48 protein-coding genes and 1 tRNA gene (2 of these 49 only partly in view) are annotated in these 57,671 nt (G+C 45.2%); 10 read left to right on the top strand and 39 right to left on the bottom strand.

Annotation, left to right across the window (positions count from 1 at the left end):
* Both FQV43_RS04970 and FQV43_RS04975 read right to left on the bottom strand, forming a co-directional pair.
* Positions 1–692: the 5' portion of a magnesium and cobalt transport protein CorA gene (locus tag FQV43_RS04970; RefSeq protein ID WP_246846994.1), read on the bottom strand. Its footprint begins 388 nt before the window's first position; only the first 692 of its 1,080 coding nucleotides appear in the window; the start codon lies at positions 690–692; the stop codon falls past the left edge of the window.
* A gap of 156 nt (positions 693–848) precedes the next feature.
* Positions 849–2,195 carry an NAD(P)/FAD-dependent oxidoreductase gene (locus FQV43_RS04975; protein WP_146339247.1) on the bottom strand — a complete coding sequence of 449 codons (1,347 nt, stop codon included), beginning with the start codon at positions 2,193–2,195 and terminating at the stop codon, positions 849–851.
* Between the two features lie 253 nt (positions 2,196–2,448).
* Between FQV43_RS04975 and FQV43_RS04980 the strand changes: the two genes are divergently transcribed.
* Positions 2,449–3,786 carry a class I SAM-dependent methyltransferase gene (locus FQV43_RS04980; protein WP_146339249.1) on the top strand — a complete coding sequence of 446 codons (1,338 nt, stop codon included), beginning with the start codon at positions 2,449–2,451 and terminating at the stop codon, positions 3,784–3,786.
* 153 nt (positions 3,787–3,939) lie between these two features.
* On the opposite strand, the gene FQV43_RS04985 is transcribed toward FQV43_RS04980, so the two are convergent.
* Both FQV43_RS04985 and FQV43_RS04990 read right to left on the bottom strand, forming a co-directional pair.
* Positions 3,940–4,629, bottom strand: a complete 690-nt coding sequence (locus tag FQV43_RS04985; protein ID WP_146339251.1) for a YceI family protein — start codon at positions 4,627–4,629, stop codon at positions 3,940–3,942.
* A gap of 32 nt (positions 4,630–4,661) precedes the next feature.
* Positions 4,662–4,943, bottom strand: a complete 282-nt coding sequence (locus FQV43_RS04990) for a hypothetical protein (RefSeq protein WP_371710926.1) — start codon at positions 4,941–4,943, stop codon at positions 4,662–4,664.
* 285 nt (positions 4,944–5,228) lie between these two features.
* Between FQV43_RS04990 and FQV43_RS04995 the strand changes: the two genes are divergently transcribed.
* On the top strand, positions 5,229–5,612 hold the full coding sequence (locus FQV43_RS04995) for an RNA polymerase-binding protein RbpA (protein WP_144272867.1): 384 nt from the start codon (positions 5,229–5,231) through the stop codon (positions 5,610–5,612).
* Positions 5,613–5,658: 46 nt separating this feature from the next.
* On the opposite strand, the gene FQV43_RS05000 is transcribed toward FQV43_RS04995, so the two are convergent.
* From FQV43_RS05000 to cobN, 5 genes are all read right to left on the bottom strand, one after another.
* On the bottom strand, positions 5,659–6,510 hold the full coding sequence (locus FQV43_RS05000; protein ID WP_144272868.1) for a hypothetical protein: 852 nt from the start codon (positions 6,508–6,510) through the stop codon (positions 5,659–5,661).
* Between the two features lie 57 nt (positions 6,511–6,567).
* On the bottom strand, positions 6,568–7,365 hold the full coding sequence (locus FQV43_RS05005) for a polyprenol monophosphomannose synthase (RefSeq protein ID WP_146339253.1): 798 nt from the start codon (positions 7,363–7,365) through the stop codon (positions 6,568–6,570).
* A gap of 68 nt (positions 7,366–7,433) precedes the next feature.
* Entirely contained in the window at positions 7,434–9,029 is a 1,596-nt protein-coding gene (gene lnt, locus FQV43_RS05010) for an apolipoprotein N-acyltransferase (protein ID WP_146339255.1), read from the bottom strand.
* 12 nt (positions 9,030–9,041) lie between these two features.
* The gene (locus tag FQV43_RS05015) at positions 9,042–9,587 is read right to left on the bottom strand and encodes an FxsA family protein (protein ID WP_246846974.1); all 546 of its coding nucleotides are present in this window, start codon (positions 9,585–9,587) and stop codon (positions 9,042–9,044) included.
* Between the two features lie 31 nt (positions 9,588–9,618).
* The gene (cobN, locus tag FQV43_RS05020) at positions 9,619–13,257 is read right to left on the bottom strand and encodes a cobaltochelatase subunit CobN (protein ID WP_146339257.1); all 3,639 of its coding nucleotides are present in this window, start codon (positions 13,255–13,257) and stop codon (positions 9,619–9,621) included.
* 197 nt (positions 13,258–13,454) lie between these two features.
* Here cobN and FQV43_RS05025 point away from each other — a divergent pair, with 197 nt between their 5' ends.
* The 3 genes from FQV43_RS05025 to cobJ are packed head-to-tail and all read left to right on the top strand — an operon-like array spanning position 13,455 to position 16,869.
* Positions 13,455–14,660 (top strand): precorrin-3B synthase, encoded by a 1,206-nt coding sequence (locus FQV43_RS05025; protein WP_246846975.1) that lies wholly within the window; start codon positions 13,455–13,457, stop codon positions 14,658–14,660.
* On the top strand, positions 14,660–15,361 hold the full coding sequence (locus FQV43_RS05030) for a precorrin-8X methylmutase (protein WP_146340422.1): 702 nt from the start codon (positions 14,660–14,662) through the stop codon (positions 15,359–15,361). The genes FQV43_RS05025 and FQV43_RS05030 overlap by 1 nt, the downstream gene beginning before the upstream one ends.
* A complete protein-coding gene (gene cobJ, locus FQV43_RS05035) occupies positions 15,358–16,869 on the top strand; it encodes a precorrin-3B C(17)-methyltransferase (protein WP_146339259.1) in 1,512 nt (503 codons plus the stop codon). The genes FQV43_RS05030 and cobJ overlap by 4 nt, the downstream gene beginning before the upstream one ends.
* Positions 16,870–16,871: 2 nt before the next feature.
* Here the strand turns inward: cobJ and FQV43_RS05040 are convergent, their stop codons facing one another.
* The 16 genes from FQV43_RS05040 to FQV43_RS05115 all read right to left on the bottom strand — a co-directional run bounded on the left by FQV43_RS05040 (position 16,872) and on the right by FQV43_RS05115 (position 35,018).
* Complete coding sequence (locus tag FQV43_RS05040) at positions 16,872–17,606, bottom strand: cobalt-precorrin-6A reductase (protein ID WP_146339261.1); 735 nt, start codon at positions 17,604–17,606, stop codon at positions 16,872–16,874.
* The gene (cobM, locus tag FQV43_RS05045) at positions 17,594–18,367 is read right to left on the bottom strand and encodes a precorrin-4 C(11)-methyltransferase (RefSeq protein WP_144272874.1); all 774 of its coding nucleotides are present in this window, start codon (positions 18,365–18,367) and stop codon (positions 17,594–17,596) included. The genes FQV43_RS05040 and cobM overlap by 13 nt, the downstream gene beginning before the upstream one ends.
* A gap of 83 nt (positions 18,368–18,450) precedes the next feature.
* The gene (cbiE, locus tag FQV43_RS05050; RefSeq protein WP_146339263.1) at positions 18,451–19,740 is read right to left on the bottom strand and encodes a precorrin-6y C5,15-methyltransferase (decarboxylating) subunit CbiE; all 1,290 of its coding nucleotides are present in this window, start codon (positions 19,738–19,740) and stop codon (positions 18,451–18,453) included.
* 22 nt (positions 19,741–19,762) lie between these two features.
* A complete protein-coding gene (locus FQV43_RS05055) occupies positions 19,763–20,521 on the bottom strand; it encodes an SDR family oxidoreductase (protein WP_146339265.1) in 759 nt (252 codons plus the stop codon).
* Positions 20,518–21,663: a Xaa-Pro peptidase family protein gene (locus tag FQV43_RS05060; RefSeq protein WP_146339267.1), complete on the bottom strand. Its 1,146-nt coding sequence runs from the start codon at positions 21,661–21,663 to the stop codon at positions 20,518–20,520. The genes FQV43_RS05055 and FQV43_RS05060 overlap by 4 nt, the downstream gene beginning before the upstream one ends.
* Positions 21,664–21,733: 70 nt before the next feature.
* Positions 21,734–24,526: an RNA helicase gene (locus tag FQV43_RS05065; RefSeq protein ID WP_146339269.1), complete on the bottom strand. Its 2,793-nt coding sequence runs from the start codon at positions 24,524–24,526 to the stop codon at positions 21,734–21,736.
* Between the two features lie 9 nt (positions 24,527–24,535).
* Positions 24,536–25,591, bottom strand: coding sequence for a twin-arginine translocase subunit TatC (tatC, locus tag FQV43_RS05070; protein WP_146339271.1), 1,056 nt, complete (start codon positions 25,589–25,591; stop codon positions 24,536–24,538).
* A 64-nt stretch (positions 25,592–25,655) separates the two neighbouring features.
* On the bottom strand, positions 25,656–25,931 hold the full coding sequence (gene tatA, locus FQV43_RS05075) for a Sec-independent protein translocase subunit TatA (RefSeq protein WP_144272879.1): 276 nt from the start codon (positions 25,929–25,931) through the stop codon (positions 25,656–25,658).
* A 76-nt stretch (positions 25,932–26,007) separates the two neighbouring features.
* A complete protein-coding gene (locus FQV43_RS05080) occupies positions 26,008–26,982 on the bottom strand; it encodes a YafY family protein (RefSeq protein ID WP_168195049.1) in 975 nt (324 codons plus the stop codon).
* Positions 26,975–27,964: a YafY family protein gene (locus FQV43_RS05085; protein WP_144272881.1), complete on the bottom strand. Its 990-nt coding sequence runs from the start codon at positions 27,962–27,964 to the stop codon at positions 26,975–26,977. The genes FQV43_RS05080 and FQV43_RS05085 overlap by 8 nt, the downstream gene beginning before the upstream one ends.
* Before the next feature lie 53 nt (positions 27,965–28,017).
* Complete coding sequence (gene pafA / locus FQV43_RS05090) at positions 28,018–29,409, bottom strand: Pup--protein ligase (RefSeq protein WP_146340424.1); 1,392 nt, start codon at positions 29,407–29,409, stop codon at positions 28,018–28,020.
* 26 nt (positions 29,410–29,435) lie between these two features.
* Complete coding sequence (locus FQV43_RS05095) at positions 29,436–29,627, bottom strand: ubiquitin-like protein Pup (protein ID WP_144272882.1); 192 nt, start codon at positions 29,625–29,627, stop codon at positions 29,436–29,438.
* A 63-nt stretch (positions 29,628–29,690) separates the two neighbouring features.
* Positions 29,691–31,223, bottom strand: a complete 1,533-nt coding sequence (dop, locus tag FQV43_RS05100; protein WP_146339275.1) for a depupylase/deamidase Dop — start codon at positions 31,221–31,223, stop codon at positions 29,691–29,693.
* Positions 31,224–31,226: 3 nt separating this feature from the next.
* Positions 31,227–32,813 carry a proteasome ATPase gene (gene arc / locus FQV43_RS05105; protein ID WP_146339277.1) on the bottom strand — a complete coding sequence of 529 codons (1,587 nt, stop codon included), beginning with the start codon at positions 32,811–32,813 and terminating at the stop codon, positions 31,227–31,229.
* A gap of 84 nt (positions 32,814–32,897) precedes the next feature.
* Positions 32,898–33,734, bottom strand: coding sequence for a tRNA (adenine-N1)-methyltransferase (locus tag FQV43_RS05110; RefSeq protein ID WP_144272885.1), 837 nt, complete (start codon positions 33,732–33,734; stop codon positions 32,898–32,900).
* Positions 33,735–33,740: 6 nt separating this feature from the next.
* A complete protein-coding gene (locus FQV43_RS05115) occupies positions 33,741–35,018 on the bottom strand; it encodes a M18 family aminopeptidase (RefSeq protein WP_144272886.1) in 1,278 nt (425 codons plus the stop codon).
* A gap of 89 nt (positions 35,019–35,107) precedes the next feature.
* Here FQV43_RS05115 and FQV43_RS05120 point away from each other — a divergent pair, with 89 nt between their 5' ends.
* Positions 35,108–35,938: a RecB family exonuclease gene (locus tag FQV43_RS05120; RefSeq protein WP_146339279.1), complete on the top strand. Its 831-nt coding sequence runs from the start codon at positions 35,108–35,110 to the stop codon at positions 35,936–35,938.
* Here the strand turns inward: FQV43_RS05120 and FQV43_RS05125 are convergent, their stop codons facing one another.
* The 9 genes from FQV43_RS05125 to FQV43_RS05165 form a co-directional block, all read right to left on the bottom strand.
* A complete protein-coding gene (locus FQV43_RS05125) occupies positions 35,939–37,606 on the bottom strand; it encodes a formate--tetrahydrofolate ligase (RefSeq protein ID WP_146339281.1) in 1,668 nt (555 codons plus the stop codon).
* A 138-nt stretch (positions 37,607–37,744) separates the two neighbouring features.
* Positions 37,745–39,274 carry an aspartate ammonia-lyase gene (aspA, locus tag FQV43_RS05130; protein ID WP_144272889.1) on the bottom strand — a complete coding sequence of 510 codons (1,530 nt, stop codon included), beginning with the start codon at positions 39,272–39,274 and terminating at the stop codon, positions 37,745–37,747.
* 235 nt (positions 39,275–39,509) lie between these two features.
* Positions 39,510–40,355, bottom strand: coding sequence for an ATP phosphoribosyltransferase (hisG, locus tag FQV43_RS05135; protein ID WP_144272890.1), 846 nt, complete (start codon positions 40,353–40,355; stop codon positions 39,510–39,512).
* A 50-nt stretch (positions 40,356–40,405) separates the two neighbouring features.
* A complete protein-coding gene (locus FQV43_RS05140) occupies positions 40,406–40,669 on the bottom strand; it encodes a phosphoribosyl-ATP diphosphatase (protein ID WP_146339283.1) in 264 nt (87 codons plus the stop codon).
* A gap of 48 nt (positions 40,670–40,717) precedes the next feature.
* Entirely contained in the window at positions 40,718–41,419 is a 702-nt protein-coding gene (locus FQV43_RS05145) for an HAD family phosphatase (protein WP_146339285.1), read from the bottom strand.
* A gap of 78 nt (positions 41,420–41,497) precedes the next feature.
* Complete coding sequence (gene metH, locus FQV43_RS05150) at positions 41,498–45,100, bottom strand: methionine synthase (protein ID WP_146340426.1); 3,603 nt, start codon at positions 45,098–45,100, stop codon at positions 41,498–41,500.
* A gap of 67 nt (positions 45,101–45,167) precedes the next feature.
* Entirely contained in the window at positions 45,168–45,602 is a 435-nt protein-coding gene (locus tag FQV43_RS05155) for a hypothetical protein (RefSeq protein ID WP_144272893.1), read from the bottom strand.
* Between the two features lie 57 nt (positions 45,603–45,659).
* On the bottom strand, positions 45,660–46,925 hold the full coding sequence (mshC, locus tag FQV43_RS05160) for a cysteine--1-D-myo-inosityl 2-amino-2-deoxy-alpha-D-glucopyranoside ligase (protein ID WP_146339287.1): 1,266 nt from the start codon (positions 46,923–46,925) through the stop codon (positions 45,660–45,662).
* A gap of 52 nt (positions 46,926–46,977) precedes the next feature.
* Positions 46,978–47,838 carry an undecaprenyl-diphosphate phosphatase gene (locus FQV43_RS05165; protein WP_185967156.1) on the bottom strand — a complete coding sequence of 287 codons (861 nt, stop codon included), beginning with the start codon at positions 47,836–47,838 and terminating at the stop codon, positions 46,978–46,980.
* A 154-nt stretch (positions 47,839–47,992) separates the two neighbouring features.
* Here FQV43_RS05165 and FQV43_RS05170 point away from each other — a divergent pair, with 154 nt between their 5' ends.
* Complete coding sequence (locus FQV43_RS05170) at positions 47,993–49,171, top strand: hypothetical protein (protein WP_146339289.1); 1,179 nt, start codon at positions 47,993–47,995, stop codon at positions 49,169–49,171.
* Positions 49,137–50,243 (top strand): quinone-dependent dihydroorotate dehydrogenase, encoded by a 1,107-nt coding sequence (locus FQV43_RS05175; RefSeq protein ID WP_146339291.1) that lies wholly within the window; start codon positions 49,137–49,139, stop codon positions 50,241–50,243. The genes FQV43_RS05170 and FQV43_RS05175 overlap by 35 nt, the downstream gene beginning before the upstream one ends.
* Positions 50,244–50,275: 32 nt before the next feature.
* Here FQV43_RS05175 and FQV43_RS05180 read toward each other — a convergent pair whose 3' ends face one another.
* Together FQV43_RS05180 and FQV43_RS05185 are read right to left on the bottom strand one after the other, a co-directional pair.
* Positions 50,276–50,662: a hypothetical protein gene (locus tag FQV43_RS05180; protein ID WP_146339293.1), complete on the bottom strand. Its 387-nt coding sequence runs from the start codon at positions 50,660–50,662 to the stop codon at positions 50,276–50,278.
* Positions 50,649–51,185, bottom strand: coding sequence for a YbhB/YbcL family Raf kinase inhibitor-like protein (locus tag FQV43_RS05185; RefSeq protein ID WP_146339295.1), 537 nt, complete (start codon positions 51,183–51,185; stop codon positions 50,649–50,651). The genes FQV43_RS05180 and FQV43_RS05185 overlap by 14 nt, the downstream gene beginning before the upstream one ends.
* A 284-nt stretch (positions 51,186–51,469) precedes the next feature.
* Between FQV43_RS05185 and FQV43_RS05190 the strand changes: the two genes are divergently transcribed.
* Positions 51,470–51,555: transfer RNA gene (locus FQV43_RS05190), tRNA-Leu, on the top strand.
* Positions 51,556–51,588: 33 nt separating this feature from the next.
* Here the strand turns inward: FQV43_RS05190 and meaB are convergent.
* From meaB to FQV43_RS05205, 3 genes are all read right to left on the bottom strand, one after another.
* A complete protein-coding gene (gene meaB, locus FQV43_RS05195; protein WP_144272899.1) occupies positions 51,589–52,680 on the bottom strand; it encodes a methylmalonyl Co-A mutase-associated GTPase MeaB in 1,092 nt (363 codons plus the stop codon).
* Between the two features lie 66 nt (positions 52,681–52,746).
* Entirely contained in the window at positions 52,747–54,948 is a 2,202-nt protein-coding gene (gene scpA / locus FQV43_RS05200) for a methylmalonyl-CoA mutase (protein WP_146339298.1), read from the bottom strand.
* A gap of 2 nt (positions 54,949–54,950) precedes the next feature.
* Positions 54,951–56,762, bottom strand: a complete 1,812-nt coding sequence (locus FQV43_RS05205) for a methylmalonyl-CoA mutase family protein (RefSeq protein WP_146339300.1) — start codon at positions 56,760–56,762, stop codon at positions 54,951–54,953.
* A gap of 287 nt (positions 56,763–57,049) precedes the next feature.
* On the opposite strand from FQV43_RS05205, the gene FQV43_RS05210 reads away from it, so the two are divergent.
* Positions 57,050–57,671: the 5' portion of a TVP38/TMEM64 family protein gene (locus FQV43_RS05210; RefSeq protein ID WP_144272902.1), read on the top strand. It continues 89 nt past the right edge of the window; only the first 622 of its 711 coding nucleotides appear in the window; its start codon is at positions 57,050–57,052; its stop codon lies beyond the right edge, outside the window.

Here is a 57,671-nt window from a genome sequence, read left to right on the forward strand (position 1 = left end):
TGACGCATCTCTAGTACCTCACGTTTGAGCAAATATATCTGGTCTACATTGATACGCGCTCCAGGGGTAAAGACTTCTTCTTCTAGATAGTCGACGTCGTCAGCTAATTCTGTACTAATGAATACGTAGTCATCCACAAGCACATCCGCTATTGCCCAGGCAATAGACATTGGACCATGCTTTGCTAATGTCGTTGTGTCATTGATCCGGTCGTCAATGTCAGGTAGGGAAGTATTATGCCTGATGGTGATCACAAAATTATCCCCGACGACGATCTGCATTTCACCAGTTTCGATAACTTGGCGAGCTGACTGAACGGTTCGTGGGTGATGACCAAAGTCGGAATACTGCACCGAACGAATAACCATGAACAATTGATCATCATAGCGCTCTACCTTTGGGCGCTGATATGCACCAACGACATCCTCTACGATAAGAGGATGAACCCCAAACTCGGTTGCAATTTTGTGCATTTGCTCTTCCGACGGGCCGCTGAGACTTAACCAAATAAAACCTTGATCTTCTTCAGTCATGCGCGAACGCAGGTTTTCGAGAGCAGAAGCATGATGGCAGCTACCACTTTGACGTATGCCGTTGAGATACATCCAGCAGTGATCGATGACCCTTTCAACAGGGACACGTATTTTTGATTGTGTAGTATGTGCGGGTTTAGCAGGGCGTAGTTTAGAAATAGGTCCGCGTTGACCATTGTTTTTATTTTCTACCACAATAAACACCTGCCTTAGTTGCGTCGATAGAATCCTAATATATTAAAGAACATCTTTATGAATAGAGTGAAAAAGAGGGGTACTAGATATAAGTACCCCATAGCAACATAATGTTGTGTGTTATTTCTCGTCGGCTTTCTTATCGAGTGCTAGACGAGAATGTAGCTGCTGGCGAGTAGTATCCATATTCCAGCGCTTACGGGCAACTGCGTTAAGTAACCACGTGAATACTGCTCCAGCGCGGTTGCGGAAACCAATAAGGAAAGCGACATGGACAGCAAGCCACATTAGCCATGCACCAAACCCAGTGAGTTCGGTCTTATCCATCTTCACTACTGCGTAGAAACGTGAAATAATCGCCATAGAACCTTTATCGTAATAGTCGAAAGGCTCACGTTCCTCAGCGGAGCGTCCTGCAGCTTCAGCAGCGATTTGTTCTGCTACATATGCACCGCCTTGGATTGCAACTTGTGCAACACCTGGCAGACGGTTGAGCGACATCATATCGCCAATGATGAACACATTTTTCTCAGCACCAACGCTGAGATCTGGATTAACAGATACACGACCTGCGCGGTCTGCTTCGACACCGAGTTGATCAGCAACAAGTTTGCCCAGTGGTGATGCCGCAACACCAGCAGACCAAATTTTGCAGAATGCTTCGATTGTGTGGGTAGAGTCATCAGCTGTGGACTTATAAGTTACAGATGTCTCGTTTACATCAGTCACAATTGCGTTGAGTTTTACTGAAACACCAATTTTTTCTAATTGACGCTGTGCTTTTCGCCCAAGATTCTTTCCGAAAGGAGGCAATACCTGTGGCGCACCGTCGAGAAGAATGATTTTTGCATTTGCTGGGTTGAAACGAGAGTAAGCTCCAGCTAGAGTACGATGCGCTAATTCAGCGACCTGTCCAGCAAGCTCAACACCGGTTGGACCTGCGCCGACAATCACGAAAGTGAGTAGCTTCTCACGCTCAGCTGGGTCTTCGGTTAGTTCTGCACGCTCAAAAGCATCAATAATGCGGGAACGAATCTCTAGTGCGTCATCAATGCTTTTCATGCCTGGCGCATATTGCGCAAAGTGATCATTACCAAAGTAAGACTGACCAGCACCAGCAGCAATAATGAGGGAATCATAAGCAAAAACTTTGTTGTGCTGCTCTAGGGTCGCAGTTACTGTTTTGCTTGCTGTATCAATATCTGTGACTTCTGCTTTGACAACATTAACATTGTCTTGTCCGGCAAGGATTTGGCGAGTAGCAGGAGCGATTTCGCCTGAGGAAAGAACACCAGTTGCTACTTGGTAGAGTAGTGGCTGGAATAGATGATGGTTTGTGCGGTCAATAAGTGTGATATCGACATCTGCATCTTTAAGGTTTTTGACGGCAGATAGACCACCGAATCCAGAACCAATGACAACTACATGGTGACGTCCGCTTTCTGGACGAAACGCAGTCTCAGACATAAAAAGTCTCCTTGTGTACCTATAAACACTATTGCATGATAGTTATTTTAGTGATCGACACCATGTTACAATTTTTGCTCAGTTTTTTCATCTCTACGGCTAATAAAGACTAATAAAACCAGCATTTTTGCTTATAAACTTCATTAAGGATGTGTTATCGGCGCGTAACGCTTTTTTATCCGCCTTACATAGATAAAGTAAGGCAGGAATGACACGGTATATACCGGAAAAATCATCTCTGGGAGAATGCTCTATGGATAATACAGCGCAACATACTTATTCGCGTGCACAATTTTCCATTGACGCTCAGACATGGCCGCGTATTGCACAAGTTCCAGATGGCACCTGGACTGCCTGGAGAGCACGTGCTGCAGAAGCAAAATTCGCAGCTGCAGCTGCAAAAGCTGAGCTCACATTATCTGGCAACGATGCAGATTTGACCATCGTGGAGGATTCACTTTTTGCCCGTATTGCTGCTGGCGGTTGGCTTGGGTTGGCAGAAGGGTATATGGCAGGCGAGTGGGAATCAGATAACTTAGCTGTGGTATTGGAAAAACTTATTCGAGCCGGTTACAATCCAAGAATTCCTCGTCGTCTTGCTGCTGACATCAGTGATTCATATACCGGTATGGAATTGCCACCACAGCTCATTCGTCTATTTTCTGGCGACGGTATGAGTGCCTCGGGTACAGTTTTTTCTTCAGGAGTGCCTACTACAGAGCGCATTGCAGTGAAAAACTACGCAGCAACTGCAAAAACCGCACAAGTAACGAAGGTTCGACAGCCTGCACAGCGTTATATCGATGACACAACACTGACTGATCCTACATATGTAGAGAAACAAGATCTTTCAGGTGCTCAGCTGCATAATATAGCCATGCTCTTGGATGCGGCGCATGTTCGCCAGGGCAGTCATATATTGGATTTTCCGAGTTCAGGTGGCTCTTTAGCAATTATGGCTGCGCGTCGCAAAGCTATTGTGGATGCAATTAGTTCAGATGCTGACTTTGTCCAAGATATTCGCTCTGTAATACATGCGGCAAAAGTAAGCGATAATGTTCATATTGAGCTCAGCGATTCGCCTCTAGTAGATCCACGAGAATGGTCTGTGGACTATGATGTAATCAGCTGTGTAGAGAAGCTAGAGCACATGGATCAACGCACGAAGCGTGAATATATTCGCAAAATTGATCGGTTGCTAAACCACTCTGGTATTTTTGTTTCTCAAACTATTGTTTCACGAGAAAAAAGCCGTACAAAAGCTGAGGCTGCATTATCTTTAGGTAAGGCTTATTTGTGGTCAGCGCAAGAGTTTAGCGATCTTGATTCCTTGCGCAAGTTGTTTGATACACACAGTAATTTGCGCGTCATTTCCCAGACGCATATCGCTAATCATTATGCACGTGGGTTGGCGCTACAGCGTCAAATGTTTCAGTCGCAGGAACGTCAGGCGGCGGCAGATGGTTTTGATGCCGTGTATAGACGTATGTGGGTGTATTACCTGTCAATGAAAGAAGCGTTGATACATTCTGGACTTCTTGATGTGGTGCAGCTAGTTGCAGTGCGCCCAAGTCGGCGACGAAACGTATAACGCGTTATGGTGGAGAGTGTGCCGAGAATCTAAGTTGACATAATGTATATTATCGGACATTTGGGGTAGGTGCCCGATGTGAAGTAGAGTCGCTCAATTATGTCACTGTGACGCAATTAAGCGGCTGGGCTGTGTGTGCAAGTAATTGACGTATTACTTCTCTAAAGTTAATCGCACATTGATTTCGCCATTTTCATCAATCTTCGCTGCAACAAATTCAGGAGTTTGCACATCATAATCTAAGCGATTAATTGGAATCGTAGTCGATAAAATAATCTGCTTCCCGCTACGCACAACCTTAAACGTTGGTACGACCCTGTGAGTCTTTCCATGAATGCTGAGATCGCCTGGAACGTCAATCTCTGCGACTTCCGCATGATCACCAATTGTGCTGAGATCAACTTTTTCTGCTACATCAAATGTTGCCGTGGGATATTTATCTGTCTCGAAAATTTTACTCCGAACATTGATATCACGTTTTTCCTGATCGGAACTGATGTCGTCCATATTAACTTCAATACGCCCAGATGTTAAAGTTTTGTTTTCAACATAAACATTTCCGCGTATGCTCTGCGTCGAACCAGAGGTTATCCGCTTTTCCGCAGGAAGTATCTCATGAAAGGTAAAACCAACTGAACTGATATTAGGCGCAGAACCATATGCGATCTGCCAATGTCCATCAACATCAGTGCTTGCCGGCTGCGCTTTTGAGGCGTCTAACTCTTCTGTCTTAATTCCTGGACCATTGAATAACGGATAAAGAACAGTTACTAAAGCAAAAGTTGATAGCAGAATAACTGCAGCAACAGTAGAGAATATAATGATTTTGCGTTTTTTATCCATGATTTTATCCGTCTATATCCGTTCTTTATGCTCTATCGTATGGACTCAGCTGAAAGGGATAACTCCACCAGTTCATCACACAATTGCTGAATTTCCTGCTGACTCGCATCTTCGCGATAAGCAGTTGCGATATCTTCAGCAGCACAGCGAATCTGAAAAAGCAGATCACGTAGATTTTCTACCTTCTCTGGCGATAATACAACAGCCTGATCCGAAATTGGTGTGACCGTCACAGCATTGCGTTGCTCATAAGCTCGCTGCTTACATGAGGATTTGCAATACACTCGTGGGCGCCCACGTCCACTACTTGGCATTTCTTTTCCACACCATTTGCAGGTAGGCAAACGCTCAGCACTGTTATAAGACTTTGTGACCATCACTAGATAAGTCTAGTCGCATAAGGAAGCAATTAGGAAGAATCATAACCTAAAAGATAACGTCGAAAAGCAATAGAATAAGAAAATAATAAAACAAGAATAATATCAATATCCGATATTAAGGAATCTTTTAGAGGGTTCATGCGTTATAGTAGTAGATCTTAGGTAAGAAAATTTTAGCTTGCCTCGATAATTATTTACGACGAAAGGACTGATCACCATATGGCAGATCGTGTTCTTCGCGGCAGCCGCATGGGTGCTGTGAGTTATGAAACAGATCGTGACCATGATTTGGCACCACGCCAATTGGTTCGATACAAAACTGAAACTGACGAGGTTTATGAAGTACCATTCGCTGATGATGCGGAGATACCATCAACTTGGCTATGCAAAAATGGGCAAATTGGTTACCTCATGGAGGGCGAAGGCAGCGAAGCAAAAGTCACCAAACCGCCTCGTACACACTGGGATATGCTCAGAGAGCGTCGCTCTATCGAAGAACTAGATTTACTTCTTGAAGAACGTATCGATCAATTACGCAAGCGTCGTCGAAATGCGCAACGTTTGCTTAAACAGCAACAAGAAGAAGCTGCTAAACAAAGCTAATCAGACAATAAAAAATCCAGTCAGTGATTGACTGGATTTTTTATTTCTAGCGACACTGTGGCAAGACAGTAACCAGCTGTTGTGGAATCGGCACATTATCAGGAATAATCTGCTCCACTGCTGCCCCAGCTTCTTCAGGGACAAGACAACGTAGACGCTGCTTAAGCTCAGCACCACCATTAAAGCCAGGCAAAACGCCAGGAATATCTGGAATACCAGGAATACCTGCAGGAGTATCTCGAATAGAGCTTTTCACATCTGAAGTATTATCACTTGCTGAGCCAAAAGTAGAAGCAGCAACCACATAACCAGGGCCAAAAGAAACAGTGCCATTGACATTATGATTATCAGACCAACCAAACTTGGTGCCCTCAGAACTAGGTAGCTGTGAAGTACCATAATTTTGCGGGTAACCATCAGCGGCAATCGGAGCTGCAGTACGCATTCCTTGGATGATTGGTGCCGCTACAGGATCATATTTGATAGCTGAAACAAAGCGAGCAACATCAGACACGCTCGTAGTGCTATTCCCCCATGCCCCACCATAGCGAGAATGGGTCAAACCATAGTTTCCAATGACTTCGGATATTGCCTGCGGATATTTACGATCAAGGTATGATGCAGTGGCATCCTCAGAGAACCTAATCATATTTTCTACCTTGGCTTTATCAGCATTATCTCCATTGCGTAACACCCACATACCAAGATAAAGTTTTGACAACGACAACGCAGGACGAGCTTCATGCTGATTTGCAGAACCGATTGCCTCACCAGTGTCATAGACAATTGCGATTTGGGTACGTTGTGGTGGAGCAGATTCTAACTCAACTGCATTAGCAAGAGGAGCAATGCTCATAGCGAGTATTGCTGCACATAAGCCTGAGAGAAATTTTTTCATAGGTAACTCTCTTTTTTGAGGATGGATATTCTGTATATAAATAGCGAAAAAGAATAGTTATTTGTTACGCATTTTTTCTTGAATTTCATGCTTTATCAGCCCAGAAAAATCACTGATGAAATCGCTAAGCTGCTGCTTTCGATGCGCAAAACCCCATTGAGTTACCTCTAAAAGTGAATCCTTGACAAAGCTACCGGATAATTTTGACTCACCAATTTCGCGTTCTGTGAAAGTGATAGGAACCTCGCGAACATCAAACCCAGCACGCACAACCCTAAAGGCCATATCAACTTGGAAAATATATCCAGCATTAGAGAGCTCATCAAGATTAATTGCCTCAAGAACCTCACGTCTAAAAGCACGATAACCAGCAGTCATATCGGATAAGCCTGCACCAAGTGCTAAGGAAATATAGATATTTCCTCCCTTAGATAAAATCCAACGCTTTTTAGGCCAATTGATTACCTCACCACCAGGAACATAGCGAGAACCAATGACGAGATCAGCACCATCATCAACTTCGCGTAACAATAAATAAAGCTGCTCAGGGGCATGAGAGCCATCTGCGTCCATTTCACACAGAACGGTATAATCACGCTCTAATCCCCAACGGAAACCAGCTACATATGCGCCGCATAACCCACCTTTACCCTGACGATGTAGTACATGGATATGGTCGTCATTTGTTGCTAACTCGTCAGCCGCTGCACCAGTACCATCTGGACTATTGTCATCAACGATAAGGATATCAACATCAGGCGTAGCGCTTCGTACTCGACCAGTAATGAGTGGTAGATTCTCCAACTCGTTATACGTGGGGATAATTACTAAAGTTTTCTCGCTGGGCTTTGACATTAAAGTTCTTTACTCCTTGGTTAAGGATTAACACCAAAAAACAATAATAGCTGATTTATGCTCTAGCACTACTTACGTACACGCTGAGAAAAGATACTGATCCCCAATAGCACGATCCCGATGCAGCCAAGGATCGGTTCAACAAAATGACCATATCGCGCAGAAAAAGTAACAGAAGACCGCAAAGGCATATCGTCGATAAGCGTATCAGAAGTGAAAATTTCTGTTTTTTGCTTTACGACGCCATCTGGATCGATAAGCGCAGAAACACCAGAAGTAGCTGCTACGATGACGCTTCGGTCTAATTCAATAGCCCTCATTCTGCTCATTGCCAATTGCTGATAAGTCATATCGCTAAAGCCAAAAGTCGCATTATTAGTCGGGGTTGTAAGGATTTGTGCGCCGGCATTGATAGCGCTATGCCCTGCCTGATCGAAAGCTACCTCATAGCAAGTTGTTATGCCTACGGTTATATTTTGATTGGATTGCGCAGTATGCATTGCGACAGTACCAGTACCATTACCAGGCTTAAAATCACCGGCGAGGTCTACTAAAGGGGTAAACATCCGGAAAAAACTTCTCCACGGCATATACTCGCCAAATGGTTGGAGAAATTTTTTATTATGCTCATCTCCTTTACCAGTGCGCGGATCCATCACAACCATAGTGTTATGGAGCCCAGAAGCATCCTCGGTAATCGTACCGAGCAAAATCGGTGCCTGAACGCGATCCAAGGCTTGACCCAGCATAAGCCCAGCTTGAGTATCACTGAATGGGTTAACATCCGCGGCATTTTCCGGCCAAAATACAGCATCCACAGGTTGAGTGATTTTTTCAGTTTCTACCACATGATTACGCAATACCGCTCGACGTTGTGCATTGAATTCTAAACCAAGTTGCGGTACATTGCCTTGAACTGCTGCTACCTTTATATGCCCTTGGTCAGCACTGCCACCACTAAGCCATGCATTCACATTAATAAGACCAAAGACAATGAGGCTGATAAGCACTTTTCTAAAAAATTGAGAGAGGCAAAGCGCAAGAAAAAGCATTGCGATACCAGTAGTAAGAAAACTGACCAAAGGAGCGCCCCCCCAAGGGGCAAAATACACGAGCGGGCTGTCTACTTGTCCCCATGCTAAGCGCACCCAAGCAAAGCCACCAAAAGGTATGGTACTTCTGCCCCACTCGATTGTTGCATAGATAAAAGGGAAACATACTAATGCCCCACGAACGAACTTTTTGCTAATAATCGAGAAGCATACACCTAATAGCCCTGACCATAAGCTGAGGTAGACACATAGAGCCACATAAGGGAACGCGCCAACTAATTCGCCGATCCACGGCAAAAGCAGCAAATAAAGAACCATGCCATGAACAAACCCAAGGAAAAATCTGGTGCGCCCAGACAGATCCAGAGTTGATATGGGAGTTTTCTTTTTCGTTGTGGCCTTGTGTTTTGTTTTTTTCAGAGGCTGCTTGTTGCGCAACGCAAAGGAACTAAGCTCTCTGATAAGAGTCGCTGGTGCCAATGCGAGAAAAAGTAGTGCCACCCCGATAATGGCAGCACAATACCAGCCGAGAGGCGCATAGGACGCATAGATTAAAATTCCAGATAATGCGGCTGCACCTGTCCTGAGTAAAAGAGGAAAAACTGTTTTCATTATTGAAAGTGGCTATTCCTTGAAATCATCTGGATCAACGTGCTGGGACCAAATGCGAATGCTAGTTTCGTCTTCCTCAGATGGTGACGATGGCGCTGCATCAGTATGCGTATCAGCAAAATAACCATAGGAGGATCGCTGCCGATATTGGTTAGTTGCCTCAAAACCACGCATACCAAGATCTTCAATTTTCTTACGCATTTTCTTTGATAGTCGTGTCTGAATGACAGAGCGCGTACCAGAATTAATCAGTAAAAAACCAATGGCGCTGCTGACAAAGCCAGGTAACGTAATGAAAACACAACCGGCAGCTACTAAACCTAGATTCCCAAGTGCCTTACCTGGGGTTGCTTTGCCGTGAGCCAGACGGGCTGCAATTGAGCGCATTTGCATGGTCGCTAGGATGAGCCCTAAAAAGAAAAATGCAATAAGCAATAGTAATGCCCAACCTGTACCAATTAAGTGTGCCACTAGCCAAAAGACCACAGACTCAACGACAATATAGACAAGTGCAGGAATAATCAACGGCATAGCTGCCATAGTACCTGTTCTAAGCATTGCGTTGTACTAGACTACGCTGAAACTACTATTAGTTACGATCTTCAATAGTGCCTTCCATGTCTAGGAAAGTAGTGCGCAATGTATCAAGACTTTCCTGAGTAGGATTCTCCCATAGACCACGTTCTGCAGCTTCTAGCAGTCGTTCCGAGATATCACGCAATGCCCACGGATTAGAATTCTCAAAAAACTCGCGATTAGTCGGATCAGCAACATAGGTTTCGCTTAGTTTTTCATACATCCAATCGTCCATGAGTCCAGTCGTCGCATCATAACCAAAGAGATAATCCACAGTAGCACTCATCTCAAACGCCCCCTTGTAACCATGATTGCGCATTGCCTCTAACCAGCGAGGATTGACAACACGAGCACGGAATACGCGACGAGACTCTTCATGCAAGGTACGAGTTTTTACTGTTTCTTGTCTCGTCGAGTCGCCAATATAAGCATCAGGAGACTCACCGGTGAGTGCACGCACAGCTGCAACCATGCCACCGTGGAATTGGAAGTAATCATCAGAATCAGCGATATCGTGTTCAGCGGAATCGACGTTCTTCGCTGCTACTTGGATACGTCGATAAGCATTATGCATTTCCTGTTCAGCTCGAACCCCATCAAGATTGCGTCCATAGGCATAACCACCCCAGGTGCTATATACTGCGGCAAGATCTTGGTCATTGCGCCAGTTACCAGATTCAATAAGCTCTAGTAGACCTGCACCATAGGTACCTGGTTTGGAACCAAAGATACGTCGAATCGGCATGGCATCTTCCATTGCATGAGCACGAACATAATTATGTTCTGGTGCTTCATCAAGACTAGCGACGAGTTGGATAGCATCGTCAAGCAAAGCGATAACATGAGGAAAAGCATCTCGGAAAAAGCCGGAAATACGAACTGTCACGTCAATACGTGGACGACCAAGTTCTTCCAAAGGGATAACGGCCAAATCGATTACTCTACGGGAGGCTTCATCCCAAATGGGACGAATACCTAAGAGCGCAAAGACTTCTGCTATATCATCGCCTGAGGTGCGCATTGCAGAAGTACCCCAGATGCTTAGCCCTACTGATTTAGGATAAGCATTATCATGTTCTTTCTGGTACCGCTCAATAAGCGAATCAGCTAGCAGCTGACCAGTTTCCCATGCTAGGCGCGAAGGCACTGACTTGGGATCGACGGAATAGAAATTACGTCCAGTCGGTAGTACATTGATCAATCCGCGCATAGGTGAACCTGATGGTCCAGCTTCGATGAACCGTCCGTCAAGTGCTCGGATAATTTGATGAAGTTCTGCACTTGTTGCTTCAAGACGCGGAATAATTTCTTGGCAACTAAATACTAATAGTTTGCGTAGCGCGGCATGGTCAGTGCTTTGTGGTAATGGCGTGGCCTGAAGAATCTGATCAATACTGTGTACGTGCCATTGCTTATCTTCTAGTTGCTCTAGCAGGTTATATGCAATTTTTTCTATTTCGTCAACGCGGTGTCGGGTTTCTTGTCCGGTTTCTGATAAGCCGAGTGTTTCGCGTAGACCTGGTACTGCTTCTTCCCCACCCCATAGTTGACGGGCACGTAGCATTGCTAGGACTAGCTCTACACGTGTGGTTCCGTTGAGTACCTCTCCCAGGATATGGAGTCCACCTCGGATAGCAACGTCTTTGATTTCACAAAGCCAGCCGTCGATTTCCATCATCTTATCGTCGAAGGCATCGTCATCGGGGCGTTCGTCCCAGCCTAGATCAGAGTCCATTTTTGCTGCTTGGAGCAGTGTCCAGATTTCTTGGCGAATCGCAGGAAGTTTTGCTGGATCCATTGCGGAAATTGTGGCGTGTTCGTCGAGAAGCTGCTCCAGACGGGTGATATCGCCATAACTTTCTGCACGTGCCATAGGCGGAATCATGTGATCGATGAGAGTGGCATGGACACGACGTTTTGCTTGTGTCCCCTCACCTGGATCATTAACTAAGAATGGGTAGATCAGTGGCAAGTCGGCGATTGCCTGATCGGGATAGCACTGCGCGGAAAGTCCAGCGTTTTTTCCAGGTAGCCATTCCATATTTCCATGTTTACCCATGTGAACAATGGCATCGGCACCAAAGACTTCGCGCAACCAATAATATGTACCAAGGTAATGATGGTTCGCAGGTAAGTCTGGATCGTGGTAAATGCCTACTGGATTTTCGCCAAATCCTCGTGGCGGTTGGATCATGATGATGACATTGCCAAACTGTAAGCCAGCAATATATATTTCCTGAGTGTCAGGATTGACATAGTGCTCACCTGGTGCTTGCCCCCAGTGCGCAGTCATCTCTTCTTGCATATCAGCAGGCAATGTAGCAAAGAACTCAAGGTATTTTTCTTTGCTTAATTTGAGTGGGTTATTCTCAAGTACCTCTTGGGTTAACCATTGTGGGTCATGGCCGCCGGCGTCGATAATAGCGTGCATGAGTGCATCGCCATCTAAGGAACCTTGGTCATCTGAACTGGTATATCCCGGGATGAGGGTGGTATCTCCCAGATCATAACCAGCTTTTTCTAATTCGCGTAGTAGCTTTAGCGTAGACAACGGCGTATCTAAGCCTACTGCGTTTCCGATCCGTGCATGTTTAGTGGGATAAGCAGAGAACATGAGCACAATTTTCTTTGCTGCATTGTCTATGCTGCGGAGCATTGCATAACGATATGCGATACCAGCTAGTCGACGACACCGCTCTGGATCGGGTACATATGAGATCAGACCGTTGTGATCGTATTCCTTGAACGAAAAAGCAATGCTGATGATTCTGCCGTCGAACTCTGGTACTGCAATTTGGCTTGCAACATCTACTGGGGATAGTCCTTCATCATTTTCTTCCCACTGTGCGCGAGAATTAGTTAACGCAAGACCTTGGATGATGGGAATATCTAGTTCTGCCAGAGCAGCGACATCCCATGATTCATCATCGCCACCAGCACCTGCAGCAGCAGGTTTTGTGCCTCCAGCAGCTAATACAGTGGTGATGAGGGCATCGCAGGTTGCTAGTTCTTGAAGAAGTTGCTCGGGTGCTTGTCGCAATGATGCAGTATAGAGTGCCACAGGCTGAGCACCACGTTCTTCGATTGCTTGTGCAAGTGCTTCAACATAGGCAGTGTTTCCTGCTAGGTGTTGTGCGCGGTAGTACACAATGCCGATGCGTGGTATGGGGTTTTGTGCTTTAGTTACAGCAGAGTTGCTATGAGCGGTGTTATCAGTGCGATCAAGATATCCCCACAGTGGCATATGCTGAGGTGGTGCAAAGCCAAAGCCAGTGAACAAAATGGTGTCGGAGAGAAAATGATGGAGGTTAACGAGGTTTTCCACTCCGCCTTCAGCAAGATATGTATGGGCTGTTGTTACCGTACCAGAGGCAACTGTTGATAGCTGTGTCAGTTCAGCATCAATGGCGCGTTCCCCGGAGACGACAATAGTGGGTACCCCAGAGTCAAGGAGCTTTTCTATCCCCTGCTCCCATGCTCTTTTACCACCTAGTAGTCTGACAATAAACACATCAGTGCTGCGGATATGTTCGTCTAACCACGACATACTAATCGACGTTGGATTAGCATACTTGAAGTGCACATTCTCGTGTGCATTAGCAGCTTGTGCAGTTAATAAATCTGTGTCTGAAGTGGAAAGTAAGGTAATCACTATGGTCCTTATAGAAATCGTAGAAGGGTAACGCGCCCTTAGGCGATGAGGTGCTAAAACTACCGCTTATATTCCCATAGGTCTGACTATGACAGTGGCGCGACCGCGCGGAATTACACCGACTTCCATAGAAACATAAATATGCAGGTGGCTTATATGTCACAGAATAGCATGAGCAGTAAGTTAAACTGATATATGTGACTGCCCGAAAACATTTGTCCCCATCGAGGGATAGCAATAGTGACGAGACGAAAAAAGAAAAAAACGTTATACGAGGTTCTCGTACCGATCGATGTCCTGGTGCCCATTCCCTGCACCAAGCTGCCGACGGATATGTTGGTCGTCTTCGATTCCCGGGTGGTCTTGTGCAACCAGAAAATTGGGAGACAATCCATCAACTCGCAGCCGAACATGGTGATTCTCATTTTCATCTCACTTCTCGTGGCAACGTCCAAATACGTGGGATAAAAGACCCCTTGGCCTTTAGCAATGCTGTATCCCAGGCGCGGCTTGTACCGTCGAAAGCTCATGATAGATTGCGCAATATCATTGCTTCGCCTTTTTCTACCCAACTATGGGAGGTAGTCGCCAAGTTTGATGCTGCATTATTAGCTAACGATGAAATTGTGGGTTTACCTGGTCGGATTCTTTTTGGTTTTGATTCAGGCGAAGGTGATATCCTCAGCCAAAAACCAGACTTTGGCATGATGCACTTTGAGTATGGTTCGTTACTCATTCTGGGAGGAGAACTTACACGCGTAGCCATTGATCGCGTTCAAGATAGCAATGAAATTTTGCTTGCAGCAGCAGTTAAGTGGCAGCAGGAACGGGCACAACTATGGCGTGTGCATGAGCATGATTCTTTTTCACAACACACAATTGACTTTTTGGTAGACACCTACAACTTGACCATGCTCGACCAGCACGATATGCCAGCGCTATCCCAGGAACAAAGTCAGAAGCGACGTGTTGGTTGGTTCGATAATGAGCATGGTTCAGTAACATTGGGGTTCGCTAGTGCATTTGGCCAATATGATGCCACTATCGCACAAATTCTTGCAGCTATTGGTGCGCCCACGACGGTAACGCCTTGGGCAAGTGTCATTGTGCATGATGTGTCTGAAAGCGTAGCAGAAGCGATAGTTAAAGTCTTGGCTCCTATGGGAATGATTTTTGACGAACAATCTCCTTGGTTGTCCCTCAGTGCGTGTACCGGATTACCTGGATGCACACAGGCACTATCTAATGTACGTCATGATGCCGCAGCCTATGCTCAGCAACAGACTCAGGTTGAGGGACTAGTACATTTTTCTGGTTGCCAACGTAGATGCGGCCACCCATTAGATACTCATACAGAATTTTTAGCTATTTCCGACGCAGAATATGAGGTCAGTACCCGATGATGGAAAAAAATGATGTGGCTTATCCTCATGTAGCCCCCTATTTCAATGATGTAACACAGGAATATATCACTGACGGCAATGCTATTTATCGTCGTTCCTTTGCAATGATCCGTGCTGAATCTGATCTTCGAGATTTTTCTGAAGACCAAGCACGAGTTGCAGTGCGTATGATTCATGCTGCTGGTGATACCGCACTAGCCAAAGACATTGCTATGAGTGATGATGTTGTTGAACATACCTATGCGGCACTAGCCCAAGGAGCACCCATTTTGTGCGACGTTACCATGGTTGCCACAGGTATCACACGCATGAGATTACCTGCACATAATGATATTCGATGCTTGTTGCACGACCCAGCAGTTCCTGAATTAGCACACACATTAGGCACGACACGCAGTGCTGCAGCTGTGGAACTATGGAAACCTGATTTAGCACATGCAGTGGTAGCCATTGGTAATGCGCCAACCGCACTTTTTCATTTGCTCAATGAGCTTGCTGCCTCACCAGAATTACCGCGTCCCGCTGCTATAGTTGGCATTCCTGTTGGTTTTGTGGGTGCAGCAGAATCAAAACTGGCACTGGCTCGTATGGCAGAGCAACTCGGTACGCACTATATCACTGTGCATGGTCGTCGGGGTGGCTCAGCAATTACCTGTGCTGCACTCAATGCCCTAGCTCATCCTGAGGAGATTATGTCGTGAGCAATAATTTTGGTGGAAAACTAATCGGTATTGGTGTCGGTCCTGGTGACCCGGAGTTGCTCACCATCAAAGCGATAAAAGCATTAGAAAGCGCTGATGTTGTTGCTTTTCACGCCAAACCACAAGGTGAGTCAACGGCCTATGAGATTGTGAAAGAGCATATCAAAAGCCATCAACATTTAGAATTACTGGAATATCCAGTCACCACGGGTATCACTGAGCATCCAGGTGGTTATGCAGGCGCAATGGCTGAGTTCTATCATCAAGCTAGTCAGCGATTGTCACAGCATTTATCTGAGGGAAAGACTGTGGCGGTGCTTGCTCTTGGGGATCCCATGCTTTATAGCTCATATCAGCATTTGCATAGGGTTTTGGCACAGGATTATGCCGCAGAAATCGTACCGGGTATCCCCTCCATTACTGCTGCTGCAGATTATCTTGGCCTGGCACTGGCAGAGGAGAAAGAAATCCTTAGTATTATTCCGGGAACTTGCAGCCGGGAAGAAATAACTCAAGCATTATCACAGTGCCAGAGCGCAGTCATCATGAAGCTAGGCAGAACCTTTAACAAGGTAAAGGCCGCTATGATTCAGGCTGGGGTTGCTCAGCGAGCATATGTTGTCGTCCGGGTAGGAATGGCAGGTCAAAAGCACATCCCCTTACTAGACGCGCAAGAAAAAGATGTCCCCTATTTTTCTGTTGCTGTCGTACCATCTTTGGAGGCACAAAAAGACGACATTGTCACAGAAAACATAACCCAGCGACGAGGTGAAGTAGTCGTTCTTGGATTAGGACCTGGTGCGTCTGAATGGACAACTCCAGAAGCTACAGAGGAACTGGCATACGCCACTGACCTTATTGGCTACACCACCTATATTAACCGCGTGCCAAAGATTCCTGGTCAGCGTCGACACGCTAGTGATAATAAAGTGGAAGCAGAACGAGCAGCAATGGCGTTGGATTTAGCCAAGCGAGGGCGTCGGGTGGCTGTTGTATCTTCTGGTGATCCTGGTGTTTTTGCGATGGCAGCTGCGGTATTAGAAACTGCAGATGATCCCCAATGGGCTGATGTGTCAGTTCGTATTGTTCCTGGTATGACCGCTGCTCAAGCAGTTGCTGCACGCGTAGGTGCACCGCTTGGTCATGATTTCGGCATGATTTCCCTGTCCGATAGGTTGAAGCCTTTTAGCGTTATTGAAAAAAGAATTCATGCACTTGCCCAGGCAGATATGGCTTTTGCGGTATATAACCCAGCGTCACGGGAACGTCGTGAACAAGTGACACGATTGCGCGATATTGTGTGCCGCTATCAGCAACCACACACCCCGGTGATCGTCGCGCGAGCAGTAGGAAGTGCTGAGGAAAACATCACTATTACTGATCTTGAGCATTTTGATCCTAGCATTGTCGATATGCGCACCATGATCATTATTGGTGCCTCAACTACTCGCACGTATCGTGCGCACGATACAACACGAGTATTTACTTCACGACGTTATCCCGCATAGTTTCATGCAAGCATAGAAATATAGCGCATAGCATCGTCAACGCTTGTTGCCTCATAGCTTGCTTTAGGCAGAATCGGGCGCTGAATCATAACAACGCTAATCCCTAATTCTCGTGCTGCTGTTAGTTTCGCCTGGGTGAGTTGTCCACCAGAGTTCTTTGTGACAACACAATCAATTTGATTGTCACGCATTATCTTCTTCTCAGTAGATACCTCAAAAGGTCCACGCGATAAAATTAGCCGATGGCGTGGAGGCAAAGGACACGAAGGTTTTTCCACACAGCGAATGACGTAGAGATTATAAGGATCATGGGCAAAATGAGTAAGCTGTTGGCGCCCAATTGTTAGGAAAATGTGGTGGAATTGCTGAGCACATACTTGAGCTGCTTTGCTCATGGAATCAACACTGACCCATTTGTCTCGGGCTTGTGGTTGCCAGCCGAGGCGTCGCAAAGCAATAAGCGGAATCCCAGTAGCCCGTGCTGCTTCAGAAGCACTGATACTAATACGCTCGGCAAAAGGGTGTGTAGCATCAATGATGAGTTCGATGCCATGCGTTAATAACCAGGCAGCAAGACCTGCGGGACCACCAAAGCCACCTATATGCACTTCCCCGACAGGCAACCGAGGATGAGTCACCCTGCCAGCTAACGAACTGGTGACATACCAACCATACTCATAGAGTTCTTGTGCTAGTTGTCGTGCCTCATGAGTGCCACCAAGAATTAACGCACGCATGGGATGGTTCGTCCTTCTTCATCACGAGGTCGATGCAGGGAATATAAATATGAATCGCTAAAAGTATCTGCAGTGAGCACATTACCTACGATAATCACTGCAGTGCGTTGAATCTGTGCTTCTTCTACTTTCTCAGCAATGTCTTGGAGAGTTCCACGACAGATAGTTTCTTCTGGGCGACTAGCATAGGCGACCACAGCGCAAGGACAATCATCACCATAATTCGGTGTGAGTTCACGAACGACTCGTCGAATATCATGCACCGCCAAATGAATAACCATCGTTGCACGGCTTTGACCCAAACTGTGGAGATCCTCCCCCACTGGCATACGCGAAGCACGCCCTTGAACCCTCGTGAGAATTACTGTCTGTCCAACTGTAGGTACTGTTAATTCTCGCCCCAATACTGCTGCCGCCGCACTAAAAGCAGTAACCCCAGGAACAATTTCGTACTGTATTTTATGCTGCTCAAGGCGACGAAGTTGTTCAGCAAGTGCTGAATAAATAGATGTATCGCCAGAATGCAAGCGCGCGACGTCATGCCCTTGCTCATCAGCAGCAATGATTAAAGAAATAATCTCATCAAGCGGCATTCGTGCTGTATTTATTACTTGTGCTCCCTCTGGAGTATGTTCTAAAACCTCTTGAGGCACAATTGAGCCTGCATATAGGCACACCTGACAAGAGCGAATGAGCTTATCTGCCCGCAAAGTAAGCAAATCAGCCGCACCTGGACCTGCACCAATAAAATAAACAGTCACAAAAAATCCTTTGCCAAATTAATGATTGGTTTTTATCTTAGTCGTACACACGGGTGTGCATTAAAAATTTTTCAAGAACTATGCTAGGTTTTTTTGACCACAACCCACTGAGTAATGGGATACGCAGGGCGCCATGCAGAAAAAGAACCAATGCTATGTTGCGTTGCAACATTGATTTTTGTTAAGTCGCCGCCATAGTTTTTATGCAGCTGCCACAGTAATTGCTCGCTTTCAATTGTCACTGCATTGGCAACAAGCCTACCCCCCTGCTTGAGCCTCAACCATGCTTGATGAAATAGATTTTCATTGGTCAACCCACCACCGATGAAAATAACATCGGGCGCATCTGGTACAGAATCAAAGGCTTGCGGTGCTTGTCCTTGAATAGCAATATGGCGTTTTACCCCAAGGCGATGCGCATTGGTCATGATATTTTCTTGTCTACTTGGAATAGACTCAAAACAAATTGCATGAGAGTTTTTCGTCGTACGCAAAAACTCAATGGCAACAGAACCAGCACCAGCACCAATATCCCATAGAGTTTCGCCATTACGAGGTTGAAGTGCACATACTGTTAAAGCACGAATGTGCTGCTTAGTTAGTTGCCCATCATGTTGATAGCAGTGGTCGCTTAGTCCTGGGGTTAAGGAGCGAATACTATCCTGACCAAGATCATCACTATGAGGTTCTACAGCAATGACATTAAGTGAACTTGTCACCTCGGGTGGTGTATGCGCACTAGAAAAAATAATCTGCTCATCGACGCTACCCAGGTCACTGAGCACTGTTACCCTGCTATTTGACAAATGGCGCTGGGATAGCAATTGGCAAATATCATGTGGACTTTGTTCATCCCTGCCTAATACTAGGAAACGCTGATTCTCATCTAGTGCACGATGAAGCACAGAAATGTCATTGGATACCAAACTAAAAACAGAAGTATCTGCCACTGACCAACCTAGTCGAGAGCACGCAAGGCTAGCACTGGAAACAGCAGGAATGATATGAAAACTTTTATCAGGAAATAATCGCAATAAGGTGTTGCCAATGCCATGAAACAGAGGATCACCAGAAGCCAAAAAAACAATGCGACGATACTGTTCCTCAAGACGGGCAAAAAACTTTGGTAGCGCAGGTAACAGTGGCGCTGGCAAAGGATGTTTATCAGCTGAAACATCATCAGGTATTAAATGCAGTTGTCGCCATGATCCCACGACCACGTCGGCATTGATAATGAGCTGCTGAGCTTTATAACCTAGCTCAGAAAAACCAGCAGCTCCTATACCAACGACCGCACAATACTGTTGCTGCATACTATGGTCATCGCTATTGCTATATGCCTTAAGGTGTGGTGAAAGCGCAGTTCTAGACATAATTCTGATCCTAGTATGGAAATCAACGAGGCATTTTTCGCCACACGCCACGAGGAATAATCCGCATGACCCATGCCAACAGTCGCAACTGTGCTGGTACCCACAAAGTTCTACTACGCAACTTCCCCACTGGCAGAGTCAAAGTCTTTGCTACAGTATCTGCCACCGTAGCTGCATCAACTGATAACGGCGCCGGTTTCATCCCTGTGGTCATGGCACCGATGACAAACCCAGGACGAACAGTAATCATGTTTACGCAACTACCATGCAATCTATCCGTCAAGCCTTGGCAAAAAGCGTCGAGTCCAGCTTTAGTCGAACCATAAACATAGTTTGCGCGACGAGCACGCCATCCAGCGATAGAAGAAAAAGCAGTAAGTGTTGATACTTCTTGGTTGCTGAGCAAAACATCAGCAGCCACACTAAGAGACACTATTTGTGCAGTGTAGTCGATATGAGCGATCTCAGCTGCATGTAACTCATCGACCTGTGCTTTTTCTTGATCGCCTAAAATACCAAAAGCAACAATAACATGGTGAATATACCCTGGTGCATTATGCACGATATGCTCGAATAACGGACGATGAGAATCTAGATCCTGAGCATCAAAGAATAGTTTTTCAACACTAAGTGCTCCTCGATCCAATAACTTTTCTTCTAAATCAGCTAATGCGTCGATACGTCTAGCAGCAAGGACAACATGATGCTGTGCACAGATGCGAAGTACAAGTTCACTGCCTATTTCGCTGGTAGCGCCAAGAAGAACAATAGTGGGTGTCATTGCAAGCCTCGAGGTTGATTATTGAGAGTCTCACATCCAGTTTCGGTAACCACCACAATATCTTCAATGCGTGCACCAAATTCACCTGGAAAATAAATACCTGGTTCTACAGAAAAACACATTCCTGGCTGTAAAATCAGCTCATTACCCGCAATAATATATGGTTCTTCGTGCACAGATAACCCAATGCCATGCCCAGTTCGGTGAATGAAATTATCGGCAAACCCAGCCTCAGCGATTATATCTCTAGCAGCTTGATCAATACTATGCGCACTGACGCCAGGTGCGACAGCAGCTAACGCGGCAGCTTGTGCTTTTTGCAAGATAGCATAACGACGCGCAACCTCAGCATCAACAGTCTCACTACCACCGACAACATAGGTACGGGTGCAATCAGAGTGATAACCAAAATCAGTAGTACCACCAATATCGACGACAACAACATCGCCGGTGGCTAATACTCGCTGAGAATAGTCATGATGAGGATTCGCACCATTTTCTGCAGAACCAACAATGACAAAATCAATATGTTCATGTTCGCAAGCGATAAGTTCATGTAATTGTGCGGCAACCTCTGCTTCAGTACGACCTGCAACTAATAAAGCAGGAACCTGTGCATGAACTGCATCAATAGCCTGAGCAGCACGACGCAACTGCGCAATTTCTTCTTCATCTTTTTGGACAAATAACTCTGCAAGTAACGTGGTTGCAAGTACATACTCAGCATGTGGCAAATGCGTGCGAATCTTAAGGAAATGATCAGCAGTTAAATCAGGACCAACCCCTATACGACGAAGTTCACCATCACCTGAATCATGCTGAGCAGCCAATACGGATAATGCAAGAGCATATGCATTTTCGCCGTCTTGCCATCCGGTGAGTTTGATATCTAACGCACCGACAACGCCTTTAGCCAATTCCGCCTTATCAACATCAGGCAATATCAGTGCCGGTTGTCCAGAAGCAGGAATAATAAGAGCACAAAAACGCTCGTGTGTGTGCATATATGTACCCAGCAGATAAGCAAATTGTGACCCGCTGGAAATAATAAGACCGTCTACGTGCTTGTGGCGGCAAATCTCTTGCGCTTTATTGAGTCTTTCTTGATAAACGTGTGCTGGAAAACATTTTTGTTCAGTCATAGTTTTCGTTCCTTTTACTCACGATCCAATATCTCAAATCCACTATTCATAATGGACACGATTGTCTGGTTTAATCACCGATGGCTACTACACCACGTCGAATAGCATCTGCTGCTTGTCGTGCACTATAGCGCATTTCATCGGTGTATGCAGTAGTACGTATCTGTTCTAAAAGATCAACAACTTGGCGTGCGTAACGAACAAAATCACCAGGGCTGAGCTCGGCTCCTGATTCGGCTGCAGCAGCCAAACAATAATCCAAAGGCGCACCTGCAGTCCATTGATGAATAGCCAAAGCAAAACCCGCATCGGGAAAACGAGTTATGGGCAAGCGATAACGACGCTCATCGGTGCTTAACGCATCCCACAATCTAATCGTATTGTTCATAGCATTTTCCATTGCTTCACTGGCAGCCTGAACTGTTTGCCTATGTTGTCCACGAGTCTCTTTACGATTCTCAAAACAGCACATACTCGCCACACCAGCAAGTTCTGCAGGATCAAGTTCATTCCAAATACCCCGCTTGAGACACTGTGCCACAAGCAAATCTGATTCAGTATGTATGTGCGCGAGCCGTGTTCCTTCATCGGTAATCTGTGGTAGGCGTGTGCCGCTGCTGCTATCTTCAACGAACTCAACATAGTCTAGTTCCGCCAGTAACTCGATAATGCGGTCAAAAGTGTGTCCAAGAGTATCTTTGGCTGAAGAAATTTTTTCAGATAGATATGCAACTGTGCGACGCGCCTTCAGTAGCTTTTCACCCAATAAAACTGCTGCCTCCAAATCAGCCCAATAATGAACAGGGCTTTGGCGTAGCTGGGTACGCAAGGCAAGAACTCTGCGATTTGATCGAGCTTTTGCCTCTAGCTTCATCTTTTTGGGACGATCAAAATGATGCCGTGCAAAAGCTCTCACCACACTTGCAGCACCTTTTCTCGGGCGTGCAATAGCCAAGCGCGGCAACGACATGGTCCCAACAATAATCGGTGGCATTCGTAAACTATCTGCCGAGATTTTCCCTGACCAACCAGATTCCATTGTGACCCAAGGATGAGGATCGTGATTATCTTTAGCAGGTTGCACGACCACAGCAAGCACTGGTCGTTTCTTTGTTGGCAAAGCAATAACTTGCCCCAGCTTCAACCTGGATAAACTACGAATAACCTCTTTTTCGCGCTCAATACCAGCTTGTTTTTTCGCCTGCTTTTCTGCATCTTTGAGCGTACGACGCAATTGGATATATTCTAAAAGCTCCTGTTCAGGGTGCTCACTAGGCGGAGCCATTGATTGAATGAGCTTATGCAACTTTTCTGCCCACTCTTTTTCATTCTGTTCAGCTTGTTCACGTTCACGTACTTCGCTTACCACTGAACCATCTGCCTGATACTGGGCGAAAGATTTTTCTAATAACCGATGTGCTGGCTCAAATCCAATAGTGCCCAGCAAATTTACCGCCATATTATAGCCCGGTGCAAAAGTAGAGTTGAGAGGATAAGTCCTGGTAGAGGCTAGTTCAGTAACAGTTTTCGGATCTAGAGCCGGTGCCCACATGACAACTGCGTGTCCGATAGTATCGATTCCGCGTCGACCAGCACGCCCTACCAGTTGTGTATATTGACCTGGGGATAATTCAACATGAGATTCGCCATTGAATTTCACCAGTTTTTCTAACACCACAGTACGTGCTGGCATATTCACCCCAAGCGCCAATGTCTCTGTTGCAAACACGGCACGCACAAGCCCTTTGCTGAATAATTCCTCCACAACATGACGAAATGCCGGTAGCATTCCAGCATGATGGGTAGCAAAACCACGCTGTAAAGCAGTTTTCCAGCGAGAAAAATCAAGAACTCTCAGATCCTCTTTTGGGATATCTGCAACAGCTCTATCAACGATACGAGCGATTTCTTGTGCCTGCTCAGTCGTAGTGAGCGAAAACCGTGCCCTCAAACACTGATATAACGCACTGTCACAGCCACTACGCGAAAAAATAAACGTGATGGCCGGCAGCATATTTTGCTCATTCAATATTTTTAATACATCAGGCCGGCTTAATGGCTGAAAGGCATGGTGGTTTTTGCGTTGTGCATGCGCTGAGAATTTTTCTATGCCATTAGTGTGAGCACTTCGGGAACGAAATCCGCCAGCTTTAGCGTGCGAATTAGCCGAGAAACCCTTTTCTTCCAACTTAGCGACGTGTCGCTGCAACCGCTCATTAACGCTGACACCATCATCATCGAATAATTGATGCAAGCGCTTGTCGACGAGCATCCATTGTTTTAACGGAACTGGTCGATGTTCGCTGACAATAACTGACGTACTGCCGCGAACGCTATGGAGCCAGCGCCCGAATTCTTCAGAATTACTCACTGTCGCTGATAAACCAATAAGGCATACATCCTGATCAAGACCTAAAATTGCTTCTTCCCAGACTGCGCCACGAGTTTTATCTGAGAGAAAATGGATCTCGTCCATGACAACATGGCTAAGTCGTGTCAGCGTCTCCGACTGCACATAGATCATATTGCGCAATACTTCTGTGGTCATAACAAGAACATCAGCATCATGATTGATGGATACATCACCAGTCAATAAACCAATGTTTTCTGCACCATGATCTGCAACAAGATCGTGATATTTTTGATTACTGAGCGCTTTAATCGGTGTGGTGTAAAAGCATTTTGTGCCTTGTGCTAAAGCTAACGAAACTGCAAATTCACCGACGATTGTTTTTCCTGCACCAGTAGGCGCACATACTAAAACATTTTCTCCCTCTTCAATCAGTTCACAACCACGAACCTGGAAATCATCCATGGAGAATGACAGAGAAGATTGAAAAAAATCTAAATGCTTAGTGGTCATAATACCGTCTTAGATAACATCATCAAATGGATGGGATATATGGCTATTGTTGGTGGAATGATCTGTGCCGGAGGTATGGATATCTTCACTCGGCTCTGCAATAGGCTGAGGACGCTTAATGGGCTGTGCGGGAGGAATACTGGAGTCAAAAGAATCTGCTGTATTGTGTTCATCAGCACCTTCGTGTGTAGTAGGTGCTAGCGATGAAGCTGTATCATCTGCAGTATCAAGCCAATCAGGTCGGTCTTTCTTTCTTCGCTTATCATTAAGGCGCATGATCTGAAAAGAAAACTCCACCATAATACATAGCGTGACTGCGAGGATGACCATGCCATATGGATCTTGTCCCGGTGTCATAAAAGCAGCGAAAATTGCTAATAAAATCCACGTGATGTCACGTCGCTTACTTACTGCTTTGTAACTGAGTAATCCTGCCTGATTGAGTAGCACCAGTAATAGTGGCACTTGAAAACTGATACCAAACAATAAAAACATATTGAGGACGAAGGAAAAATAATCCTTTCCGGTTAGCGCTGCCGTTTGGAACTTATCGCCAATAGTAAGTAAGAGTTCAAGACCAAAGAACAACACTGCATATGCAAGTGCACAACCAGCGAGAAATAGCAACACTGCACAGCTGACGTAGCGCCTTGCCCAACGACGCTCATTCTTCATCAAACCAGGAGTAATGAAAGACCAAATTTGATAGAAAAATATGGGTGATACCAGTACCGCTCCAGCGATTGCCCCCATTTTGATCCGGAGCATTATCATGTCAAAAGGTGCTGTAGCCAAAAAACGACATTGCCCGTCTGCTCCGCTAAATGCTCTTTTATCAACGGGTAAGGCGCAATAGGGTTTGAGCATAATGTCGCCAAGGCTAGGAATAAAAAATAAAGAATGCTGATACCAGATATAACCGATGATTAATCCTACAAAAAGGGCACAGATACATTTAATTAACCGCTGACGCAGTTCTTGAAAATGCTCTATAAGCTCCATGGAGCCATCGGATGTTTTCTTTTTTCGCCAGCTACGTTTTTTAGACGCAGTAGTTTCAGACATATGCTGGTTTCTCCGACACCAAAAAATATCTCACAATTGTACTAAGAGGTACCACATTAATGACTTATTGCTCAGGAGTATTTTGCTGAGGCTGTGGCTGAATAGAATTATGATTTGTGAGATTATTTTGCGGCTGGTATGTATGTTGATCTGATACCACAGGTTGAGCGATTTGCTTAGGTTGCTGCTCGTCGTCTTTGCCCATTTCTTTTACCTCAGATTTGAGGATACGCATGGAACGCCCCAAAGAGCGTGCTGCATCTGGCAGTCTTTTGGCACCAAAGAGCAAAGCAATAACAAGAACAATGATAATAATTTCTGGTGCACCGAGAGAACCCACGATACTAGCCTTTCTGTAAAACTCAGATTTTTACTTGAGCCTTCATTTTTATTAACTTCACTAATGACTGTAGCACTTATGCGCCATTGTATGCTGCTAAGCCTTGATGTGCCTGTTTACGAACCGCGTCAAGTAAACTACTAGGCTCAATTGCATAGACATCTTTAGCATTGCTCAGCAAAAATTGCACCAGCCATTGTTGCGAAATAATAGGCACCTGCACTACATAGCATTGCTTTCCTTGATAGCGCTCCCAATTTCCAAAAGCACCAGGGATAGTGTCTGCCAACCATACTGCATGATCATGAAAAATCAGTGTTGCTTGAGTTGCCACAGCTGCGTATCCAAAAGGATCACTGTCGTCGAAATTAAAGTCTGAACTATTCTTTGCCTTGTCGTCGCTTATCTCTACATGATGAATGCGATCAAGTCGAAAATTACGGGTATCAGCTACGCTGTCCTCCCACGCACACAGATAAGAATGCAAGTCATGGGTAAAGATGCGTATAGGACTTACTACTCGTTGCTTCTTTTCTTTGGACTGATCTGCGGGCAGATAATCAAAAATAATTTGTTTGTGCTCCATCATTGCTTCTTGAATAGTCCCCATAGTTTTCTCTATCTCAGTGGATGTATCAGTAGCAATCTTTGTATCAAAAACACCAGAAACATCATCGCCCATCGCTTGACGTAACTTATGCGCAGCACTGCGTACCGCAGAGGCATCGACTAAGCCAGGAACTGACTCCAAATACTCCAAGGATAAAAGCAAAGCTCCTGCTTCTGTCTGAGTAAGGCGAAGTGGCTGATCCATCCCTTGAGAATTAATGATCTCTACTGCACGAAAACTTGAGTCCATATCGACTAATTCATCAGGAAGAGAACCTGGACCGCAACAAAAAAGACTATTGAGATCCTCAAGTAGCTGTTTATTCTGCATACCCAAATCAGCAGCCGCTTCCATGACTGATCTTCCCGGATGCGCCTTAAAATATGGAATGAGATTAAGCATCCGCACAAGGTCTTCAAGTTTTTTATACGATTTAGCCACAGTTTTCTCCCTTTTGGCTGGGATCAAGAGCACACTGTAATAGTGCACGAACATCAGCGACGACATCAGCAGGCGAGCATACAATAACCTCTGGTGCTAAGGCAGCTGCTGTGCGCACTAACCAATCGCGATCGACGTCGTGAAGCTCACAAAGATCATTCTCTTTCTTCTGTGCGCGCAGCGTTATTTCATTTTCAGCATTATGTGCAATACGACAAGTAGCATCAATAATTTTTCTTGTGCCACGCAATTGCTTTTCGACGATCTCCTGCAGATTTATCCCCTCAGGAGCATGATGAAACTCGCCATATACACTGATATGCTGCTTGTTCATTTCCAGTGTAGTGATCTCAGAAAGTTTTTTGGTACGAAAAGCCCGTACATCCTCTCTATCTACATCAAAGCCAACAAGATAGAGTCGATCGCCCATATTGACCAGCCCCCAAGGATCAAGCCAACGCTCTTGCGGCTCATAAGCATGAGAAGATGTATAGAGAAAAGACAACCGACCATGATCCTGCACAGCAGATAGGATGACGTCGAGTGATTGTGCTGACAAAGAGCTCCAATCATTAATGGCAGTCAATGCTACTTTTGCTTTTATATCTCTTTCCACGCCAGTAGCAGCGATTTTTGTCCAGCCAGAACGCGAAAAAGCAGCGAGCTCATCGCCCATTCCGATTTGTCCAGCAAGAGCGAGAACCGTAGCTTCTTCCGGGGTGAAGTCAATATGAGGTAAGTGATATGCATCTGCCTGCAGTCGATAAGCAACCTGCGAATTAATCGAAATGGTTTCAATCGGAACCCCTACTTTAACCAGCACATTTCTATCACGCTCGACGAGTTTCTCTGCTGTTTTCTGCGAGCGCGGTCTATTATGTTCATCTTTGCTATAACCAGCAACATGATCGATAATCCATTTAGTAGTCAAATATGATTGACCTGATTTTTCTGCATTCAGAAAAGCAAAGACAAGATTCACGGCTCTTTCGGTATAACGCGTTACTGGCAATGTAGCTCTCCTCCCCTAGTTGCTCATGATGACTGTGATTCAGGTTGATCATGCATCTGCATATACGCTATCAAGTCGTCAACACGCGTGTCGCTATTAGCAAAAGGATCTGCTAATTCCACTACTTGTGGTTCTGGTCTATTGACTTTTAACCGCAACCAATCCACTGAAAACTCTGCATTATATTTTTGAGCAGCGCTAAGAAACTGCCCACGAAGATGAGCTCGTGTTGTCTGAGGAGCATGATTATAGGCATACATGACCTGTTCTGACTCTAGCCAACGGTGCGCAATTCCTTTATGCTCCAATAACTTAAAAAGACCTCTACCAGGTCGAATGTCGTGATAAGCCAAGTCAATTTGGGCAAGTTTGGGATGTGAAAAATCATGCGGAGCCAGCCCCAAACGTTGTTGATAGCTGCGCAATAGTGATAATTTAATCGCCCAATCGACATCTTTTTCTAAAGCAGCATAGTCTTCTTTGCTCATTGCATTAAGCACTTTTTCCCATAAGCCTACAATGCGCTGCATATCTACGTTACTGGTACCTGGATAAGATTCTTGACGATGGTTTAGCCAACGCTGCGCAGCACGTAGATATCGTGTTTGCAATTCTAGCGCGCTGCACGTAGTCCCATCAGCCAGTTGAACAGGGGTATTACCTGTAGGATCAGCAGCAATATCACGAATCACTGCGATGGATTCTCCAAGTTCTACGTCTGCTAGCTCAAAATCTGCCTCAATCATCTCCAAGACCAATAGCGTTGTGCCAATCTTGAGTGCAGTGGTGACTTCAGACATAGAAGAATCACCAACAATGACGTGCAATCGACGAAAACGAGAAGAATCCGCATGAGGTTCGTCGCGAGTATTGATGATAGGGCGCGAGCGTGTCGTGGCACTGGAGATTCCCTCCCACACATGATCAGCGCGTTGTGAAAGGCGAAATTGTCCATTTTTAATGCTTCCCGCACCAGCAATTAGTTGGCGAGTAACTAAAAACCCAAGGAATTTTTTTGCCAATGTCTTAATTACTGCATCACGACTGATGAGATAATTTTCGTGGCAACCATAACTATTACCTTGTGAGTCAAGATTATTCTTAAACAGAAATACTCGTGCAGTTTTTCCCTGTAGTGCTAAAGTTTTTTCTGTTTCACGCGCAAGCTCATCGACGATGAGATCACCAGCCCGATCATAAGCGATAAGCTGATCGATGCTATCGCATTCTGCTGTCGCTATTTCTGGATGTGATCCTACATCCAAATAAAGCCGAGAAGCATTCGGGTGATAGATATTAGAACTTCCCCACCGCTCAATAACTGGACGAAACATATACCGAGCCACTTCATCAGCACTCAATTGCTGTGCACCATCGCTTACACAGGTAATACCATACTCTGTTTCTAGCCCCATGATACGGCGGGTAAAAATATCCACTCTTATTCTCCACCTTTTTGTACATAGGAGCGGACAAACTCTTCTGCATTAGCCTCGAGTAGACCATCAATTTCATCTAATAAGTCATCAACGCCTGTAGTGTTGATTGATATTTGTGTGTTGTTGAGCTCTCCAGCATTTTCGTCGGCATCACCTGAGTTACCAGAGTGGTGATTAATCTGTGTCCCAGCCATATTTTTCTCTTTCCTTATTTCTCACATTCTTAATTCTTACAACACGCTCACAACAGTTATAAATTACAACCACTCTAGAGCATCATTGGGCATATCTTCCGATAATGCCTGTAATAATTGTTCGAGCTGATCCTGGCCAAAACTATCAAAATAGTGCTTTGTTTTTTGAGCAGTAAAATCAGCTAATCCTGGAAAAGAAATACGCACATCTTGGTTACCACACCTTGTACTAAGTGAATCCCAATTTGCTGCCAAGATACTGCTACCAAAAGTATCTGCCATTGTGCCACGAAAATAAGCACGGGTGTCTTGTGGCGGGGTCCACGCAGCAGCACTAATGTCTTGTGCGGAGACTAATTGTTGCATTCTTCCCTTATGCACTAAAGCATGATAAAGGCTTTTTTGAGGATCAATATCGCTATATTGCAAGTCAATGAGCTGTGCTTTTGCACTGTGCACTGATACACCGCGCTGAGCGAAAGACTCTAGCAAACTATATTTCGCACACCAATCCAACATATGAGCAGCTTTATGCGGTCCTTGGGCTAATAACTCAAGAACCTCTGCCCATAATTGATGTACGCTCCTATCAACCTGTGTCTGCGGATTTACTCGTTGATGATAGTGCCACAAAATTTCTAATGCAGTTAAGCTGCGACCATCAGCAAGTGCTAATGCGTGCTTTAGACCAAGATCATAAGAGACATTTTTTACCTCAGCCACTGCATCTTTGAGCTGCAAGTCACTAAAATCAACTCCTGCTTCAATAGCGTCAAGAACCAGAGAAGTCATGCCGAGTTTAAGGAAAATGGCTATTTGAGACATATTCGCATCGCCAATAATAACGTGCAAGCGACCAAAACGATCGGCAGTGGTGTGAGGTTCGTCGCGAGTATTGATAATGCCACGGTTGAGGGTGGTTTCCAAGGAGATTTCCTGTTCAATATAATCAGCTCGTTGGCTGATTTGGAATCCAGACTCCTGCCCAGATACCCCTTTCCCGACTCTACCAGCACCGATAATTACTTGGCGCGTTACGAAGAATGGAATGAGCCCTCGGGCAATAGCATCAAAGTCAATATCTTTGCGGTAAAAATAGTTTTCATGTGCACCATAACTAGCGCCTTTACCATCCACATTATTTTTATAGATTTTTAATGCAGGACATGGCTGATGATTATCGAGGACGGAATGGTTACGTGCACTAAAATGCGCTACTTGTGCACAAGCACTCGATAAAATCACATCACCTGCGCAATCGTAGAGCATGGCGTCGAAAGCATTTGTTGTCTCGGGGCTGGAATACTCTGGGTGCGCATGATCGACATAGAATCGGCCGCCATTGGTGAGCACCACATTTGCCATACCAATAGCACTGGGGTCAATGACTGGTGTGCTCTGGTATCTGCGTAGATCAAAACCACGAGTATCTCGTAGTGGATGCTCAGAAGCAAAGTCCCACCGTGCACCAGTGGCGCATCGCTTAGCCATGCCAAAAGCAACTACGAGATGCGTGGAAGTGATTATTGGGGATAAAGCAGCATGACTCGGTGCTACGATTCCGTATTCTGTTTCGGTTCCAAGGAAACGAGTCATTGCTTATCGCCCTACTACTCGCGCATGAACTATGTGAGTGCCACCACGCCCAATGATACGAGCCCATTCATCTGGATTGCTCGTATTGGGCAGATCCTCACTTTCTTGCATTTCTGTTTCTACGGCGTCAAGAAGATGTTGTAGAGTCATGCCTTTTTCTGTGCCTTGTATGTGCTGCTTAATGGCATTTTTCTTCGCGCGATCAATGATATTGGCGATCATGGCACCGGATACAAAATCCCGATAGTGCAATAATTCTTTTTCTCCCGTGACCAGAGTCAATTCGACATAAGGATTATCGCTAAAAAGCTTATCGACGGTGTTATCAATGAGATAATCAATGCTTGGTACGTTGTGAGCAAGTGGGATAGCGCTTGTGAGATGTCTAGTGAAAATGTCTCGGGCGTTTTCTTTGCTTGGGCGTCCTACCTTTATCTTCACGTCCAAACGTCCTGGTCGCAAAATTGCCGGGTCAATTAATTCTTCACGGTTTGTAGCACCAATAACAATGACATTTGATAGTGCTTCTACCCCGTCAATTTCAGTGAGTAGCTGTGGGACAACAGTTGTTTCCATATCAGAACTGACTCCCGAACCGCGAGTGCGGAAAATGGACTCCATTTCATCAAAGAAGATAATGACTGGGCGACCGTCTTCGGCGAGTTCACGTGCACGCTCGAAAATGAGTCGAATGCGTCTTTCGGTTTCGCCAACGTATTTATTGAGTAATTCAGGTCCTTTTACATTGATGAAATAGCTGTTTGTTCCGTTGCCTACGCGTTGCGATAAGGAATGCGCTACTGCTTTGGCAATGAGTGTTTTGCCGCAGCCGGGTGGCCCATAGAGCAAAATTCCTTTGGGCGGGTGTAGATTGTAGGCTTGGTAGAGCTCTGGATAAGTAAACGGGAGTTCCACTGCGTCATGGATTTGCTCAATTTGCTTGGCTAGCCCGCCAATATCCTTATAACTAACATCAGGTATTTCTTCTAAAGCTAATTTAGCCACTTCTGTTTTCGGAATGATCTCAAAGGCATAGCCTGCTTTAGGATCAACTAATAGAGTATCGCCAGCTCTGGGACGACGACACATACCGTCTAATAAAGGTGCAGCAAGGCGCACTATTTTTTCTTCACCATTATTATCCGCTACAAGAGCACGCTCATATCCCACCATTTCGCTGAGCGTCGCTAGTTCCCCTGTAGTGCTAAATTCACAAACCTCAACAATCTGGTTTGCTTCTCCTAGACGAACTTGTACCCCTGCTACTAACGCAGATGTATCTACTGAAGGCGAAATAGCTAATCGCATTTTTCGACCAGCAGTAAATACTTCGGCTGTTGTGGAAGATGTTGTCGTTGAAGATGGAGAGAGTTCTAAGAATGTGCCATATGTGGAGGGCGGAGTAGCTAATTCCTCCACTTGTGCAGTGAGCACACTGAGTTTATCCCGTGAAGCCTTGAGTAGTTGTGCTAGCTTTTGGTTACGTTGCACAAGTTCATTGACAGTGCGCTGCAATTCTGCAGAGCTAGAATCACTATTGTGCGAACCAGGACGTGTACTGTCGGTGTGCGAGTTGAGGGGAATACTCATGCTTATTAGCATACTGCTTTTTGCATGAAAGTTAGTATTCCCTCACCTGAGCTATGAGATGCGCATACGCGCAATGACTGTCGCTTATTTTCGTGCCTTACGTTGCGGACGTGGTGGTGTGACACCATCAGCTAAGCGCCTTGTCATAACCAAAAAAGCAGTGTGTGCATTCATCCGATGTTCTGGTCTGGTAGCTAGACCTTCTACGCGCCAATCGCGAATCAATGATTCCCATGCACGTGGCTCAGTAAAGCATTTTTGTTCTCGAATACCCTCCATAACTTTCATCAGCTGAGGCACTGTTGCCACGTAAGTAAGGAAGACTCCCCCCGGGATCAGTAAGTCCTTTACGGTGCTCAAACATTCCCAAGGTTCCAGCATATCCAGAATGATACGATCAACGTGTCCGCCGATATCTGCTACAGTGGCTTCTCGCACATCCTGTAAGTGAGGAAACCAATTACTTGGTCGTCCGCCAAAGAACTCGTCAACATTAGCTTGTGCGAATTCAAGATGATCTTCGCGTACTTCATAAGAAATAACGCTTCCTTCGCTACCTACTGCACGCAGAAGAGCCATAGTTAGCGCCCCAGATCCTGCGCCTGCTTCTAGTACCCGAGCGCCTGGAAAAATATCGCCTTCGACGAGAATTTGTGCAGAATCTTTTGGATAAATAACAGCTGCCCCGCGTGGCATGGATAGCACGTGATCAACCATGAGGTGACGAAAACAAAGAAATTCCGTTCCCAAATCAGACTTTACGACGGTTCCTTCATGGGCACCGATAATCTCATCGTGATGAATGGCACCACGATGCGTATGGAATTTTTCACCAGGACTAAGAACGATGGTGGAATGCCTGCGTTTTGGATCGGTCAGTTGTACCCGATCTCCTACTTGAAAAGGACCAGAATATGCCATGAGCGATTAACCTACCAGATATGTGTAAAGAATTTCAGTGAAGACATACATATCATGTGCACTAGCTAATTCCCTCGCAGAGTGCATTGATAGCAATGGGATACCAACATCAACAGTCGGAATACCAAGTCGGGTGGCAGTAATAGGTCCGATGGTAGAGCCACAAGGTATTGCATTATTACCAGCAAAAATCTGTGAACTATATCCTGCCTGGCGACAAACCTTATGCCACAATGCTTGCATGGAGGCACTAGTGGCATAGCGCTGGTTAGCATTAGTCTTTAATACCGGCCCTTGACCAAGTATTGGATGGTTAGCAGGATCGTGCTTGTGCGCATAGTTTGGATGTATCGAGTGTGCTGCGTCTGCAGAAATACAGCTAGAGCGCGCATACATTCTATGCAATTGTTCTGCGTCTGCCCCCAACGCATACCCAGTACGCTCGAGTACATCATGCAAAATAGGACCTGCGGCACCAGTAGCTGAACCACTACCTATTTCTTCATGATCAAAAGCGGCAAAAACTAAAATATCATTCGTCTGTGCATCGTAACTCGCACGTATCAGCGCATTAAGACCACTAAAAACAGAGCTAAGATTGTCTAGTCTTCCCGCTGCAAGGAAATCCTGCTGAGTACCAAAAATTTGTCCAGGTTGCGCATCGACGGTGATGAGATCATGCGAGACAATATCAGATGCTGCAACATTTGCTTCTTTGGCAATTACTTCGAGGATATTGCTCTGTGGTTGTGACACGGCAAAAATTGGTTGAGTATGTTGCTGCCGATCAATTTCTACCGAATTGCTACGATCAAGATGTATAGCCAAATTCGGGATACGTAGCAATGGTTGTGTGGAAATGAGCTGTGTGCTGCCGTCGGCAAGCCCGATTATTCCTGCTATCTTGAGTTCACGATCAAACCAGGAACTTAGTAGCGGACCGCCATATACTTCCACTGCGACTTGCTGCCACTGATGACTTGTAAAATCGCTTTTGGGTTTTAGCTTAAAACCAGGAGAATCATTATGTGCACCAATGATTCTGAACCCGGATTCTGCAGTTGCGCCATCTGGAACATACCATGCCATAAGGGCACCACCTCGAACAATGAAGTGTCCACCTGGTGTTACATCCCATGCTTGTTGTTCTTCATGTCGAATAAAACCTGCCGCTTCCAAAAGAAACGCGCTGCAAGAAGCAGCGTGGTAGGAGCTAGGCGAACAAGAGATAAAATCCAAAAAATCTTGTGCATGCTCATATTCGATCGATGTTTTCGTACTCATGGGTATCACTTTAGCTATAAAAATTTTCACTTGTACATAGGGGGTGCACCATACAGTTTTGGCGCATAGCGACTATGCTGGAAGAGGCTATGAATAACTCTCTTGCTCTCTCCCCCTCTCGTGCGATAGATTATCGCCAGTGTCCATTGAGATATCGTTTTCGTGTGATTGACAAATTACCTGAGCCTAAAACAATTCCGCAGGTAATGGGCAATTTAGTACATTCGTGTTTGGAGGATATGCATTCATGGGATAGAGAAGAACGCACCTATCCTGCAGTAGTAAAAAGGCTCAAACCTAATTGGGAAAAAATGTGTACCAAAGATGCACAATTGTTGGAGTTAGTACCTGAACAGGAAACCTATGACTTCTTGGTACAGTCGCGCCAGCTGCTTAAAGGGTATTTCTACATGGAGAACCCACAAGCATTTGATGCCCATGCCTGTGAACTATATGTCGATACGCAACTTCCTAATGGAGTTCCAGTACGTGGGTTTATTGATCGGGTAGATATTGCCCCTACTGGCGAAGTACGAGTAGTTGACTATAAAACAGGCAAAAAACCTAAACCTCAATACGCCCAATCTGCACAGTTCCAAATGCTTTTTTATGCTTTAGTTTATTGGCGGATACATGGTGTTATTCCAACTCAGCTACGACTTATGTATCTCAAAGTACATGATTCACTGTTCTTGACTCCCTCGAAAGAGGAATTAGAGTATTTCGAGAAAGATTTAGCGCACTTATGGGGGAAAATTCTTGCCGACGTTAACTCCGGAGATTTTCGTCCGCATAAAACAGTGCTCTGCGGTTGGTGCCATTTCCAAAAACTGTGTCCCGCTTTCGGTGGTGTCCCTCCTGAATATCCAGGTTTACCTGTCGAAAGCGCGACACAACAGGAATCAACTCATAGTGATTGATTAAAATAATCCTGTTATTTTTCCGTCAACGACATCAATGTTTTCTGCTGCTGGTTTCTTGGGCAACCCTGGCATCGTCATAACATCACCGGTCAGCGCAACGATAAAACCAGCACCAAGGCGTGGCAACAAGCGACGAATATGAAGAGTATGTCCTGAAGCAGCACCACGTTCCGTGGGATTATCGCTAAAGGAATACTGATTCTTGGAAATACATACCGCTAAAGTATCCCAACCTTGTTCCTTGATATATGCCAAATCCTTTTGAGCCTGTGCAGTGTATGCTACGTCGTGAGCATGATAAATTTCATGAGCGATAGTTGCTATTGACGACTCAATACCAGCTGCAGGATCATAGAGTGGTTTGGCATGGGCAGCCACATTCTCTAGCACTGCGTCGGCAAGCTCTAAAGCGCCTGTTCCTCCTTGTGACCATACACGCGTCTGAACTACTGTAACTTTGCGATCAGCCGCCCATTGCTGTAGCCATTGTTTTTCTTCTTCATGGTCACTGTTAAACAGATTAAGCGCCACAATTGCTTTAATACCAAACTTGGCGATATTGCTGATGTGACGTTCTACATTGACAATACCTCTACGCAATGCATCGATATCGAGTTCGGCTAACTCACCTTTGTCGATACCACCGTTGTACTTGATAGAACGTATTGTAGCCACAATAACAACACAGTTAACATCAAAATTGCCAGCACGACTGGCAATGTCAAAAAACTTTTCTGCCCCCAAATCCGATCCAAAACCAGCTTCGGTGAGAACAATATCCCCCAATGAAAGTGCTGTTTGCGTAGCAATAATTGAATTACAGCCATGAGCGATATTCGCAAAAGGACCGCCATGTACTAATGCAGGAGTACCTGCTAATGTTTGCACAAGGTTAGGGTTGATAGCATCGCGAAGTAGTGCGCATAGTGCTCCTTGAGCATTGATGTCTTTTACCGTTATTGCTTTTCCAGAGAAACTTTGCCCAATAACAATACGTGAAATGCGTTCACGCAAATCATCATTGTCTTTTGCCAAACAAAGCACTGCCATAAGTTCGCTTGCTGCAGTAATAGTAAATCCTGTTTCCGCTGGCAGCCCATGTGGTGCCCCACCGAGACCGGTGACGACATGACGCAGAGAACGATCATTAACATCCAAGCAACGCTGCCACGTTATTTTCCGCGGATCAATACCGCAAGAGTTACCTTGATGAATGTGGTTATCGATTAATGCTGCAAGAGTGTTAGTAGCAGATGTAATAGCGTGAAAATCACCAGTAAAGTGCAAGTTGATATCTTCCATTGGCACAATCTGAGCATATCCACCCCCTGCTGCCCCGCCTTTAATTCCCATTACAGGCCCTAAAGAGGGTTCGCGGATAGCAACGATAGATCGATGTCCACGTTCTTTTAGCGCATCAGCCAAACCAATGAGTACTGTGGATTTTCCCTCACCAGCTGGCGTAGGCGACATTCCTGTAACAAGAACTAATTTTGCCTTTTGCTCTTGTCCCTGACCACAACGCTTAGCGATAGCAGCTGCATCTACCTTAGCTTTCGTCGTACCATAAGGGATTAATTCATCCTGATTGATACCAGCACGCACGGCTATGTCTGTGATTGCTTCTAGTTGATGCTGCTGTGCAATCTCAACATCAGTGAGCATATGTTTCCTTTCATCAGTGAAACCATCGTTTTATTTTAATGGGAACTAGGCGGGAATAGGAATGAGAGAATACAACATATAAAAAGTGCCTTTAGCTTTGATAATACTAAAGACACTTAATCTACGATGCACTCATTATCAATTGTCTAGATATAGTTTGCCTCGGAACATAGGGTGCATGAGGTTCTCAGGAGAAAGTACCTGATTGAGGGTTTCTTCATCCATGAGTCCTTTTTCAAGCACCAACTCCCGAACGCTCTTCCCGGTAGCCGCAGCTTCTTTACCAATCATGTCGCCATTATGGTGGCCAATGAAAGGATTAAGATAGGTAACAATTCCAATGGAGTTATCCACATACGCACGGCACACATCTGCATTTGCAGTAATGCCTACGACGCATTTCTCACGCAAAACATCTGCTGCGTTACCAAGAATACGAATCGACTGGAATAGTGCCTCACCAATGACAGGCTCCATAACATTAAGCTGCAACTGCCCTGCTTCTGCTGCCATGGTAACTGTGAGGTCATTACCAAATACCTTAAAGCATACTTGATTAACAACCTCAGGTATCACCGGATTAACTTTAGCTGGCATAATCGACGAACCTGCCTGGCGTGCTGGTAAGTTAATCTCATGTAAACCTGCAGTAGGACCAGAGGAAAGCAAACGCAAGTCATTACAAATTTTCGATAGCTTCATAGCTGCACGCTTGACAGCAGAATGAGCTAACACATATGCCCCAGTATCACTGGTTGCTTCGATAAGGTCACGAGCAGACTTCATCTCATAACCAGTTACCTCAGATAGCGAGGCAGTAACTTGGTGACGATAACCAGCTGGTGTATTGAGACCGGTGCCAATTGCAGTTGCACCAAGATTGATTTCTAATAGTCGATCAGCTGCACTGCGTAGGATAGATTGCTCTTCTGCAAGGTTGTGTGCAAAGGCCAGGAATTCTTCACCGAGAGTCATAGGAACCGCATCTTGAAGTTGAGTGCGACCCATCTTGAGGATATCCACAAACTCTGTTGATTTATTTAAGAACGCACTTTGGAGTTCATCAATTTGACTAATGAGTTTATTCATACAGTCATATACACCAAGGCGGAACCCAGTTGGATATGCGTCATTAGTGGATTGGCTCATATTCACATCATCATTGGGATTGATGATGTCATAGGAACCTTTGGGATGTCCAAGATGCTCGAGTGCTAAATTAGCAATAACCTCGTTGGTATTCATGTTAACGCTAGTACCGGCACCTCCTTGGAAAACATCCACAGGGAATTGATCCATGCAACGTCCCTTTTCCAGGATTTCATCACAGGCCCATACAATTGCATCGCACTTTTGCGCAGGTAAGGTATGAAGTCGACGATTAGCCAATGCTGCTGCTTTTTTAACTCGTACCATACCGCGAATAAATTCTGGAACATGGTTGATAGTAGTGCGAGAAATCTGAAAATTATCAATCGCTCGCATGGTATGAATACCGTAGTACACATCATCGGGTACTTCCATAACGCCCAAAAGATCTTCTTCTAAGCGATACCCCTTGCGAGCAGCAGGTGCTTTCTTGGTTGCTTTCGTAGATTTTTCTTCTGCCACTGGTGCTGAAGACTTTTCTGCTTTTTCAGACTGAGTAGTTTTAGTTGCTTTGGGCATTACTATGCGTCATCTTCCTTATGTTACGGGGTTGAAAAATAGCTCCAATAACCAAGCGTAGACCGATTTAGTGATGAGGGGTAGGCGTGCAGCTGTCTCTTTTACCTGCAAATCTATAGGAATGAAAGCGTTTTTAACTGTACCAGCACGTTCTATAGAACGAATGAAACTCAGAAAAATCTTTTCTGATAAATAAACAATAATGCTACCCCATTCAAGGGGTAGCACAGAGAAATTAAATGCGCGCAATCCTTATCTCAGAAGCCAAGATAGCCTCTGCACCCAATGCAGATAAGGCATCCATAACAGTATTTGCTTGTTTACGTGGTACTAGAGCACGAACTGCAATCCAGTTTTCTCGGGCTAAAGGCGACACCGTTGGCCCAGACAATCCTGGAGTGATTTCTCTTGCTTTCTCTAGTACATCACGAGAAATGTTGTAATCGAGCATGAGATAGTTTTGCGCATGCAAAATACCTTCTAAGCGCCTTAAGAAAATACGATGTTCGTCGCTAATCGCTATTCCCTGGCGCCCAATTACTACGGCCTCAGACTCACAAATGACGTCACCAAAAGGTTCTAAACCTTGTTTGCGTAGCGTCCGACCAGTAGAAACCACATCAGCAATAGCATCAGCAACGCCAAGGCGAATCGAGATCTCGACAGCACCATCTAAGCGAATGACGTCAGCGCTAATGCCCCGTTTCTCTAAATCAGCTTTAACCAAATGTGGATAGGACGTCGCGATGCGTTTTCCCTGAAGATCAGAAATGTTCCACTGACTACCTGCTGTAGTTGCATATCGAAATGTTGATGCACCAAAACCGAGCTGCATAATTTCAGTTGTGTGCGCACGGGAATCGGCTGCTAAATCTCGACCTGTGATTCCTAGGTCGAGTTGCCCCCCAGCAACATAAATTGCAATATCTTTAGGGCGTAGAAAGAAGAACTCAACGTTATTGACTTGATCTCGAACACTGAGCTGTTTCGCTTCCATTCTGCGCGCATACCCTGCTTCTGCAAGTATTTCTACTGCCGCCTCTGATAAAGACCCCTTATTAGGAATAGCGATTTTAAGCATGGATTCACCTTAATTTTTTTACTGCCTATACATATGTTCAGAGTGAAAAGTTAAAGATACTTATACACATCTTCTAGTGTTAAGCCACGTTTAATCATCATGACTTCGGTCCAGTACATAAGCTGAGAAATTTCTTCTGCTAATTCCTCATCAGACTGATATTCCGCAGCTAGCCATACTTCACCTGCTTCTTCAATTATTTTTTTCCCTAAAGTATGAACACCAGCATCAAGAGCTGCCACAGTAGCAGATCCTTCAGGTCGTTGCTGTGCGCGTTGCTCTAATTCATTAAATAAAGTCTCGAGGTTTTTCACACTGTGTATTATCGCACATAAGGTGCAGAGTCTGTAGCTGCGAAAAAATCACAGCACTGAATTTAGGCTGATGCGAGCAAACCACTGTTGCACCAGAGCAGCATCCACTGACTCAAAGCTAATGGAACCGCATAGTTCACGCATGGGATACACCCCTTGTGGGAGTGGATCATCACAGTGTTCCGGCAACCCAATAACATGAGCACCTGACTCTATAGCTGCCGTCATTCCTGTAAAAGAATCCTCAAAAATGAGACACTCTTCCACAGCAAATCCCAGTAGTTCAGCAGCCTTAAGATAAATATCGGGTGCAGGCTTGGGAGATTCTACTTCATCACCACAGATAACGAAATCGAAATACTCATCACCAAGAATTTGCATTGCTGTTGTTGCTACAGCACGCTCAGTATTAGTAACTAATGCCATAGGAATCCCTGCGCTACGTAGATCTTTGAGTAGCTCAGTTACACCAGGACGAATCTCAAGATGCTCATTCATCAATGCAATGACCTGCGCATACAGTTCCTCGCGCCATTGTTGACGATCAATAGTCTCTGGATCTAAACCGATATAGCGAGAAATAACATCGAAACTGAAATTAACATTCCCGCCCCGAGTTTGTCGAAGATGATCTGAAGTTATGCGTTTACCTTTATTCTCGCTTAGCTCAATTAATGCTTGTTCCCACAAATACTCTGAGTCAATGAGTGTGCCATCCATATCCCACATAATCGCTTTGAGCATGATCATTAGTGTATCAAAAGCTCACCGCATACAGGCACATACAGTACATACCCAGTCAATAGCACTCACTGGGTATCACACACATCACACATTAAAGTATTTTGCTTCAGGGTGATACAGCACAAAGGCATCCGTCGATTGTTCAGGATGCAACTGCAATTCCTCTGAGAGTTCCACACCTATGCGTTGTGCATCAAGCAATGTCACCAATGTACGACGATCTTCTAAATTAGGACAGGAGCCATAGCCAAAGGAATATCTTGCTCCGCGATAGTCAAGATCGAAAAAGCGCTCCAAATCTCTAGCGTCTTCGTCGGCAGCATAACGACCATCAGAAAAACGCAATTCACTACGCACTCTAGCATGCCAATACTCAGCCAACGCTTCAGTCAATTGCACTCCGACGCCATGCACTTCAAGATAATCACGGTAGTTATCTGCGCTAAAAAGCTCATTAGCAAACTCTGCAATAGGATTGCCCATCGTCACTAGTTGCATGGGAAAAACGTCGACACTATTGGTTTCCTGCGCTAGTTCTTTACTGCGAATGAAATCCGCAATACATAAAAATTTTCCTCGCTGCTGACGTGGGAAAGTAAAACGGGCAATTTCTTTAGCACTAGGGGTTGGTTCTTCTAAAATGATAACCTCATCGCCTTCAGAAACAGCTGGAAAATATCCATACACCACAGCCGCATGATCTAAAATACCTTCAGCTTTGAGTCGATCAATCCAGTAGCGTAAGCGTGGACGTCCATCAGTTTCTACTAATTGTTCATAGCTTAATCTATTGCCGCCACGACTTGTTTTAAGCCCCCAACGTCCCATGAATAACGCACGCTCATCAACAAGAGGTAAGAACTCAGATAGCGCTATGCCTTTCACGATTCTCGTTCCCCAAAAAGGCGGTGTCGCTAGCTCAGTATCATAAGCAACAGCACTTCGCTGAGGTACCACGATGGGTTCTTGCTCTGCTTTGCGTGCAGCAGCAATTTCCTTAGCTCGCGCACGACGTTGCCTATTACGCTCTTGTTTTTCTTTTGCAGCTAATACAGCTTGTTCATCATGCAGGCTCGAAACTTCACCACGAGCGCGTGCCATAAACTCATTCATCAAGCGCAATGACTCAAAAGCATCTTTTGCATAGAAAACATCGCCCTCATAAACCTGTGTCAAATCATCTTCGACATAAGCACGCGTTAGCGCTGCCCCACCAAGAATCACCGGATAACCAGCGTTACCGGTGTCATTCATCTCCTGTAAGTTTTCTTTCATAATCACAGTGGATTTCACTAAAAGACCTGACATACCAATGGCGTCAGCTTTATGCTCTTGCGCTGCTGCCAAGATATTGCCAATTGGTTGCTTAATACCAATGTTGACTACGTTAAAACCATTATTGGACAAAATAATATCGACTAGGTTTTTTCCGATGTCATGGACATCGCCTTTGACAGTCGCAATGACAATTGTCCCCTTAGAACCAGAATTATCCTGTGCGTGCATGAATTGTTCTAAATAGGCCACAGCTTTTTTCATCGTTTCCGCTGATTGCAGCACAAAAGGCAATTGCATTTGTCCAGAACCAAATAGCTCACCAACAGTTTTCATGCCAGCCAAAAGATCTTCATTGACAATATCGAGCGGACTTTTTTCTTGCATTGCTGCATCTAAATCCGCTTCCAGCCCATTTTTTTCCCCGTCGATAACGCGCTGTGCAATGCGCTCAAACAATGGCATGGCAGCTAACGCTTCTGCACGGGCATCTTTAGCTGAAGCAGCTGAAACTCCCTCGAATAGTTCCATAAACGTTTGCAAGGGATCATATCCCTCACGACGACGATCATAGATCATATCCAGAGCTACTTCGCGTTGACGTGCATCAATGCGATTCATTGGCAAAATTTTAGAACTATGTGCAATCGCAGAATCAAGACCAGCTTGAATACACTCATGAAGAAAAACAGAATTAAGCACCTGACGCGCAGCAGGATTAAGCCCAAAAGATATATTTGATAACCCAAGAGTGGTATGTACGCGAGGATAGCGTTTCTTTATCTCTCGAATAGCGTTAATAGTTTCAATACCATCACGCCGTGTTTCTTCTTGACCAGTAGAAATAGGGAAAGTGAGCGTATCGACGATGATATCTGACTGGGCTAATCCCCAGGTATGCGTGATATCGTGGATTAGACGCTGAGCAATTTCTACTTTTTTCTCCGCAGTACGTGCCTGTCCTTGTTCATCAATAGTCAGTGCAACAACCGCTGCCCCATGTTCTTTCACTAACCGCATAATGCGTTGATATCGTGAGTCCGGACCAGCACCATCCTCAAAATTCACCGAATTAACAGCACACCGTCCACCAAGGTGTTCAAGCCCAGTGCGAATCACCTCAGGTTCCGTAGAGTCAAGCATGATTGGCAATGTAGAACTCGTCGCCAGTAAAGACGCTAATTGCGCCATATCTGCGCGTCCATCCCGCCCAACATAATCCACGCAAAGATCTAACATATGCGCGCCATCTCTGGTTTGCTGCTTTGCAATATCAACACACGTTTCCCACTGCCCAGCAAGCATTGCTTCGCGAAAGGCCTTAGAGCCATTAGCATTAGTGCGCTCACCAATCATGGTAATACCAGTATCTTGAGTAAGGTTTACACTGGTATAGAGCGAAGATACAGCATCATCAGCCGATACTTCGCGCTGCATTTTTTCCACTCCAGCTACATCTGCACTACCCACAATTGCGTCTCGTACAGCACTAATATGCTCCGGAGTAGTCCCGCAGCATCCGCCAACCATGGAAAGACCATAATCGAGCACAAACCCACGCAATGCCTGAGCTAAATCAGCAGCAGATAATGGGTACTCAGCTCCATTCTTACCAAGAATAGGCAGACCAGCATTAGGCATCACCGAAATAGGAATCTGAGCATGCCGAGATAGATAACGCAGATGCTCATTCATTTCATCAGGACCAGTGGCACAGTTAAGCCCGATCATATCAATTCCGATATGTTCCAATGAAGTTAATGCAGCACCAATTTCCGATCCCAGTAGCATCGTTCCAGTGGTTTCTACTGTGACATGGCAGATAATGGGCAGCCGCAGACCCAACTCAAAAAACGCTTCACGACAACCATGTACCGCAGCTTTTACTTGCAATAAGTCTTGAGCCGTTTCTACTAAAATGGCATCAGCACCTGCTTCTACCATTCCTAATGCAGCTTGCGCATAGTACTGCTTAATCTCCGCATAGGAAATATGTCCTAGAGAAGGAAGTTTTGTTCCCGGTCCTAGAGAACCAACCACCCAACGACGCATTCCCGCACGTCCAGGCCCTAAATCATCCGCTACCTCGCGGGCAATTTTTACTCCCTTATATGCTAATTCACGACATCTATCAGCTATGTCATAATCAGCAAGATTGGGGAGATTACAGCCAAAAGTATTTGTTTCAACAAGATCTGCACCAGCATCAAAATAGGCACGGTGAATAGAACTCACGACGTCGGGACGCGTGTCATTGAGAATCTCATTGCATCCTTCTAAGCCAAGAAAATCTTGTTCAACGTCGAGATCAAATCTTTGTAATTGCGTTCCCATAGCGCCATCACCGATAAGAACGCGCTCATGTAGGGCATCGAGAAAATCTGATTTTAGTTCTAGTGCTGAAATATCCATCAAATAGACAGCTTAGTATGTTTGTGCACGTGCATTAAACCAACAGTCTAAAAATGAATATATAATTTCAGTCTTCCCCATCGACTTCATCGAAGCTATCGTGTCTCATTGCCAGATCCTCCCAGGAAGGAATCGCACTAATACGCTCTGAAGAAACACCAAGATGACGAAGAGCATCATGGATAATTACTTCAAGATCAGCAATTTCTTCGTCTTCTACAATAGGAGCCTCAGGGCAACGTCGCTCATTAAAAAGCATTAATTGCTGATAGAACTCACTAATATGCTGCGTCAAAGATTCATCTGTCTCGCAGTGATGATCCAAACTCAATACATAACGCTCAATGAGGGCTTTTAATTCTGGCAATGCGGAAACATCAAAAGGTTGCGACCACGTTGGCACCTCCGCATCGCGTACATAGGTTCCTGATCCAAAGTCTGATAAAAACTCAATAAACTCATCAATACGTGGTTGGAAAGTATCTGATAATAGAGGGCTCATAATCTATCCATCTTTGAGGGGTACGATGCTTTTACCTTCATCTGGATCATATCCCACCTAGTGATCAAGCACTACTCCAAGTAGTGCATTAAACGCATCAGCCACGAAAGCACCTGCCTCTGTCTTTACAGGTTCCCCTTGAGCGGCAGCACTATTAAGAACCTCCTGAGCCCACTGATCACTATGTGCTAAGGCTGTGGGGGTATCAAGATCATGTGCTAACGCCGTTCTGATTTTCTGCACGATACGGGTAGCACGCTCAAAATCGTATTCATACTTAGCAGCACGTGACCACAAAGTTAATCGCTGTTGAGCAGTCTCTAGTACTGTGGTAGACCAATCTCGATCCTGACGATAATGACCAGCATAAATCCCTAGTCTAATAGCTGAGGGAGCATAACCTTGATTACGTAGCGCAGAGACAAAAACAAGATTCCCTAAAGACTTACTCATTTTTGTGCCATCAAGACCAATCATGCCGGTATGGACATAATGCTCAGCCATACGAGAACTACCACAGCTTGCCTCTGCATGAGCAGCAGAAAACTCATGGTGTGGGAAAATAAGATCACTGCCACCGCCTTGTATGGCAAAGCTGGCACCAAGGCGAGTTGTAGCAATTGCTGAGCACTCGATATGCCATCCCGGTCTGCCTTTACCAAAAGGAGCATCCCAGAAAGGCTCACCTTCACGATGTGCTCGCCATAAGAGAGCATCAAGACTATCGCGTTTCCCTAAGCGCTGTGGATCACCTCCGCGTTCAGCAAAAAAAGTATCCATTTGTTCACGGGAATAATGCGATTCATACCCAAAATTTTTGGTCGCGGCAATGCTGGCATAGACGTCGGGATAACGCTGATCATCAACAATATACGCAGCACCCTTATCGAGAAGTGTTTGCACCATAGCAATAACCTCGTCGATAGATTCCATAGCTCCGACGTAATCCTGAGGGGGAAGAATTAATAATGCAGTCATATCTGACCGGAATAATTCAATCTGATCGCTGCCAAGCTCTTTCCAATCCACGCCATCGCGTTGTGCCCGCTCAAAGAGTGGATCATCAATATCAGTAACATTTTGCACATAATGTACTTTGTGCCCATTATCTAGTAACTGGCGATAAATAAGATCGAATGTAACATACGTAGCAGCATGACCAAGATGAGTGGAATCATAAGGGGTAATACCACACACATACATCCCTACCGGTTGATCCTTAACCAACACTGGTTTGATAATTTCATCTGCAGTGTCATACAAACTCAGTGGAATTGGATTGCCGTCAATGGCGGGAATAGTCGGATAACGCCAGGAATACATTTATGATCTTCGCCTTTCACTTTATGGGATATTTTTGAGCTAAGCCCAGTTACTACGCAGTCATTATTCCTGTACCAAGCAAAATCATGACAATAATGCCCACTGGAATACGGTATGCAGCGAACCAATTAAATGAATGATGCGATACAAACTTTAATAACCAGGCAATAGAGACGTAGCCAAGGATAAAGGCAATTACGGTCCCAACAAGTAATTGCATACCTGAAGCTGCCTGCCCTGCTTCTGGATTAAACGCATCACCTAAAGAAAATAATCCCGACGCTAACACCGCTGGAATCGCTAACAAGAAACTAAACCGAGCGGCTACCTCACGCTCTAATCCAAGGAAAAGACCAGCAGAGATGGTGCCACCAGAACGAGACACTCCTGGAATAAGAGCCAAACACTGTGCGCAGCCCATAATAAGCGCATCTTTCATAGTTAAGCGCTCAAAACTTCTGTGCTTTGTTCCCTTTTTTTCCGCAAGGATAAAGACAAAGGAAAAAGCAATGAGCACTGTGGCAGTAATCCATAAGTTACGCAAATTATCTCGAATAAGATCTTTAGCAAGAAAACCAACAACTGCCACCGGGATGGTACCAAAAATTACCATCCAGCCCATCGCATAGTCGAAACCGCGCTTTGTTCTATTCACAAGCCCCTGACACCACGCTACAAAAATACGCCAGATATCTTTGGCGAAATACACTAATACTGCTGCTTCCGTTCCTAGTTGTACTACCGCGGTAAAGGATGCACCTGCATCTTGCCCCCACAAAAGCTCTGAGATAATACGCAAATGACCCGAGGAACTAATTGGCAAGAACTCAGTTAAACCTTGAACAATGGATAATACAATCGTCTGAACCCACGACATACCAGGTGTATTTTCCGTCTGTGCAAGAAAAGTCATATCAATCACGAAGTTAAGGCTACTCTCCTGTTACTGAACTAGAAAGCAGCAACACACTTGTCGTTTACCTTGCGAAGAAACCACAGTTATCTTCTATGAGCAAAGAAAAGTCAATCAAAAATGCATACCGTGAAAGCTGGTAATGTGTGGAAGTGTGAAAAAGATGTTACGTGGTTCTTCATCGAAATGCGCACTCGCTTTAGGTAGCGTTGCCATTATTTCTACTGTCGTACTCAGTAGCTGTTCCTTGCCTAATGCTATTACAGAAAAAAGCGAAAAAGCACAGGAGGCCGTCGTTGGTAACGCAACTCCTGCGCATGGTGCGGTGATGCATGAACCAGAAGGACAGGTTGTCTCTCTTAAGCATCTTTTTGATGAGAATGCTGAACTTATCGATATGGAACAGGCTGGCGATATTCTTGCGTTACGCAGTCAGGATAAATTGATCGTCGCTAAGGCGGATGCTTTTCTCGACGCTCATCCTGCCCCGGACGATACGGATCTTACTACTTTAGAAATCGATAAATCCTGTGGTGATTTAACAGCGACAAAGGATACTTTTGTACTTGCTTGTCCTTCTGGCGTTGCATTGATCGATGCACAAAAACCACAGCTAGATAATGTTATCCCTAGTGAGCAACCACTCAATACTGCGGCACTAAGTAGTGATGGCACAATCGCTGCAGGAATAAAAGACACTGCTGAAGTAGTGTTATTAGACGCTCAGCAGAAAAAGAAGATAGCGCAATTTCCTGTTTCTTATCCTACCGACGAACTCATCAGCGTTCCGATTGACACTAAAAATAAGGACGAAAAGCAAAAGGATAAGCAAAAAAGCGATGCCTTTGTGCGTATTAATCGTCAGTATTCCATTATCCAAGATTTAGATTGGAAAAATAAAAAAGCAGGTGCGATGTTGCGAGTTGGCAAAGGTGTAGGCAGCATTAAGCCCGCAGAAGATGGTTTGCTGTTAGCCTCTGATAATGTTGGCAACCAGTTGGCCTTATATTTCGCTGACGACGTCATCCGATTGCAAAAAACCATTGGTGTCTATGATGCTCCTTGGGCAGTTGCTTGGGACAAAAATACAAACACAGCATGGGTTCATGCTGGTGCTCACAATAAAGCATTCAGTTATGATCCAAGCTCTGGTGATTTAATCCAAAAACAATCTTTTGGAACCATAGCGGATGTAAGAAATATGGCAGTCTTATCGGATGGCAGACTGGTTTTCGCTTCTACCGCTGATGTTGCGTTAGAGTTTATTTCCCCACAAAAAAAATTAGTAGAAGGTTCCCATGACAACTCATCCAATACGAACACAGCTCTATAATGCGCTACTGAAGGTTCTGTTTAGAATTCCCGCAGAACAAACTCATAGTCTGATCAATAGTGGACTCGATGTTCTCCAATTTCTCAGCCCAGTTAATCGTATTTTGGCAAAAAATCTTGCGGTCACCGACCCTATCTTAGAGCAGGAAGTTTTCGGTAAAACTTTCCCTCGACCACTAGGTTTAGCTGCTGGTTTTGATAAAGAAGCACACTGCCCCGATGTGTGGGCTGCAGTAGGTTTTGGATATGCAGAACTAGGCACAGTCACAGCGTCGCCACAGCCAGGCAACCCTACCCCACGGCTTTTTCGATTGCCCGCCGACAAAGCCTTGCTCAATCGCATGGGGTTCAATAACCCAGGCGCTGCCGAAGTAGCTAATAATCTGCGTCGGCGAAAATTCGATGACCTCATTGGCATTAATATCGGCAAAACTAAAATTGTTCCTTTAGAAGAAGCGGAAGCTGATTATCGTCGTTCTGCTTCATTACTAGGTGATCTTGCCGACTATCTTGTGGTTAATGTTTCTTCTCCTAATACTCCTGGTTTAAGAGATTTACAAGCAGTACAGTCCCTAAAACCAATTCTTTCTGCAGTGCAAGCAGCAACCACAACTCCGGTACTGGTTAAAATTGCCCCAGATCTTAGTGATGAAGATATTGATGCAGTAGCAGATTTAGCACTTGAACTGAAACTTGCTGGAATTGTTGCCACCAATACCACTATTTCGCGTGATGGCTTAGCAACACCAGCTAAAAAAATAGCTGAGTTAGGTGCTGGTGGTATTTCTGGCGCACCAGTGGCTCAACGTTCTTTAGCAGTGCTCAAACGACTCTATCAGCGGGTTGGCAATCAATTGGTACTAATTTCTGTTGGCGGTATCAGCACTCCTCAACAAGCATGGGAACGAATTGCTGCAGGTGCAACGCTGCTCCAAGGATATACCCCACTTATTTATGGTGGTCCTGATTGGATTAGGGACATTCATCTCGGTATTGCCCAGCAATTGCGAGCATACGGTTTTGGTTCTATCGCTGAAGCAATAGGATGCGAAAAACCGTGGACACTTGATTAGAGCATCAGTTTTGGGTTTTTATCCTTGAACAGCTACATACGAGAACGAATTATGAGCCCGCAAAGGATAAAACCAAAAGTGATACTCATGAACCACAGTATCTCTAGTGGAAACAGCACGGTATTATCTATAAGTCGACCAGCAGCAATAAGAGTAATCGCTAGTGATAATGCAATAACTTGGCTTTTACGCCCCTCTTGATATTTGCTCACAGTAGCAAAGGCTCCAAAAAGCCCTGAAGCTACAACAATCAAGACAACACGAATAGTCACAGCAAACGGCTCATCCCATGCCCATCCGTGTTGTAACACATTCAGAACAAAGAAAAGAGCTAATACGCATCCCATTGCCATGAATGCACCGGCAATACGCATTTGCCATGATAACTCTATTCTTTGCTCTTCTTTAGGTGTTTTCATACCAACCCCAGATAATCGAACGCGCGATTGAATGGAAATAAAGATTAAAACCTAGCACAGTGGGCGTTGATTCTGGTGTGATATCTAGTTCGGAGACATCGACAGCATGAACGGCAAAAAGATAACGATGTGGTCCATGTCCAGCAGGTGGTTGTGGACCATAGTACCCTATTGTGCCTGCATCATTTTCGAGCTCCGTTACTCCAGGAAGCTGCGCAAGATCGACGCTACCGCCCTGGGATACTTCTTGGACGCTAACTGGGATATTAAACACTGCCCAGTGCCAATAACCAGCAGCAGTCGGCGCATCTGGGTCAAAACACGTAATGGCAAGAGACTGTGTACCTTCTGGTAATTGTGACCATGCTAAATGAGGTGAAATATGCTGTGGCGCTGCATGGATATCATTGAGTTTATCGCCATGTGAGAAATCATCAGAGTGCAACTCAAAGCTGGGTAATTTTTTTAATGGCGCATAGGGATCAGGACCTGGAAAACGGGAATCATCAGCATAGTTACTCATGCCTCACTTTTTACCTTATTAGTGGGGATAATTACTACTTAATCTGTTTCTTGGATAGAAAAAGCAAAGGAAATCGAACATCAAGAACCATTTTCACCCCCAAATGTGAGGCACTGCATCTCGTTTTCTCGGATTAAGCAACCTGCAGTGCACTATATTGACCGAGCAGAAAAACATGCCAACAACTGAATAAATGCCCCTCTGACATTGCGATTTGCATAAATCCTCGTTGGGTCATTATAGTTTAGCGAGTGCCAGGCTGTTGCAGCCTTAAAACACCCTAAGCCCGGGTGGCGGAATGGCAGACGCGCTAGCTTGAGGTGCTAGTGTCCTACTAATGGACGTGGGGGTTCAAGTCCCCCCTCGGGCACTCAAATGCTGTGAGATCATCTCACAGCATTTTTTATTTCCCATCAAAAGCAGCCAGTATTTTCTCGGCAGCCAAGGTTGGCGTAATTTGTGCATTTCTTAATTGTCGCTCCACAATACTCTGTGCCTCTACTACTGATGGATCACTATTAAGCCGCTGCACAATAGTTTCATGAACCATTGACCACATCCATTGCACTTGCTGTTCCCGCCGCTTTCTATCAAAAACACCTTTCTCATGCATTATTTTCTGATGTTGCTGGACAGCATCCCAAAATTGATCAATACCGTTATTTTCCACTGCTGAAAGTGTCATTGTACGGGGATGCCATATATCTTGTTCGGGTCTTACCATCTTTAGGGCTGCTGCCAGTTCTCGCGCTGCTCTTTTGGCATTTTTGAGATTGTTACCATCAGCTTTATTGATGGCAACAATATCTGCCATCTCTAAAACGCCTTTTTTAATACCTTGTAGTTGATCTCCTGCACCAGCTAGCGCTAAAAAGCTAAAGCAATCAACCATTTGCGATACTGCAATCTCAGACTGCCCTACTCCTACTGTTTCCACCAATATGACATCGTATCCTGCTGCCTCAAACACTACTATTGCTTCTCTGGTAGCTTTGGCTACGCCACCAAGTGTTCCAGCAGAAGGTGATGGACGGATAAAAGCATTTGTGCTACGCGCTAATTTCGGCATACGCGTTTTATCGCCTAGAATTGACCCTCTTGTCTTAGTTGACGAAGGATCAATAGCAAGTACTGCCACTTTATGCCCTTCGGCAATTAATTTTGTTCCTAGTGCTTCAATGAAGGTCGATTTTCCTACACCAGGTACACCAGTAATTCCTACGCGCAAAGCATTACCGCTAAAGGGTAAAAGTTGCACTAATAGTTCTTGTGCAAGAACGCGGTGTGCCGGTGCTGTTGATTCTAGAAGAGTAATCGCCCGGGAAAGTATCGTCCTATTATGGGAACGCACGCCATCAAATAGTTCAGGAACATCAATTCGTTTTCGAGCTTGTTGCACTCGCTCAGGTGCGACGCGATAGTGTGCTCCGATTGCTGTACCCGCCACGGTGCTCAATGTACCTAAATTTTCTTCTAAAAAATCATGGGGAGACATATCTTTTCCTTGCCAGACGAATCATGCCAGCTGCGCGTTGGCGAGCTGGCATGACAAGTACAACTATTATTCTGGGCTGTTTAGGTCAAGGCCTAGACTATCTGCAAGTTTTGTAATCAAATCAATTGCAGATTCAGCAATAACAGTTCCCGGTGGATAAATTGCTACTGCACCGTCATCATATAATTCTTGGAAATCACCAGGTGGGATAACACCACCAACAGTAATCATAATATCCTCGCGCCCTAGTTTAGCCAGTTCTTCCTTGAGCGCTGGAACTAGGGTGAGATGTCCTGCTGCCAAAGAAGACACACCAACGACGTGCACATCGGCGTCGACTGCTGCCTGTGCAGCCTCAGCAGGAGTTTGGAATAGTGGTCCAACATCAACGTCCATGCCAAGATCAGCGTAAGCAGAAGCAACCACTTTCTGACCACGATCATGCCCGTCCTGCCCCATCTTGGCGATGTAAATACGTGGACGACGGCCTTCCTGCTTAGCAAACTCATCTGCTAAGGCAATAGCCTGAGCCACATTACTCATGGTTCCTTCTTTAGATACTTCATCTTTGTACACACCCGATAGGGTACGGATTTCTGCCTCATGACGGCCAAATACGACCTCTAATGCATCAGAAATCTCACCGACGGTTGCTTTGGCTCTCGCTGCGTCGACAGAAAGTTTGAGCAGATTCTGTTCCAAGTCACCTGGTTCTTTGTGCTCATTGCGTGCTGCTGCAGTTAGTGCTGCGAGAGCTTTTTGTACTTGATCTTCATCGCGTTCTGCACGTAGTTTTTCTAGCTTTGCCAGTTGCTCAGCACGTACTTTAGAGTTATCAACTTTAAGTACCTCAATGGCCTCGTCTTCGACAGCAATATACTTGTTTACGCCGATTAATGCCTGACGACCAGAATCAATGCGAGCTTGTGTTCTCGCAGCAGACTCCTCGATGCGTAGTTTAGGGATACCTTCAACTGTTGCTTGTGCCATTCCTCCAGCAGCTTCAACCTCTTCAATATGCTTGCGTGCTCTTTGTACGAGCTGCTCGGTAAGCCATTCCACATAATAGGAACCAGCCCATGGGTCTACAGGACGAACAGTGCCTGACTCTTGTTGCAGTAAAAGCTGAGTATTACGAGCAATGCGTGCAGAAAAATCAGTAGGCAGCGCTAATGCTTCGTCGAGAGCATTAGTGTGCAAAGATTGCGTATGCCCCTGGGTTGCTCCCATTGCTTCGATTGCAGTACGCGCAACGTTGTTGAACACATCTTGAGCTGTCAAAGACCAACCAGAGGTTTGGGAATGGGTACGCAGTGATTGCGATTTTTTATTCTTTGGCTCGAATTGCTCGACTAATTCACTCCATAGAAGTCGACCAGCACGCAATTTGGCAATTTCCATAAAGGTATTCATCGAAATACCCCAGAAGAATGACAAGCGCGGAGCAAACTTATCGACGTCAAGCCCTACTTCCTGACCAGCACGGATATATTCAATACCATCTGCAAGAGTATAAGCAAGTTCGAGATCCGCTGTAGCACCCGCCTCCTGAATATGGTAGCCAGAAATAGAAATGGAATTAAAGCGTGGCATCTTCAATGAGGTGTACTCAAAGATATTAGAGATGATGCGCATTGATGGCTTTGGTGGATAAATATAGGTATTACGCACCATGAATTCTTTGAGAATATCATTTTGGATCGTACCAGCTAATTGCTCTGGTGCTACGCCTTGTTCTTCAGCAGCAACAATATAGAGCGCTAAAATTGGCAACACAGCACCATTCATAGTCATCGACACAGATACGTTGCCTAAGTCAATGCCCTCAAATAGCTGACGCATATCGAGGATTGAGTCAATCGCTACACCAGCCATACCGACATCGCCAACAACACGCTCATTGTCGGAGTCATATCCTCTGTGTGTTGCTAGGTCAAAAGCAACAGAAAGACCTTTCTGACCAGCAGCAAGATTGCGACGATAGAACGCATTTGATTCTGCTGCTGTCGAAAAACCGGCATATTGGCGAATTGTCCACGGCTGATTGGTGTACATCGTTGGATAGGGACCACGCATAAAAGGTGGCAATCCAGGAAAAGAATCAAGTTGAGCAGCTGATACTTCTTCATTGCGATCTTTGCGCGTGAAAACTCGGGGAACATCAATGCCCTCTGGAGTAGACCAAACCTCATTTGTTCCTGCAGCTGTCGCGTCAAGAGTTTTTTCTGGCTCTGGTGAATACTGAGAAAAATCTGGAATTGTACTCATCGTTATGCTCCCAACTGTTCCAATAGCTCAGATAGTGTCTTTACTGCATCAATGGTCAGATTTAGGTGCCCGTCGACGGCTAAACCTGCTTTTGGAGAACCAGCCAATAAAATCGTTTTCTCTCCTTGTGCTCTGAGTAATTCAACTGCTCGGGCACCACTATTTTCATATTCTTGATCGGTGCCACAGATAACTAGCACGTCGCTTTCTGAAGCTGCAGCATTAAATTCCTCGCTGCCAAGCTCAATGGCACCAGGATTGACAACCGATATCCCACCTGAGGCAAGTAAATTGGTAGCAAAACCTGTACGAACATTATGCTTAGCCAAAGGTCCTAACGGAATAAGCGCAACGCATGGTCGTTGGCCATGTGCTTCTAAGTACGCATCAGAACGATTGCGTAATGCCTCAAAGTCGGCTGCCCATCTACGTACGTGGTCAGGCTCTACACGTTGTTGTGGTGTTAATGGCGCTTCAGCTAGGTTAGGAAACTCATTGATTGCAGTAATTTGCTTACGACGATGTGCAATATCCGCACGTATTGCCGCATATGATGAGTCAAGCAATTCATTGATTGCTCCAGCAGAATGAGCAGCTAAGAACCCGCCTTGAGCTTCAATATCACTAAATACCTGCCATGCTTTTTGGGTCAACTGGTTGGTTAGTTCTTCGACATAATAAGAACCACCGGCAGGATCAAGAACATGACCAAGATGAGACTCTTCAAGAAGTAATAGATTAGTATTTCGAGCGATACGCGCGGCAAAGGTACGTGAGGTTTTAGCTAAACCACCAGGTATTGCCCAGTCAAAAGGAAGAACCTCGACATCAGTTGCCCCACCAACGCCTGCAGCAAAAGCAGCTACTGTACAACGCAACATATTGACCCACGGATCACGTTGGCTAAACATGATTGGCGCGCTAAGAGCGTGCTGTGGTGCAGAACCATGCTCTGGATACCCCAGAATCTCAGCAACCCTAGCCCATAGTTTGCGAGCCACACGGAGCTTAGCAATTTGCGCAAATTGATCATCGCTAATGCTGTAGCGGAACGAAAGTTGATCAAGAACTTTATCAATATCTATCCCAGCTGATTCAAGACTTCGCACATATTCCACGCCTGCGGCAAGTGCTAAACCAACTTCTTCCGCATCAGTTGCGCCCTGATTGGCAAAGGAAACAGCATCAATAAGAATTGGGCGGACGTTGTCACGCTCAACTACCTTTTGCGCAAGGGCAATAGTTTCTGTCAGCGAAATACTTGGCGAATCGTCGACAAGCGAAGAAAGTGGTGTGGCACCTAACTCTAGGGAAACTGGCATATGCTCCTGAGAATCGGCAAACTCTAATAATTCCTCTGCAACAGCCAGAGTATCGTTGCCAGCTGCTAAACGAACTGGAGCTAGCGAAAGCATAACGCCTTTTAGCAGCTGGGCGACGGAAACTTTTCCAGCAAGGACAATATCGGTAGTACCATTAGCCATCGCGTCAAGAAGTTGCTCATTTGTGTTCTTGGCGTCAAAAGTCTCAGTGACACCCCACCCATAATTGTGAGCAGTAGATGCGTTCTTTGCGCCGCGCGTATAGGGAAAAGCACCGGGAGCTTGCAGCTCATCTAATTCATTTTCTCTGGTATAGAGTGGATTAATTTCTATCCCGTCATATGTGGTTTTTATGAGTTTTCGCCAAGAGTCGAGAGAAACATCTTCGACATTCTTCTTTTCTACACGCGCAAAAACACCTGCGACAGCTTTATACCACGCTTGTTGACTCTCGCTAAAATTTTCATCGAGTTGATAGTGTGTATCGACCACGCGAAACCTACTCTTCCTTCTATTTGGCACCGATTTTGCTAAGAAACCTTGCACTTTTCCATATGCTATCGGAGTGATGGTCCGCCACTGTGTGACCTATATTTGCTTAGATTCACTAAGTGTTCTCACTCGCAAAATCACTAGCTATTCTACTGTTCCCACCCCTTAATACAGGAAGTCTTATTTTCTTTTTCGTAAAAAACACCCCCGTACAGGTGAAAACCATGAGGAAACACTACGAATCATGTTCTCCCACAATGTTAAAAAGCACGCTAGGATGATAGGTTATGCGCATTCTCTCCACCATTTTCGATTTCTGCATTGAACTTTCTAAAGATGCGCTTGCTTCGTTCAGATCCTGGTCAATTCCCAAAAAAGTTATAGTCATCGGCCTAGTAGCGCTGTTTATCGTCGCTACAGTCTGTATTGACGCTCCTCCACTTGCCCAACTACAACAATGGGCGCATGATCTGGGATCAGTTTTTCCTCTGGTATTTGCGTTGCTTTATATCATCATCACTCAATTCCCCATCCCACGTACCCTCTTGACGCTATCCTCGGGGATTTTATTCGGCCCTTTATTAGGGTGTATCGTCGCACTGAGTTCAACAATGCTTTCAGCAGCTCTATCCCTTTTCATCGTGCGCAGCTTCTTGGGTGAATGGATCGCACCCCGTCTGCAACATCCTGCGGTTTATAGCATCAATGAGCGCTTAAAAACTCGTGGTTGGTTACCTATTATTTCACTGCGTATGATAGCTGGTATTCCCTTTTCCATTATGAACTATGCTGCAGCCTTGACTAGTGTGCCACTTGTTACTTTTGCGCTTGCAACTTTACTTGGTTCAGCACCTGGAACAATCACCACGGTTTTACTTGCACACTCCTTAACCGGGGACACAAATCCGT

Origin of the sequence: Corynebacterium sp. sy039 (assembly GCF_007904105.1) — a bacterium.
Taxonomy (GTDB): domain Bacteria; phylum Actinomycetota; class Actinomycetes; order Mycobacteriales; family Mycobacteriaceae; genus Corynebacterium.

Excerpts from the sequence above, each read along its gene's own strand:
- FQV43_RS04975 (WP_146339247.1), bottom strand. The coding sequence starts at position 2,195 with ATGTCTGAGACTGCGTTTCGTCCAGAAAGCGGACGTCACCATGTAGTT.
- FQV43_RS04980 (WP_146339249.1), top strand. The coding sequence starts at position 2,449 with ATGGATAATACAGCGCAACATACTTATTCGCGTGCACAATTTTCCATT.
- FQV43_RS04985 (WP_146339251.1), bottom strand. The coding sequence starts at position 4,629 with ATGGATAAAAAACGCAAAATCATTATATTCTCTACTGTTGCTGCAGTT.
- FQV43_RS04990 (WP_371710926.1), bottom strand. The coding sequence starts at position 4,943 with ATGCCAAGTAGTGGACGTGGGCGCCCACGAGTGTATTGCAAATCCTCA.
- FQV43_RS04995 (WP_144272867.1), top strand. The coding sequence starts at position 5,229 with ATGGCAGATCGTGTTCTTCGCGGCAGCCGCATGGGTGCTGTGAGTTAT.
- FQV43_RS05000 (WP_144272868.1), bottom strand. The coding sequence starts at position 6,510 with ATGAAAAAATTTCTCTCAGGCTTATGTGCAGCAATACTCGCTATGAGC.
- FQV43_RS05005 (WP_146339253.1), bottom strand. The coding sequence starts at position 7,365 with ATGTCAAAGCCCAGCGAGAAAACTTTAGTAATTATCCCCACGTATAAC.
- lnt (WP_146339255.1), bottom strand. The coding sequence starts at position 9,029 with ATGAAAACAGTTTTTCCTCTTTTACTCAGGACAGGTGCAGCCGCATTA.
- FQV43_RS05015 (WP_246846974.1), bottom strand. The coding sequence starts at position 9,587 with ATGCTTAGAACAGGTACTATGGCAGCTATGCCGTTGATTATTCCTGCA.
- FQV43_RS05030 (WP_146340422.1), top strand. The coding sequence starts at position 14,660 with ATGGAAAAAAATGATGTGGCTTATCCTCATGTAGCCCCCTATTTCAAT.
- FQV43_RS05040 (WP_146339261.1), bottom strand. The coding sequence starts at position 17,606 with ATGCGTGCGTTAATTCTTGGTGGCACTCATGAGGCACGACAACTAGCA.
- cbiE (WP_146339263.1), bottom strand. The coding sequence starts at position 19,740 with ATGTCTAGAACTGCGCTTTCACCACACCTTAAGGCATATAGCAATAGC.
- FQV43_RS05055 (WP_146339265.1), bottom strand. The coding sequence starts at position 20,521 with ATGACACCCACTATTGTTCTTCTTGGCGCTACCAGCGAAATAGGCAGT.
- FQV43_RS05060 (WP_146339267.1), bottom strand. The coding sequence starts at position 21,663 with ATGACTGAACAAAAATGTTTTCCAGCACACGTTTATCAAGAAAGACTC.
- FQV43_RS05065 (WP_146339269.1), bottom strand. The coding sequence starts at position 24,526 with ATGACCACTAAGCATTTAGATTTTTTTCAATCTTCTCTGTCATTCTCC.
- tatC (WP_146339271.1), bottom strand. The coding sequence starts at position 25,591 with ATGTCTGAAACTACTGCGTCTAAAAAACGTAGCTGGCGAAAAAAGAAA.
- pafA (WP_146340424.1), bottom strand. The coding sequence starts at position 29,409 with ATGGGGCTAGAAACAGAGTATGGTATTACCTGTGTAAGCGATGGTGCA.
- FQV43_RS05095 (WP_144272882.1), bottom strand. The coding sequence starts at position 29,627 with ATGGCTGGGACACAGATTAATCACCACTCTGGTAACTCAGGTGATGCC.
- dop (WP_146339275.1), bottom strand. The coding sequence starts at position 31,223 with ATGACTCGTTTCCTTGGAACCGAAACAGAATACGGAATCGTAGCACCG.
- arc (WP_146339277.1), bottom strand. The coding sequence starts at position 32,813 with ATGAGTATTCCCCTCAACTCGCACACCGACAGTACACGTCCTGGTTCG.
- FQV43_RS05110 (WP_144272885.1), bottom strand. The coding sequence starts at position 33,734 with ATGGCATATTCTGGTCCTTTTCAAGTAGGAGATCGGGTACAACTGACC.
- FQV43_RS05115 (WP_144272886.1), bottom strand. The coding sequence starts at position 35,018 with ATGAGTACGAAAACATCGATCGAATATGAGCATGCACAAGATTTTTTG.
- FQV43_RS05120 (WP_146339279.1), top strand. The coding sequence starts at position 35,108 with ATGAATAACTCTCTTGCTCTCTCCCCCTCTCGTGCGATAGATTATCGC.
- FQV43_RS05125 (WP_146339281.1), bottom strand. The coding sequence starts at position 37,606 with ATGCTCACTGATGTTGAGATTGCACAGCAGCATCAACTAGAAGCAATC.
- aspA (WP_144272889.1), bottom strand. The coding sequence starts at position 39,274 with ATGCCCAAAGCAACTAAAACTACTCAGTCTGAAAAAGCAGAAAAGTCT.
- hisG (WP_144272890.1), bottom strand. The coding sequence starts at position 40,355 with ATGCTTAAAATCGCTATTCCTAATAAGGGGTCTTTATCAGAGGCGGCA.
- FQV43_RS05145 (WP_146339285.1), bottom strand. The coding sequence starts at position 41,419 with ATGATCATGCTCAAAGCGATTATGTGGGATATGGATGGCACACTCATT.
- metH (WP_146340426.1), bottom strand. The coding sequence starts at position 45,100 with ATGGATATTTCAGCACTAGAACTAAAATCAGATTTTCTCGATGCCCTA.
- FQV43_RS05155 (WP_144272893.1), bottom strand. The coding sequence starts at position 45,602 with ATGAGCCCTCTATTATCAGATACTTTCCAACCACGTATTGATGAGTTT.
- mshC (WP_146339287.1), bottom strand. The coding sequence starts at position 46,925 with ATGTATTCCTGGCGTTATCCGACTATTCCCGCCATTGACGGCAATCCA.
- FQV43_RS05165 (WP_185967156.1), bottom strand. The coding sequence starts at position 47,838 with ATGACTTTTCTTGCACAGACGGAAAATACACCTGGTATGTCGTGGGTT.
- FQV43_RS05175 (WP_146339291.1), top strand. The coding sequence starts at position 49,137 with ATGACAACTCATCCAATACGAACACAGCTCTATAATGCGCTACTGAAG.
- FQV43_RS05180 (WP_146339293.1), bottom strand. The coding sequence starts at position 50,662 with ATGAAAACACCTAAAGAAGAGCAAAGAATAGAGTTATCATGGCAAATG.
- FQV43_RS05185 (WP_146339295.1), bottom strand. The coding sequence starts at position 51,185 with ATGAGTAACTATGCTGATGATTCCCGTTTTCCAGGTCCTGATCCCTAT.
- meaB (WP_144272899.1), bottom strand. The coding sequence starts at position 52,680 with ATGTCTCCCCATGATTTTTTAGAAGAAAATTTAGGTACATTGAGCACC.
- scpA (WP_146339298.1), bottom strand. The coding sequence starts at position 54,948 with ATGAGTACAATTCCAGATTTTTCTCAGTATTCACCAGAGCCAGAAAAA.